Source organism: Amycolatopsis sp. N2S4-7 (assembly GCF_058119595.1).
The window spans coordinates 8350585-8408255 of record NZ_CP172299.1 but is presented as its reverse complement, the minus strand read 5'-3'; the positions used below and the strand labels follow the sequence as shown (position 1 = coordinate 8408255).

Genomic DNA, 57671 nt, shown 5'->3' with positions numbered 1-57671 from the left:
CGCGAGTTCGACGAACGCCGTGCCGGGCAGGATGACCGTGCCGTGCACGGCGTGCCCGGCCAGCCACGGCGACGTCCGCGTCGACAGCGCGCCCGTCAGCACCCAGCCGCCGGACTCGGACAGTTCCACGGCCGCGCCGAGCAGCGGGTGGCCGGTGGTGGCCTGGCCGAGCGCGTCGACGTCGCCGGCCGCGGCGGCGTCCAGCCAGAACCGCTCGTGCTGGAAGGCGTAGGTCGGCAGGTCCGCGCGGACCGGGCCGGGGCCGAACACCCGGGACCAGTCGACGGTCTCGGCAAGCTGCGCCAAGGCGGTCAGGACGCCCGCGCCTTCCGGCCGTCCGGCGACGAGCGTCGGCACGGCTTCCTCGACCATCGGGGTGAGCACGGCGTCCGGCCCGACCTCGACGAACTGCGTGACACCCTCGGCGCGTAGCCGCGTGACCGCGTCGGCGAACCGCACCGGCTCCCGCACCTGCCGCACCCAGTACGCCGCCGACAACTCAACCGAAGCATCCACAGTAGACACAAACGGCACCACAGCCGGAGCGCACACGAGCCCGTCAATGGCCGCCGCGAACTCGGCCAGCATCGGCTCCATCAACGCCGAATGGAACGCATGACTCGTGTTGAGCCGCCTGGTCTTCGCGAACTTCGCGGCAACCGCAGTCACCGCGGCCTCAGAGCCCGACAGCACCACCGAGTCCGGACCGTTCACCGCCGCCAGCGACACACCCTCCGGCAACGGCAGAACGTCCACTTCGGACGCCTGCACCGCGATCATCACACCACCCCCAGGCAGCGCACCCATCAACCGACCACGAGCCGAAACCAGCGCACAAGCATCCTCAAGGGAAAGAACCCCGGCCACATGCGCCGCCGCGACCTCCCCCACCGAGTGGCCGACCACGAAGTCCGGCCGCACACCCCACGACTCCAAAAGCCGGAACAACGCCACCTCAACAGCAAAAATCCCCTGCTGAGCGAACTCCGTCCCCGCCGAACCCCAAAACTCCGCCAACCGCGGATCCAAGTGGCCACAAACCTCATCGAACGCCGACGCATACACCGGGAACATCTCGTACAGCTCCCGACCCATGCCGGCCCGCTGCGAACCCTGCCCGGAGAACAGGAAAGCGACCTTCCCACCGGACGCGCGTCGCACCACTTCGGCGACGGACCGACCCTCGGCGAGCCCGGTCAGCCCGCGACGGAACCCATCGAGGTCGGACGCCAGCACGACAGCCCGGCACTCGAGCGACGCGCGAGCAGTCGCCAGCGTCCGCGCGGTCTCGGCGAGATCGGGTCCGGACTCGAGGAACTCCAGCAAACGCGAGGCCTGAGCCCGCAGGCCGTCTTCGCTCCGAGCCGAGACCAGCCACGGCACAACAGGACCCGAGAAGGTCTCTGCCGGAGCGACGGGCGCGGGAGGAGCCTCCTCCAGCACGATGTGCGCGTTGGTGCCGCTGATCCCGAAGGACGAGATTCCGGCACGACGCACCCGTTCCCCGGCGGGCCAGGACACGGACTCCGTCAAGAGCCGGACGTCCCCGGTCGTCCAGTCCACCTGAGAGGACGGCTCGTCCACGTGAAGGGTCTTGGGGAGCACCCCGTGCCGCAGGGCCTGGACCATCTTGATCACACCCGCGACGCCCGCGGCCGCCTGCGTGTGCCCCAGGTTCGACTTCACCGAACCGAGCCACACCGGGCCGCCCCGGTTCTGCCCGTAGGTGGCCAGCAGGGCCTGCGCCTCGATCGGGTCGCCGAGCCGGGTCCCCGTGCCGTGTGCTTCGACGGCGTCCACATCGGACGGTTCCAGGCCCGCGGCCGCCAGCGCGGCGCGGATGACGCGTTGCTGTGACGGGCCGTTCGGCGCCGTCAGGCCGTTGGACGCGCCGTCGGAGTTGACCGCCGAGCCGCGGAGGACCGCGAGCACCGGGTGGCCGAGGCGCTGCGCGTCCGAAAGCCGCTCCACCAGCAGCAGCCCGGCGCCCTCGCCCCAGGCCGTGCCGTCGGCGGCGGCCGCGAACGGCTTGCACCGGCCGTCGGCCGACAGCCCGCGCTGCCGCGAGAACTCGACGAACCCGATCGGCGTGGACATCACGGTCACCCCGCCGGCCAGCGCCACCGTGCACTCGCCGGACCGCAGCGCCTGCGCCGCCAGGTGCAGCGCCACCAGCGACGACGAACACGCCGTGTCGACCGTGACCGCCGGGCCCTCCAGCCCGAACGCGTACGCGACCCGGCCGGAGAACACGCTGGCCGAGCTGCCGGTGCCGAGGTAGCCCTCGACCTGCTCGCGGGCGTTCATCAGCAGGGTGCTGTAGTCTTGGCCGTTGGTGCCGACGAACACGCCGACCCGGCTGCCGCGCAAAGCCGCCGGGTCGAGCCCGGCGCGTTCGAACGCCTCCCACGTCGTTTCCAGCAGCAGCCGCTGCTGCGGGTCCATGGCCAGCGCCTCACGCGGGCTGATCCCGAAGAACGCCGCGTCGAAGCCGGTGACGTCGTCCACAAAGGACCCGTGCCGGACGTAGGAACGGCCCGGGGTTTCGGGATCCGGGTCGTACACGGCCTCGACGTCCCAGCCGCGGTCGGCCGGGAACGGCGTCACCGTGTCGCGGCCCGCGGCCAGCAGCTCCCACAGGTCCTCGGGCGAGCCGACGCCGCCGGGGAACCGGCAGCTCATCGCGACGATCGCGATCGGCTCGTCGGCCGCGCCGCGCTCGGCGTGGTCGGTGACGTCTTCGCGGCCGCCCAAGTGCGAGGCGAGGTGGCGGACCAGCGCGGCCGGGCTCGGGTGGTCGAAGACGAGGGTCGCGGGCAGCCGCAGGCCGACCGCCGCACCGAGCTTGTTCCGCAGCTCGACCGCGGTCAGCGAGTCGAAGCCCAGGTCACGCAGGGCGCGGCCGGCGTCGACCCGGTCGGGCTCGGCGAACCCGAGCACGGCGGCGATCTGCGTGCGGACGATCTTGAGCAGCCGCCGGTCCCGCTCGTCCGGTGCCAGGTCCGCGAGGCCGGGCTCGGCGGTGAGCTGCTCGCGGACCTCCGGGAGGTCGGCGAGCAGGGGGCCCGGGTCCTGGGCGGCCGCCCAGTCGACGTCCGCGACGACGACGGCCGTGTCGTCGAGGTCGAGCACGCGCTGCAGCCCGTCGAGCGCCACCTCCGGCGGCATCGGCGGGACACCGCGCTGCACCAGGCGGGCTTCGAGCGCGCCGTCGGCCATGCCGCCGCCCGCCCAGTGGCCCCAGCCGATCGACGTCGCCGGCAGCCCCAGGCCACGGCGGTAGCGCGCGAAGGCGTCGAGGAAGGCGTTCCCGGGCGCGTAGTTGCCCTGGCCCGCCCCGCCGTACGTCCCGGCGAGGGACGAGAACAGCACGAAGGCGTCGAGGTCGAGGTCACGGGTCAGTTCGTGGAGGGCGATCGCAGCCTCGGCCTTGACGCGCAGGACGCGGCTCGCCTGGTCGAGCGTCAGTTCGTCGAGCACGGCGTCGTCGAGGACGGCGGCGGTGTGGATCACCGCGCGCAGCGGGGCGTCGGCCGGGAGAGCGGCCAGCAGCGCGCCGAGCGCGTCGCGGTCGGCGGCGTCGCACGCGGCGATCGTGACGCGCGAACCGAGGGCGGTGAGTTCGTTCTCCAGCTCGGCCGCACCCTCGGCGTTGCCCCCGCTCCGGCTGACCAGCAGCAGGTGCGGGGCGCCCAGGGTGGCCAGCCGGCGGGCGACGTGCGCGCCGAGCGCACCCGTGCCGCCGGTGACCAGGACCGTGCCTTCGGGGCGCCACTCGCGGCGGGCCGCGGCGGTCGAGGGGCGGGTGAGGCGACGCGCGAACACGCCGTCGGGCCGGACGGCGAGTTCGTCTTCGGGACCGGTCAGGGCGCTGAGGAACAGGTCGACGACGTCGTCATCCACGTCGGCGGGCAGGTCGGCGACGCCGCCCCAGCGGCCGGGCTGCTCCTCGCGGACGACCTGGCCGAGGCCCCAGACGAGCGCCTGCTCCGGGTCGGTGACCGGGTCCGCGGCGCCGGTGGACACCGCTCCGCGCGTGACCGTCCACAGGGGAGCTTCCGCGGCGGCGAGGGCTTGGACCAGGCCGAGGGTCGCCGCGAACCCGGCCGGGACCGCGGGATGGCCCGGCACGCGCCCGGTGGGAGCGACGGCCAGGACACCGCGGACGCCGGTGAGGTCTTCCGGTTCGCCGGCCGAGCGGATCACCTCGGCGCCGTGGCGGACAAGACCGCGCTCGAGACGATCGGTGAGTTCCCCGTCCGGACCACAGAGGACCCAGGTGCCGTCCAAAGAGGATCGCTCGACCGGGACCAGGCGCCAGGTGGTTTCGTAGCGCAGGTCGTCGGCCGCCGTGCGGCGACGCGGGGCGGCGGGCCCGGACCAGTAGCGTTCGCGCTGGAAGGGGTAGGTCGGCAGGGTGATGCGGCGGGTGCCCGTGCCCGCGAAGAACCCGGCCCAGTCGACGTCCGCGCCGCGGGCGAACGCCTCGCCCAGCGACGTGCTCAGCCGGGTGAGGCCGCCGTCGTCGCGGCGGAGGGTGCCGACCGCGGCAGCCGCCGCGCCGGTCCGCTCGATCGTCTCCTCGACGCCGACGGTGAGCACGGGGTGGGCGCTGCACTCGATGAACACGGTCGCCCGGCTCGCGAGCAGCGTCGTCACGGCCCGGTCGAAGCGGACGGGTTCACGCAGGTTGCGGTACCAGTAGCTCGCGTCCAGCCCGGCGGTGTCGAGCGGCTCGCCGGTCACCGCGGAGACGAACGGGATCTTCCCCGCCCGCGGCCGGACCGGAGCCAGCGCGGAAGCCAGTTCGTCTTCCAGGAGTTCGACCTGCGCGGAGTGGGAGGCGTAGTCGACGGCGATCCGCTTGGCCCGGACGTCCACCGAGGCCAGCAGCTCGTCCAGGGCTTCGGTTTCGCCGGAAACCACGACCGACGACGGCCCGTTGACCGCCGCGAGCGAGATCCGCCCGGCCCAGGGCGCGATCAGCTCTTCCGCCCGCTCGGGGGAAACCCCCAGCGACACCATGCCGCCGAGGCCCGACAGCCGCAGGATCGCCTTGCTCCGCAGCGCGACCACCCGGGCACCGTCCTCGAGGGACAGGCCACCCGCGACGACGGCGGCGGCGATCTCACCCTGGGAGTGGCCCACGACGGCCGCCGGTTCGACACCGTGGGCGCGCCAGACCTCGGCCAGCGAAACCATTACGGCCCACAGCACCGGCTGGACCACGTCGACCCGCTGCAGATCGCCGTCGAGGACGTCCAGGAGCGACCAGTCCACAAAGGAACTGAGGGCGGCGGCGCACTCCGCCATCCGCGCCGCGAACACCGGCGACGATTCGAGCAGCGAAAGCCCCATCCCGGTCCACTGGGAACCCTGGCCGGGGAACACGAAGACGACGTCACCGGGATTGGCGGGTTCGCTCACGCCCTCGGCGACGGCGTCGAGCCCGGCCGCGTCGAGCACCACGGCCCGGTGTTCGCGCACCGACCGCGTGGTGGCCAGCGCCCGGCCGACGTCGACCGGGTCGTCGCCGAGATGGGCCCGCAGCGCCTTCGCGAGGTCGCGCAGGGCCGCGTCGGTCCGCGCCGACAGGACCCACGGCACCACCGGCAGCGCTGCGGAAGGCTCGGCCGGCGAGACGTCGGCCGCCTCGATGATCACGTGGGCGTTGGTCCCGCTGACCCCGAACGACGACACCCCGGCCCGCCGCGGTGCGCCGGTCTCGGGCCACGGCACGGGTTCGGTGAGCAGCCGGACCTGCCCGGACGTCCAGTCCACGTGGGAGGACGGCGTGTCCACGTGCAGGGTCTTCGGCAGCACGCCGTGGCGCATCGCCTCGACGACCTTGATCACGCCGCCGACCCCGGCGGCGGCCTGCGTGTGCCCGATGTTCGACTTGAGCGAGCCGAGCCACAGGGGCCGGTCGCGGTCCTGGCCGTACGTCGCGAGCAGCGCCTCCGCCTCGATCGGGTCGCCCAGAGTCGTGCCGGTGCCGTGCGCCTCGACGACGTCCACGTCGGACGGCGCGAGCCGCGCGCCGGCCAGCGCCGCGCGGATCACGCGCTGCTGGGAGGGCCCGTTGGGGGCGGTGAGGCCGTTGGACGCGCCGTCGGAGTTGACCGCCGAACCGCGCAGCACCGCCAGCACCGGGTGCCCGAGCCGGCGGGCGTCGGACAGCCGTTCCAGCAGGAGCATGCCGGCGCCTTCGCCCCAGGCGGTCCCGTCGGCGGCCTCGGCGAAGGCCTTGCAACGCGCGTCGGCGGCGAGCCCGCCCTGCTGGCTGAACTCGACGAACCCCTCCGGCGTGGTCATCACGGTGACGCCGCCGGCGAGCGCGAGCGTGCACTCGCCCGCGCGCAGGGCCTGCGCGGCGAGGTGCATCGCGACGAGCGACGACGAGCACGCCGTGTCGACGGTCAGCGCCGGGCCCTCCAGGCCGAAGGTGTAGGCGATCCGGCCGGAGAACACGCTGGCCGCACTGCCGGTCAGGAGGTAGCCCGACAGGGCTTCGATCTGCTCTTCGGAGGGTCCGGCGATCTGGGCCATGCCGCCGACGAACACGCCGGTGCGGCTGCCGCGCAGGCCGTCGACCGGCAGGCCGGCGCGTTCGAACGCCTCGTGCGCGACCTCGAGGAGCAGCCGCTGCTGCGGGTCCATGGCGACGGCTTCACGCGGCGAGATCCCGAAGAACTCCGGGTCGAAGTCCGCCGCTTCCGGCAGGAACCCGCCTTCGCGGACGTAGCTGTGGCCGGGACGCGCGTCGCCGGGCCGGTAGAGCCGGGCGGTGTCCCAGCCGCGGTCGGCCGGGAAGCCGGAGATGGCGTCGGTTTCGCCGGCCACCAGGTCCCACAGCCGTTCGGGCGTGTTCGCGCCACCGGGGTACCGGCAGGCCATGCCGACGATCGCGATCGGCTCGCCCGCCTTCTCCTCGGCGTCGCGCAGCCGCGCCCGCACGTCGTGCAGGTCGGCCGTCACGCGCTTGAGGAAGTAGCGGAGCTTGTCTTCACTCGACATGGGGGGTCCTCGGGAAACAGGGGGTCGGTGGGCGCATCAGGAGATGCCGAACTCGGTGCCGAGCAGCCGGAACATCTCGTCGTCGTCGGCGGAGTCGAGCCGCTCCGCGATCGACTCGCGGTCCTCGCGCCAGTGGGCGAGCAGGACTTCGAGCCGGGCCAGGGCACGGCCGCGGTCCTCCGCGCCGGACGCCGCCAGCCCGGCCTCCAGCCGGTCCAGCTCGTCGACGAGCCGGTCGGTCACGGGCTCGACGCGGGTGCGCAGGTGCGTGGCCAGCGCGGCGGCCGTCGGGTGGTCGAAGACCAGCGTGCTGGGCAGGCTGAGCCCGGTCGCCCGGGACAGGCCGTTGCGCAGCTCGACCGAGGCCAGCGAGTCGAGGCCGAGGTCGCGCAGCGGCTGGCGGACGTCGATCGCGCCGGGCGCGGAATGTCCCAGCACCAGGGCGATCTCGCCGCGCACGATGTCGAGCAGCAGCCGGTCGAGCTCGGCGCCCTCGGCGGTGCCGAGGATCTCGGCGACCGCGCCACCGGGTGCCACCTCGGCCGCCAGGACCTCGCGGACCTCGGGCAGTTCGCCGAGCAGCGGGCTCGGGCGCTGCGCGGTGAACGCGGGCACGAACCGCGTCCAGTCGACGTCCGCGACGACGACCGTCGGCTCGTCCCGTTCGACCGCGGCCATCAGCTCGGCGACGGCCCGCTCCGGCGGCAGCCCGGGCACCCCGCGCCGCGTCATCTGGACCCCGGCCTCGCCCTCGGCCATGCCCGGGCCGGCCCAGGGACCCCACGCGACGGACGTCGCGGTCAGGCCGCGGGCCCGGCGCGACTCGGCGAGGGCGTCGAGGGCCGCGTTCGCCGCGGAGTAGGCGCCTTGGCCGCCGCTGCCCCAGGTGGCCGCGATCGAGGAGAACAGCACGAACGCGTCGAGCGGGGTGTCACCGAGCAGGGCGTCGAGGTTGACCGCGCCCAGCACCTTCGCCGACCGGACGCGCGCGAACTCCGCGAGATCGGTGTCCACCAGGTACTCCGGGTCGCCCGCGCCGGCGGCGTGCACGACGGCGGACGGCGGGAACTCGGCCAGCAGCGCTTCCAGGGCGTCCCGGTCGGCGACGTCGCACGCGCGGACCGTGACCCGCGCGCCGAGCGCGGTGAGTTCCTCGACGAGCTCCGGTGCGGCCTGGCCACGACGGCTGGTGAGCACCAGGTGCTCGGCGCCGTCGGCGGCCAGGCGGCGGGCGACGTGCCCGCCCAGCGCGCCGGTGCCCCCGGTGATGAGCACCGTGCCGCGCGGCCGCCAGTCGCGGGCCTTCCGGCCGGTCGCCCGCACGAGCCGGCGGCCGAACACCCCGGACGGCCGCACCGCGAGCTGGTCCTCGGCACCGCCGATGACCAGGTCGGCGTCGCCGCCGAGGTCGACGCACCCGCCCCAGCGGCGCGGGTGCTCCAGGCCGGCCACTCGGCCGAGACCCCAGATCTCGGCCGCCGCGGGATCCACCGGCTCGCCCGGCTCGACCTGCACCGCATGGCGCGTGACGCACCACAGCGGGGCTTCGCGGCCCGCGTCACCGAGGGCTTGGACGAGCACGAGCACCTGCTCGACGTCGGTGAGGTAGGACAGCACGCCGTCGGTTTCCGGGAGCCGGGCGGCGAGGTCCGCGCGGCCGATCCCGGCGGGCACCTCCAGCACCGTGACGCCTTCGGGAAGGCGCACGGCACTGCCTTCGGGGACGACCGCGAGCCACCAGCCGTCCAGGGCCGGTGCGGGGGTGGCGATCGGCTGCCAGACGACGCGGTAGCGCCAGTCGGTCGTGCCGCCGTCGGCTTCGCCGCGCCAGCGGGCCAGCGCGGGCAGGACGGCGTCCACTGTGGACGTCTCGACGCCGAGGGTCTCGGCCAGGCCGGTGACGTCGCCGTCGCGGACGGCGGTCCAGAACCGCGCGCCCGCCGGGTCGGCCGCGGGCGGCGTGCCCGGGTCGAGCCAGTACCGCTCCCGCTCGAACGGGTACGTCGGCAGGTCGACCGGCGTGGTCGCCGAGCCGAAGAGACTCGTCCACTGTGGACCAGCACCGCGCACGTGCAGCCGGGCCAGTGCGGTGAGCAGCGTCTCCGGCTCGGACCGGTCCGCGCGCATCACCGGGACGGCGCCGTCGACCAGCGCGGACAGCACGGCGTCCGGGCCGATCTCGACGAACGTCGTGACGCCGTCGGCGCGCAGGGCCTCGACACCGTCGGCGAACCGGACCGGGTTGCCGACCTGCTCGACCCAGTAGTCCACGGTCGACGCGTCGGCCCCGCCGGTGGGCACGAAAGGCAGCCTGGGTTCGTGGAACGACAGCGTCTCGAGGATCACGCGGAAGTCCGGCAGCATCGGCGCCATCAGCGGCGAGTGGAAGGCGTGACTCGTGTTCAGCCGCTTGGTCTTGGCGAACTTCGCGGCCAGCTCGGTGACCGCGGCGTCCTCTCCGGACAGCACCACGGCGTCGGCGGCGTTCACCGCGGCCAGCGAGACGCCCTCCGGCAGCGGCCGAACGTCCTCTTCGGACGCCTGGACCGCGATCATCGCCCCGCCCGGCGGCAGGGCCTGCATGAGCCGTCCGCGCGCGGCCACCAGCGCGGCCGCGTCCTCGAGAGTCAGGATCCCCGCGACGTGGGCCGCGGCGATCTCGCCGACGGAGTGCCCGAGCACGGCGTCCGGCCGGACTCCCCACGTCTCGAGGAGCCGCACGAGCGCGACCTCGACCGCGAAGATGCCCTGCTGCGCAAACTCGGTCCCGTCGAGTTCCGGACGTCCTTCGAAGACGACCTCGCGCACCCGCGGGTCGGGGCAAGCGGCGTCGAACGCGGCCGCGAACGCCGGATGGGTCTCGTACAGCTCTCGGCCCATCCCGGCGCGCTGGGAACCCTGGCCGGTGAACAGGAACGCGGTCTTGCCTCGCCCGGCAACGCCGGTGATCGCGCCGCGGCCGTCGCGAATCGCGGCGAGCCCGGCGGTGCGCTCTTCGGCGGTCGTCGCGACCACGACGGCCCGGTGCTCGAAGGCGGCCCGGCCGGCGGCGAGGACCCGCGCGACTTCGCCGGGCTCGGCGTCGACGGTGAGCAGCTGCTCGGCCTGGGCTCGCAACGCCGTCTCGGTCCGCGCCGACAGCAGCCACGGAACCGGTCCGGCGAGCGCGTCCGGTGCGGGGATCTCCGCCGGCTGTTCGAGGATCACGTGGGCGTTCGTGCCGCTGACGCCGAAGGACGAGACGGCGGCCCGGCGGACGTCGGTTTCGGGCCACGGCGTGGTCTCGGTCAGCAGCTCGACCGCACCGGCCGTCCAGTCCACTTTGGAGGAGGGCTCGTCGAGGTGCAGCGTCCGGGGCAGCACGCCGTGGCGCATCGCCTCGATCACCTTGATGATCCCGCCGACCCCGGACGCGGCCTGCGCGTGCCCGATGTTCGACTTCAGCGAGCCCAGCCACAGCGGCGTCGCCCGGTCCTGGCCGTAGGTGGCGAGGACGGCCTGCGCCTCGATCGGGTCACCCAGCACGGTGCCGGTGCCGTGCGCCTCGACGACGTCGACGTCCGAAGCGGACAGTCCGGCGTTCGCCAGGGCCTGCCGGATCACGCGCTGCTGGGACGGGCCGTTCGGCGCGGTGAGGCCGTTGGACGCGCCGTCGGAGTTGACGGCCGATCCGGCCAGCACGGCCAGCACCGGGTGGCCGTGGCGGCGGGCGTCCGAAAGCCGTTCCAGCAACAGCATTCCCGCGCCTTCGGCCCACGCCGTGCCGTCCGCGGTGTCGGAGAAGGACTTGATCCGGCCGTCCGGCGCGAGGCCGCGCTGGCGGCTGAACTCGACGAACGCCCCGGGGCTCGACATCACCGTGACGCCACCGGCGAGGGCGAGGGTGCACTCACCCGCGCGCAGGGCCTGCGCGGCCAGGTGCAGCGCGACCAGCGACGACGAGCACGCGGTGTCGACCGTCAGCGTCGGCCCTTCGAAGCCGAAGGTGTAGGCGAGCCGGCCGGAGAGCACGCTGGCCGCGGTGCCGGTACCGAGGTTGCCGCCGACGTGCTCGGGGGCCTCGTGCAGCGGCGGGCCGTAGTCCTGCGACGCGGTGCCGGCGAACACGCCGACGGCGTCGCCGCGGACCGCGTGCGGATCGATGCCCGCGTGTTCGAACGTCTCCCAGGCGACTTCCAGGAGCAGCCGCTGCTGCGGATCCATCGCCAGGGCTTCGCGGGGGCTGATGCCGAAGAAGGCGGCGTCGAACCCGGCGGCGCCGGCGAGGAACCCGCCGTGCACGACGTAGGTCTTGCCGGGACGGCCGGGCTCCGGGTCGTGGATCGTGTCGACGTCCCAGCCGCGGTCGGCCGGGAACGGCGTGATCGCGTCGGTGCCCGAAAGCACCAGGTCCCAGAGCTGCGCCGGGGACGCGACGCCGCCCGGATAGCGGCAGCCCATGCCGACGACGACGATCGGGTCGGCCGAGCCCGCGTGCGCGGCGGGCGTCTCATCGACCGTTTCGTTCGCCAGCCACGCGGCGAGCGCGGCCGGGGTCGGGTGGTCGAAGACGAGGGTGGCGGGCAGGGACCGGCCGGTCGCCGTGCCCAGCCGGGTGCTCAGCTCGACCGCCGTCAGCGAGTCGAAGCCCAGGTCGGCGAACGCGCGGTCGGCGTCGAGCGCTTCGGCGTGGCCCAGCACGGCGGCGGCCTGGGCGCGGACCAGCTCGGTCAGCTCGGCCGGGCCGGTCCAATCACGGCGGCCGGGCACGGCCGGGCGGACGCGGGCCGCGGGGGTGCTGCCCGACGGGGTGAGCCAGTAGTGCTCGTGCTGGAAGGCATACGTCGGCAGGTCCGTCCGCCGTGCGCCGGTCCCGGCGAAGAACGCGGCCCAGTCGACCGGGACGCCGTGGGTGTGCAGAGTCGCGACGGCCGTGAGCAGGGTCGCCGCCTCGTCGCGGTCCGGGCGCAGCGCGACCGCGGTGACGGCGTCGGTGAGCTCGCGCGCGATCGCGGTCAGGACGCCGTCCGGCCCCAGTTCCAGGTAGGCCGTGACGTCCTGCCCGGCGAGCGTCGCGACGGCGTCGGCGAAGCGGACCGGCTCCCGGACCTGCGCCGTCCAGTGGTCCACTGTGGAGAGATCGGCGGCCTGTCCGGTGCGGGTGGACACCAGTGGCACGACCGGCGCCTGGAAGTCCAGCCCCCGCACGGTTTGCGCCAGCGGCGCGAGCACCGGGTCCATGGCGGCGGAGTGGAACGCGTGGCTCGTGGTGAGCCGCCGGGTGCGGCGGCCCTGCGCGGACCACTGCGCCACCACGGCGTCGACGGCGTCCTCCGGGCCGGACACGACCACCGCGGACGGGCCGTTGACGGCGGCGATGTCGACCCCGGGCGTTCCGGCGACCTCGGCTTCGCTCGCTTCGACGGCGGCCATGGCCCCGCCCGCGGGCACCGCGGCCATCAGCCGGCCGCGCGCCGCGACCAGCGTCGCCGCGTCGGCGAGGGTGAGCACCCCAGCGAGGTGGGCGGCGGTGATCTCACCGAGCGAGTGCCCGGCCACGACGTCCGGCCGGATGCCCCACGACTCGACGAGCCGGGCCAGCGCGACCTCGACCGCGAACAGCCCGGCCTGGGCGTAGTCGGTCCGGTCGAGCAGGGTGTCGACCTCGGCGAACACGACGTCCTTGAGCGGCGGTGCGCCGTCCCAGCGGGCGTCGATCTCCGCGCAGACGGCGTCGAACGCGGCCGCGAACACCGGGAACGCGGCGTGCAGGTCGCGGCCCATGCCCGGCCGCTGGGCGCCCTGTCCCGTGCACAGGAAGGCGAGTTTGGGCTGGGTGCGGGCCTTGCCCTGGACGACGTTCGCGGCGGGGAGGCCGTCGGCCAGCGCGGTCAGCCCGGCTTCGAGCTCACCCACGACCACGGCCCGGTGCTCCAGGTGCGCCCGGGTGGTGGCCAGCGAATACGCGACGTCCAGGCTCGGGTCGGTGCCGGCCAGCTTGGCCGCCTGTGCGCGGAGAGCTTCGGGCGACTTGGCCGACAACACCCAGGGCAGCACCGGCGGGGTCACCGGCGTCACGGCGTCGGGGACGAGCGGCGCTTCCTCGACGATCACGTGCGCGTTGGTGCCGCTGACGCCGAACGACGAGACCCCGGCCCGGCGCGGGCGGTCCCCGGCGGGCCACGGCCGCGGCTCGGTCAGGAGCGAAACCGCCCCCGCCGACCAGTCGACGTGCGGCGAGCGCTCCTCGGCGTGCAGCGTGCGCGGCAGCGTCCCGGCGCGGAGGGCGAGGACGGTCTTGATGATCCCGCCGACCCCGGCCGCGGCCTGGGCGTGCCCCAGGTTGGACTTCAGCGATCCCAGCCACAGCGGCGTTTCCCGATCCTGCCCGTAGGTCGCCAGCAGCGCCTGCGCCTCGATCGGGTCGCCCAGCACCGTGCCGGTGCCGTGCGCCTCGACGGCGTCCACATCGGACGGGACGAGCCGGGCGTCGGCCAGCGCGGCGCGGATGACCCGCTGCTGCGCGGGCCCGCTGGGCGCGGTGAGGCCGTTGGACGCGCCGTCGGAGTTGACCGCCGAGCCGGCCAGCACGGCCAGCACGGGATGCCCGGCGGTTCGGGCGTCGGCCAGCCGTTCCAGCACCAGGACGCCGGCGCCTTCGGCCCAGCCGGTGCCGTCCGCGCCGGCGCCGAAGGACTTGCAGCGGCCGTCGGGGGCGAGCCCGCGCTGACGGCTGAACTCGACGAACCCGCCGGGCGTGCTCATCACCGACACCCCGGCGGCCAGCGCGAGGGTGCTCTCCCCCGCGCGCAGCGACCGGATCGCCAGGTGCACGGCGACCAGCGACGCCGAGCACGCCGTGTCGACGGTGATCGCCGGTCCTTCCAGGCCGAAGGCGTAGGCGATCCGTCCGGAAAGGACACTCGCGGCCAGTCCGGTGAGCAGGTGGCCTTCGACGTCGGCGGGTGCCTCGTGCAGCCGCGGCCCGTAGTCCTGGCCGTTGGTGCCGGCGAAGACGCCGGTCCGGCTGCCGCGCACGGAATCCGGCGCGATGCCGGCCCGTTCGAACGCCTCCCAGGCCACCTCGAGCAGCAGGCGCTGCTGCGGGTCCATGGCCGTGGCTTCGCGCGGGCTGAGGTCGAACAGGGCGGCGTCGAACCCGGCGACGTCGTCGAGGAAACCGCCGTGCCGGACGTAGCTGGTGCCGGGCGCCGACCCGGGGTCGTAGAGCTTGTCCAGGTCCCAGCCGCGGTCGGCGGGGAACTCGCTGACGGCGTCCCGGCCCTCGTCGACCAGCTGCCACAGGTCTTCCGGGCTCCGCACGCCGCCGGGGTAGCGGCAGGCCATCCCGACCACGGCGATCGGCTCGTGCGCGCGGTCCTCCAGCTCGCGGACGCGGCCGCGGGCCTCGCGCAGGTCGCCGGTGGCGCGCTTGAGGTAGTCGAGGAGCTTCTGTTCGTTCGTCACGAGGCGGCACCCAGTTCCGTGTCGAGCAGCGCGAACATCTCGTCGGCGGTGGCGGTGTCCAGATCCCCCGTCCCGGGCCCGGCGGCGACGAGGGTCCGGAGCCGGGTCAGCACGTGGGCACGCGCGACGCCGTCGAGGTCGCGCAGGCCCGACTCGAGCGCGTCGAGGTGGCGGTCCAGCCCGGCCGCCGGGGTGCCCGACAACGACGTCAGCAGGTACCCGGCCAGCGCGGCGGCCGTCGGGTGGTCGAACACCACCGTCACCGGCAGGTCCAGTCCGGTCGCCGCGGCGAGGCGGTTGCGGAGCTGGACACCCGCCGCGGAGTCGAAGCCCAGTTCGCGGAACGACCCGGTCGGCTCGAGGTCCTCCGGGGACGCGTGCCCGAGCACGGCCGCGGCGGCGGAGCGGACCAGCTTCACCAGCGTCCGCTGCTGCTCGGCACCGGTGAGCCCGGCCAGGCGGTCGGTCCAGTCCTCGGTGGACTCCGGCTGCGCGCCCGCCGACGGTCCCGCGGCGGTGAGCCAGTAGTTCCGGTGGTCGAAGGCGTACGTGGGCAGGTCGATCCGCCGCCCGGCGGGCAGCGCCCAGTCGACGTCGACACCGCGGACGGCGAGTTCGGCCAGCGCCTGCCGGACCCGGCCGAGGCCGCCGTCGCCGCGCCGCAGGGCTCCGGCGACGACCGCGGCCGGCGCCGTCTGCTGCATGCCCAGCGTCAGCACCGGGTGCGGGCTGAGCTCGACGAACGCGGTCCGGCCCTCGGCCAGCAGCAGCCGCATCGCCGGGTCGAACAGCACCGGCTCGCGCAGGTTGGTGAACCAGTACCGGGCGTCGAGCCCGGTGGTGTCGAACGCCGAGGCGGTCACCGTGGACACGAAGGGGATCTCGGCGGGACGCGGCCGGATCGGCGCGAGGTCGGCCAGCAACCGCTCCCGCAGCGAGTCGACCTGCGCCGAGTGCGACGCGTAGTCGACCGGAATCGCCTTGGCGTGCTCGCCGCAGCGCTCGACCAGTTCGGCCAGCGCGGCGGGCTCCCCCGACACGACTACGGAGGCGGCCCCGTTGACGGCGGCGATCGAAAGACCCGGCCCCAGCAGCGTTTCGACCTCGTCCACCGGCAGCCGCAGCGACACCATGCCGCCGCGGCCGGACAGCGAAGCCAGCGCCCGGCTCCGCAGCGCCACCACGCGGGCACCGTCCGAAAGGGACAGCGCACCGGCGACGCAGGCGGCGGCGATCTCGCCCTGGCTGTGGCCGAGCACGGCCGCGGGCCGGACGCCGTGGGACTGCCACAGCGCGGCCAGGGACACCATGACGGCCCACAGCGCGGGCTGGACGACGTCGACGCGGTCGAGCTCGTCACCCCGGCGCAGGACGCGGATCAGGTCGAAGTCGGTGAACGGCACCAGCGCCGCCGCGCACTCGGCGAGCCGGGCGGCGAACACCGGAGACGTTTCCAGCAGCTCGCGGCCCATCCCGGCCCACTGCGAACCCTGGCCGGGGAAGACGAACACGGCGTCCGGGCCGGCGTCGGCGAGCCCGGTGACCACGGTGGACGCGTCCTCGCCGGCGGCCAGCGCGGCCAAGCCGCGACGCCGGGTCTCGGCGTCCGCACCCAGCACGACGGCGCGGTGCTCGAACAGGCTGCGCGAGGTCAGCAGCGAGTGCGCGATGTCGGCGGCGCTGCCATCCGCTGAGGACAGCCGCTCGGCCTGGCCCCGCAGTGCGGCGGCACTGCGCGCGGAGAGCACCCACGGCGCCGAGGGGACGTCCGGCCCAGTCGGTGCCGCAGCGGCTTCCGGCGCCTCTTCGAGGATCACGTGCGCGTTCGTCCCGCTGACGCCGAACGACGACACGCCCGCCCGGCGCGGCCGCTCCCCGGGAAGCCACGGCCGCGGCTCGGTCAGCAGCGACACCGATCCCGACGTCCAGTCCACATGGGACGACGGCTCGTCGGCGTGCAACGTCTTAGGCAGCACGCCGTGCCGCAGCGCCAGGATCATCTTCAGCACCCCGGCGACCCCGGCGGCGGCCTGGGTGTGCCCGAGGTTCGACTTGACCGAGCCGAGCCACAACGGCCGGTCCCGGTCCTGCCCGTAGGCGGCGAGGAGGGCCTGGGCTTCGATCGGGTCGCCGAGCGCGGTGCCGGTGCCGTGCGCCTCGACGACGTCCACATCGGACGCGGTCAGCCGCGCGTCGGCCAGGGCCTGCGCGATGACCCGTTGCTGCGCCGGGCCGTTCGGCGCGGTCAGGCCGTTGGACGCGCCGTCGGAGTTCACCGCCGAGCCGCGCACCACGGCCAGCACCGGGTGCCCGTTCTTGCGCGCGTCGGACAGCCGTTCCAGCAGCAGGACCCCGGCGCCCTCGGCGAAGCCGGTGCCGTCGGCTCCGGCACCGAAGGCCTTGCAGCGCCCGTCGGCGGAAAGCCCGCGCTGCCGCGAAAACTCGACGAACACCGACGGGGTGGCCAGCACGGTCGACCCGCCCGCGAGGGCGAGCGTGCACTCGCCGCGGCGCAGCGCCTGCACCGCCAGGTGCACGGCGACCAGCGACGACGAGCAAGCGGTGTCCAGCGTCAGCGCCGGGCCTTCGAAGCCGAAGGTGTAGGCGACGCGGCCCGAAGCCAGTGACCCGGACGTGCCCATCAGCACGCGGCCGGCGAGGTCGGCGTCGGCCGCGCCCGTGCCGTAGTCGGAGTACATCGTCCCGGCGAACACGCCGGTCTGGCTGCCGCGCAGCGACTGCGGGTCGATGCCGGCCCGCTCGACGGCTTCCCAGGAGACCTCCAGGAGCAGCCGGTGCTGCGGGTCGGTGACCTCGGCCGCGGCCGGGGAGATGCCGAAGAACCCCGCGTCGAACGCGCCCGGCTCGTCGAGGAACCCGCCGTGGCGGGTGCTGGAGTGCCCCGGCTCGTCGGGCCGGTGCAGGTCGTCGACGTCCCAGCCGCGGCCGGCCGGGAACTCGGTGATCGCGTCGACCCCGCCGTCGAGCAGCCGCCACAGGTCTTCGGGCGTGGTGACACCGCCGGGGAACCGGCAGCCCGTGCCGATGATCGCGATCGGCTCCTCGGCCGCGCGCAGCCGCTCGCGGGCCTGGTGCAGTTCGAGGGTGACCCAGCGCAGGTTCTCCAGCACGCGGTCGTCGTGCTCAGCCATGGTTGCCCAGCTCCTTGGAGATGAAGTCGAGTAGTTCGTCGGCCGAAGCGGTGCTCAGGCGCTGCGCCGGGTCGTCCGGCGCGGGCCCGGGCCGCCGCAGCCGCGCGCCGAGGGCGTCGAGCCGGGCGAGGACCGTGGCCCGCACGGTCTCGTCGGTTTCGGTGAGGGCGCTCTCCAGCCGGTCCACGTGGTCGAGCACCGCCGGGCGCGCCGGTTCGGTGACCAGGCCGCGTTCGAGGTGCTCGGCGACGGCCGACGGCGTCGGGTGGTCGAACACGAGCGTGGCGGGCAGCCGCACGCCGGTCGCGGCGGTGAGCCGGTTGCGCAGCTCGACCGCGGTCAGCGAGTCGAAGCCGATCTCGGCGAACGGCTGGGCCGGGTCGATCGCGGCCGTGCCCCGGTGCCCGAGCACCGCGGCGACCTCGCCCCGGACGAGGTCGAGCAGCGCCTTCGGCAGGTCGGCGGCCGGGACGTCGGCCAGCCGCCGTTCGGGTGGCTTGGCCGGGGCGCGGACGAGCCCGCGCAGCAGCGGCGGCACCTCGCCGAGCCGCGCCGCCGACGTCTCCAGCCGGACCGGGAACAGCACCGCGTCCCCGGCCGCCCAGGCCGCGTCGAACAGGTCGAGGCCCTGGCGGCTGGACAGCGGGAGCACGCCGGTGCGGCCCAGCCGGCCGAGGTCGGTGCGGTCCAGCCCGCCGGTCATCGTGCTCGCCTCGGCCCACAGGCCCCAGCCCAGCGACAGCGCGGGCAGCCCGCGGGACCGGCGGTGCCGGGCCAGCGCGTCGAGGTAGGCGTTCGCGGCGGCGTAGTTCGCCTGGCCCGCCGTGCCGAGGGTGCCCGCGACCGACGAGAACAGGACGAAACTGCGCAGCGGGACGTCCGCGGTGAGCTCGTGCAGGTGCCGCGCGGCGTCGGCCTTGGGCCGCAGGACGGTGTCGAGCTGCCCGGGGGTCAGCGCGGTGAAGGTCGCGTCGGCCAGGACCCCGGCGGCGTGCACCACTGACGTCAGCGGGTGCTCGGCCGGGATGCCGCCGAGGACCTCGGCGAGCCGGGCCCGGTCGGCGGCGTCGGCGGCGACGACCTCGGCGGCCGCGCCCAGCTCGCCGAGTTCGGCGACCAGCTCGGCCGCACCTTCGGCCGCGGATCCGCGACGGCTCAGCAGGAGCAGGTGGCGGGCGCCGTGGGCGAGCACGAGGTGCCGCGCGATGAGCCGCCCGAGGGTGCCGAGCGCGCCGGTGACGAGCACCGTGCCGTCCGGGTCGAGCAGCGGGCCGGGGTGCGCAGCCGCAACCGGACCGGCTGGGTGACCGTCTCCGGTGGCGGGGCGGACCTCGGCGCGCGCGAGCACCGGGACGTACGCGGCGCCCGCCCGTACCGCGAGCTGTCCTTCGCCGGTGCCGAGCGCGGCGGGCAGGGCGGGCAGCGAACGCGGGTCGTCGTCGACGTCGGCCAGCACGATCCGGCCCGGGTGCTCGGCCTGCGCCGACCGCAGCAGGCCCCACACCGCGGCGCCCGTGAAGTCGTCTTCGGTCGCCGATCGGGTCAGCACGACCAGGCGGTCGTCCCCGGGCCGATCCAGCCACTCGCGCACGAGACCCAGCTGCCGCGTCAGGACTTCGCGGACGTCACCGGCGCCCACGGGCACCACGACATCGCTCCCGGCGGGCGCGCGGAGCACGACCGGCACGCCGAGTTCGGCGGCCAGCACGTCGTCGCCGAGCACGACCAGGTCCGGTGCGGGCGCCGGCTCGATCGGCTGCCACGCGAGCCGGTACAGCGAGTCCGAACCGGCGGCGAGCTGCGCGGGCGAGAACGGGCGCAGGGTCAGGGCTTCCGCGGTGAGCACCGGACGGCCGTCCTCGTCGTCGACGGTCAGCGACACCGTGTCGGAGCCCGCCGGGGAGATCCGGGCGCGCAGGGCACGGGCGCCGGTCGCGTGGACGGTGACCCCGGACCACGCGAAGGGCAGCCGCGGGGCGTCGTCGGCGAAGAAGCCGCCGAGCCGGACCGCCTGGGCCGCCGCGTCGAGCAGGGCCGGGTGCACCACGAAGGTGCCCGGCTCGCCGGGGCGGACCTCGGCGTAGACGTCGTCCCCGGCTTTCCAGGCGCGAGCCAGGCCCTGGAAGGCGGGGCCGTAGTCGAAGCCGTCCTCGGCCGCGGCGACGTAGAACTTCTCGACGTCGATCTCGGTCCCCGCCGGCGGCCAGGCCAGCGCCGGACGGCTGTCGGTGACGGCCGGGGCGAGCGTGCCCGAGGCGTGCCGCGTCCACGGCCCGTCCTCGGTGCGGGCGAAGATGCGCAGGGTGCCTTCGGTGACGGTGACCTGGACGAGCACGGCACCGTGGCGCGGCAGCACGAGCGGCGCCTCGATGGTCAGGTCCGCCACGGCGGCGCCGGTTTCGCGGGCCGCGTGCAGGGCGAGGTCGAGGAAGGCCGTGCCGGGCAGCAACGGGGTGTCGAGCACGGCGTGGTCGGCGAGCCACGGCATCGTCCGCAGCGAGAGCCGGCCGGTGAACAGCCGGACGTCCGGGTCGGCGAGCCGCGTCGAGGCGGCCAGCAGCGGGTGGCCCGCCGCGTCGAGCCCGAGCCGTTCGACGCCGGGCAGTGATTCGGGGGCGTCGAGCCAGAACCGCTCGCGCTGGAACGGGTAGGTGGGCAGGGTGACGCGGGGGCCGCCTTCGGGCAGCGCCCAGTCGACCGGCACGCCGTGGACGTGCGCCTCGCCGAGCGCGGTCAGCACCCGGACCGGCCCGCCGTCGTTCCGCTTGAGCGTGCCGACGGCGGTGGTGCTCTCGGCGAGGGCGCCGACGAGGACCGGGTGCGGGCTGCACTCGACGAAGAGGTCGTGGCCCGCTTCGGCGAGGGCTTCGGTGGTCCGCGCGAACTCGACCGGTTGACGCAGGTTGCGGTACCAGTACCCGGCGTCGAGGTCTGCGGTGTCGAGCGGTTCGGCCGTCACGGTCGAGAAGAACGGGATCTCCCCGGACTTCGGGCGCACCGGGGCCAGCACCCGGGCCAGCTCGTCTTCGAGGAGCTCGACGTGGGCCGAGTGCGAGGCGTAGTCGACGGCGATCCGCTTGGCCTGGACGTCCAGGGCCAGCAGCTCGTCGAGTGCGTCGGCGTCGCCGGACACGACGGTCGAAGTCTCGCCGTTCACCACGGCGACGGCGAGGCCGTCCCAGGGCGCGATCAGCTCCCGGACCCGCTCCACCGGGGCGGCCACGGACACCATGCCCCCGCGTCCGGACAGCGCGAGCAACGCCTTGCTGCGCAACGCGACCACGCGGGCACCATCCTCGAGGGACAGTCCACCCGCGACAACCGCGGCGGCGATCTCACCCTGGGAGTGGCCGACGACGGCGGCGGGCTCGACGCCGTGCGCGCGCCAGACGGCGGCGAGCGAGACCATCATCGCCCAGAGGGCGGGCTGGACGACGTCGACGCGGGTCAGTGCCTCGGCGTCGTCGAGGACGTCCAGGAGGTTCCAGTCCACAAAGGAGCTCAGCGCGGCGGCGCATTCGGCCATCCGCTCGGCGAAGACCGGCTCAGCGAGGAGCTCACGGCCCATCCCGGCCCACTGCGAGCCCTGGCCGGGGAAGACGAACACGACCTTCCGGCCGGGTCGCGCCACCCCGGCGCCGCTGCCGTGCTCGGCCAGCGCGGTCAGCCCGGCCCGCCGGTCACCGGTGACGACGGCACGGTGGTCGAACGCCGACCGGGCGATGAGGGCCCGGGCGACACCGGTGGGGTCCTCGTCCACCAGAGACACGAGGTTCCGCGCCTGTTCGCGCAGAGCAGGCTCGCTCCGGGCGGAAAGCACCCACGGCACCGGCTCCGTCGGAGCCGGAGCGGGCGCCGGCTCCGGAACGCCTTCGAGGATCACGTGGGCGTTGGTTCCGCTGATGCCGAACGACGAGATCGCCGCGCGTCGCGGGCGGGTGACCTCGGGCCAGGCCTGGGTGTCGGTGAGCAGCGATACCGCGCCCGCCGTCCAGTCGACGTGCGGGGACGGCTCGTCGACGTGCAACGTCCTGGGCAGCACGCCGTGGCGCATGGCCTCGACCATCTTGACGACCGCGCCGACCCCGGCGGCGGCCTGGGTGTGCCCGATGTTGGACTTCAGCGAACCCAGCCACAGCGGGGTTTCCCGGTCCTGGCCGTAGGTTTCCAGCAGGGCCTGCGCCTCGATCGGGTCGCCGAGCGGGGTGCCGGTGCCGTGCGCCTCGACGACGTCGACGTCCGAAGGAGACAGGCCCGCGCTGTCGAGGGCCTGCCGGATCACGCGCTGCTGCGACGGGCCGTTGGGCGCGGTGAGGCCGTTGGACGCGCCGTCGGAGTTGACCGCCGAGCCGCGCAGCACCGCGAGCACCGGGTGGCCGTGGCGGCGGGCGCCGGACAGGCGTTCCAGCAGGAGCATGCCGGCGCCCTCGGCCCAGGCGGTGCCGTCGGCGGCGGCCGCGAACGGCTTGCACCGGCCGTCCGGGGCGAGCGCGCGCTGGCGGCTGAACTCGACGAACGAACCCGGCGTGGCCATCACCGCGACCCCGCCGGCGAGCGCGAGGCCGCATTCGCCCTGCCGCAGGGCCTGCGCGGCGAGGTGCAGCGCGACCAGCGAAGACGAGCACGCGGTGTCGACCGTGACGGCGGGCCCTTCGAAGCCGAAGGTGTAGGCCACCCGGCCGGAGACGACGCTGCCGGAGCCGCCGGTGAACGAATAGCCCTCGGCCTCCTCGGGCAGCGGGGTCAAGCGTGCGGTGTAGTCGTGGTACATCGCGCCGGCGAAGACGCCGGTGCGGCTGCCGCGCAGGCCCAGGGGATCGATGCCCGCGTTTTCGAAGGCCTCCCAGGAGGTTTCGAGCAGCAGGCGCTGCTGCGGGTCCATCGCCGTCGCCTCGCGCGGGCTGATCCCGAAGAACTCCGCGTCGAACTGGCCGGCGTCGTGGAGGAACCCGCCGCGCGTGGTGTACGTGCGGCCGGGGCGGTCGGGGTCGGCGTCGTAGAGCGCCTCGACGTCCCAGCCGCGGTCGCCGGGGAACTCGCTGATGGCGTCGCGGCCTTCGGCGACGAGGCGCCACAGCTCGGCAGGGCTCGTCACGCCGCCGGGGAAGCGGCAGGCCATGCCGACGATCACGATCGGGTCGCCCGAAACGGCGGCCCGCGTGGTCGTTTCCCGGGCCTGGGTGGTTCCGGCGAGCTCCCGGTGCAGCCGGTCGATCACCGCGGCCGGGGTCGGGTGGTCGAACAGCAGCGTGGCGGGCAGCCGCAGGCCGGTCGCGGTGGCGAGCCGGTTGCGCAGCTCGACCGAGGTGAGGGAGTCGAAGCCGATCTCCTTGAACGCCCGGCCCGGCTCCACGGCGACCGGGTTCACCAGCCCGAGCACGGCCGCGACCTCGGCCCGGACCACGTCGGCCAGCCCTTCGGGCGTCACCGCCGGGGTGGTCGGGCCCCCGCCGGCCCGCAGGCGGACGACGCCCCGCAGCAACGACGGCACGACACCGGCGGACCGGAGCCCGGCCTCGTCGAGCCGCAGGGGCACCAGCACGGCGTCGCCGGCGCCGCGGGCGGTGTCGAAGAGGTCGAGAGCGTCCGAAGTGGACAGGGTGCCGACGCCGGCGCGGGACATCCGCGTCCGGTCGGCGGCGGCGAGCCCGCCGCCCATGCCGTCCGCCGTCTCCCACAGGCCCCAGGCCAGCGCGGTGGCGGGCAGGCCGAGGGCCCGGCGGTGCGCGGCCAGCGCGTCGAGGAAGGTGTTGGCGGCCGCGTAGTTCGCCTGGCCCGCGGTGCCGAGCAGGCCGGAGACCGAGGAGAACAGCACGAACTCGGTGAGCTCACCGGTCAGCTCGTGCAGGTTCCAGGCGGCGTCGACCTTCGCTCGCAGGACGTCGTTCATCTGCTGCGCGGTGAGGGTCTCGACCGGGCCGTCCGCGAGGACACCGGCGGCGTGCACGACGGCGGTCGGCGGGTGCTCGGCCAGCAGCTCGGCCAGCGCGTCGCGGTCGGCGACGTCGCAGGCGGCGAGGGTGACCCTCGCGCCGAGGGCCTCCAGCTCGCTGACCAGGTCTTCGGCGCCCTCGGCCGCCGGGCCGCGGCGGCTGACGAGCAGCAGGTGCCGGACGCCCTGCCCGGCGAACCTTCGGGCCAGCGCGCGGCCGAGACCACCGGTCGCGCCGGTGACGAGCACCGTGCCTCCGGGGTCGACCGCCGGGGTGGTGTCGGGGACGGTGGCGCGCGCGAGCCGCGGCACGAGGACCACGCCGTCGCGGTGGGCGAGTTCCGGTTCGCCGGTGGCCGCCGCGGCAGCGATCTCCTCGGGCGTCAGGTCGGTGTCGGCGTCCAGGAGCACGAACCGGCCGGGGTGCTCGGTCTGGGCCGAGCGGACCAGGCCGCGCACGGCGGCGTGCGCCAGGTCCCGGGTCACGAAGACGAGCCGGGCGCCGTCGAACCGGCCGTCGGCGAGCCACGCCTTGACGAGGCCGAGCGCGTGGTCCGTGGCGGTGCGAACCTGCGCCGGCACCGCGCTTGTGCCGGTTTCGGGCCGCACCGCCACGAAGTCGGGGACCTCGGCGAGCGTGTCGAGGCCGGTGGTGAGCACGCAGGTGGACGTCGTTGCCGGCGCGGGCACCGGCGTCCAGGCGATCCGGTACAGGTCGTCGCGGGCGACCGTGGCGGTCAGCTGGTCCGCGGCGACCGGCCGCAGGGCCAGCGCGCCGACCGAGGCGACCGGCGCCCCCGCCGTGTCTGCTATGGACAGCTCGACGCCGTCCGCGACCGGGGTGTACCGGACGCGGATCGTGGACGCGCCGGTGGCGTGCAGGCGGACGTCGTGCCAGGAGAACGGGATCCGGCCCGCCTCGACCCCGGCCGGGTCGCCGAACGCGACGACGTGCAGGGCGCCGTCGAGCAGCGCCGGGTGCAGGCCGTAGCCCGCGGCTTCGGTGACGCGGTGCTCGGGCAGGGCGACCTCGGCGAACAGCTCGTCGCCGCGGCGCCAGACCGCGCGCAGGCACCGGAATTCGGGACCGTAGCCGAAGCCGGCGTCGGCGATCCGGGCGTACCGGCCGTCGAGGTCGACCGGCTCGGCTCCCCGCGGCGGCCACTCGGTCTCCGGAGCGGGCGCGGCGCCCCCGGCGGAGACGAACCCGGCGGCGTTGCGGGTCCAGCCCGCGGTCACCGACGGCTGGTCGGGCCGCGACGAGACGGCCACCGCGCGGCGGCCGGACTCGTCGGGCGCGCCGAGGGAGACCTGCAGCTGGACGCGGCCGTCGGCAGGCAGAACGAGCGGCGTCTCCTGGACGAGCTCGTCGAGCCGGTCGCACCCCGCCTGCCCGGCGGCGAGCAGCGCGAGTTCGACGAAGGCGCTGCCGGGGAGGAGGTTGGCGCCGAGGACGACGTGGTCGGCCAGCCACGGCTGGGTGCGCACCGACAGGACGCCGGTGAACAGGACGCCGTCGGTGCCGGCGACCTCGGCGCCGCCGCCGAGCAGCGGGTGCCCGGTCGGGGTGAGGCCCGCGGCCGCGGCGTCCGCGGGCAGCGAGCGCGGCGACAGCCAGAACCGCTGCCGCTCGAAGGGGTAGGTCGGGAGGTCCACAGTGGACGTGGCCGCCGGTGCGGCGCCGAGCGCGGCCAGTGCGGTGTACACGGCCTGGACGTCGTCGCGGTCGGACCGCAGGGTCGGGTGGAAGTCGCCGTCGGGCAGGCAGTCGCGGGCCATGGCGGTCAGGATGCCGTCGGGTCCGAGTTCGACGAAGGTCGTGACGCCGGCCGCGGCCAGCCGGGCGACGGTGCCGGCGAAGCGGACGGTGTCGCGGACGTGCCGGACCCAGAACTCCGCGGTCCCGGGATCGCCGTCGACGACCAGCGGGATGCGGGCCGGGTGGTAGGTGACCGACTCGGCGACCTCGCGGAAGGCGTCGAGCATGCCGTCCATGGCCGGGGAGTGGAACGCGTGGCTGACGGTGAGCCGCCGGGTCCGTCGTCCCAGCTCGGCGAAGTGCGCTTCGGTGGCGGCGACGGCGTCTTCGGCGCCGGCGACGACCACGGACGCGGGACCGTTGACGGCCGCGAGGGCGACGTCGAAGGACCGGATCTCGTCCTCGGTCGCCTCGATCGCGGCCATCGCGCCGCCGGCGGGCAGCGCGTCCATCAGCGCGCCGCGGGCGGCGACGAGCCGGGCCGCGTCGGCCAGGTCGAGGATGCCCGCGAGGTGCGCGGCGGCGAGTTCGCCGATCGAGTGGCCCGCGACGAACGCGGGGTGGACGCCCCAGTGCTCGAACAGCCGGAACAGCGCCACCTCGAGGGCGAAGAGCGCGGGCTGGGTGTAGGCGGTGCGGTTCAGCTCGGCCGGGTCGTCCGCGAAGACGACCGTCTTCAGTGGACGGTCCAGGTGCGCGTCGAGGGCGGCGGCGGCCTCGTCGAACGCGGCCGCGAAGACCGGGTCGGCCCGGTGGAGGGGCTCGGCCATGCGGGCGCGCTGGGAGCCCTGGCCGGTGCAGAGGAAGGCGAGCTTGCCCGGCGCGGGACGGCCGATGCCGGTCCCGTGCTCGGCGAGGGCGTCGAGAGCGGCGAGGGAGGTCTCCCGGTCGGTGGCGGCGATCCCGGCGCGGTACTCGAACCGGGTCCGCGCGGCGAGGGTGGCGGCCACGTCTTCGAGCGGGAGGTCGTGGGTGAGGAGGTGGTCCCGCAGCTGCTTCGCCTGACGGCGGAGAGCGGCAGGAGTCTTGGCGCTGAGCACCCACGGCACGGCGGGACCCGAGCGCTCTCGCGCACCGAAGCCCACCTCGGCGCGCTCGGGCGCCTCCAGGATCACGTGGGCGTTCGTTCCGCTGATCCCGAACGACGAGACCGCCGCGCGGCGGACCCGTCCCCCGGCCGGCCACGGGACCGGCTCGGTCAGCAGCCGGACCGCGCCCGCGGACCAGTCCACGTGCGGGGACGGCTCCTCGGCGTGCAACGTCTTCGGCAGCAGGCCGTGCTGCAGCGCCAGGACCAGCTTCAGCACGCCGCCGATGCCGGCGGCGGCCTGGGCGTGCCCGATGTTCGACTTCAGCGACCCCAGCCAGAGCGGGCCGGGACGGTCCTGGCCGTAGGTCTCGATGAGCGCCCGCGCCTCGATCGGGTCGCCCAGCACGGTGCCGGTCCCGTGCGCCTCGACCACATCGACGTCCGAAGGGGACAGTCCCGCGTCGGCGAGGGCGAGCCGGATCACCCGGCGCTGGGCCGGGCCGCTGGGCGCGGTCAGGCCGTTGGACGCGCCGTCGGAGTTGATCGCCGAGCCGCGGACCAGCGCCAGTACCGGGTGGCCGTGCCGACGGGCGTCGGAGAGCCGCTCCAGCAGGACGACGCCGACGCCCTCGGCCCAGCCGGTGCCCGACGCGCCGGCCGAGAACGCGCGGCAGCGGCCGTCCTCCGACAGGCCGCCCTGCTTGGCGAACTCGACGAACATCCCCGGCCCGGACATCACGGTGACCCCGCCGGCGAGCGCGAGCCCGCACTCCCCCGCGCGCAGCGCCCGCACCGCCAGGTGCAGCGCCACCAGGGACGACGAGCACGCGGTGTCGACGGTGACCGCCGGGCCTTCGAGCCCGAAGACGTGCGCGATCCGGCCCGAGATCAGGCTCGGGGAGGTGCCGGTGAGCAGGTGCCCGTCGGCGGCTTCGTGCAGCCGCGGGCCGTACTCGTGCGAGGTCGCGCCGAGGAAGACGCCGTCGCGGTGGCCGCGGACCGTCTCCGGCCGGATGCCCGCGCGCTCGTAGGCCTCCCACGCCGCCTGCAGCACGAGCCGCTGCTGCGGGTCCATGGCCAGCGCCTCGCGCGGGCTGATGCCGAAGAACGCGGGGTCGAACTCGGCCGCGCCGGTGAGGAACCCGCCTTCGCGGACGGCGTCGCTGTCCCAGCCGCGGTCCGCGGGCGGCGCCGAAACCGCGTCCCGGCCCTCGGCGACCAGCCGCCAGAGGTCCTCGGGGCCGCGGACGTCACCGGGGAACCGGCAGGCCATGGCGACGATGGCGATGGGCTCGTCCGAGGCGCCGGCCGCATCGAAGGTTCTCGTGGGCTCGGACGAACCCGCCAGGTGCGCGGCCACGGCCTCGGGGGTGGGGTGCTCGAACAGCAGCGTCGCCGGCAGGGCCTGGCCGGTGGCCTCGGCGAGCCGGTCGCGCAGTTCGAGGCCGGTCAGCGAGTCGACGCCGAGGTCGCGGAACGTCCGCGCCGGGTCGACGTCGGCGGCCGACGCGTATTCGAGGACGGCCGCGACTTCGGCCCGCACGAGGTCGAGGGGAACGAGCGGGTCCCCGGCGCCGCGTGCGGGGACCCGCTCGACAGCCGGAACGGCGGTCAGGACGTCCCGCCGCTCCGGCAGCTGGCTCGACAGCCAGTAGCTGTCGCGCTGGAAGGGATACGTGGGGAGCTCGACGCGGTTACCGCGCCAAGGAGCGAAGATCGCCGCCCAATCGACGTCCCGGCCGGTGACGTGCAAGGTGGCCAAGGCCCGGAGCAGCGCGGCCGTCTCCGACCGGGCGCCGCGCTGGGCCGGGACGACGTCGGCGCCGGTGACGATCGCGCGGACCTGCTCGGTGAGCACCCCGGCGGGGCCGATCTCGACGAAGTCCGTCACACCGGCGGCTTCCAGCGTCCGGACGCCGTCGGCGAAGCGGACGGCTTCGCGGGCGTGCCGGACCCAGTAGCCGGGGGTGCCCAGCTCGGCCGTCGCGATCCGTCCGGTCACATTGGACACGACCGGGATCGTCGGGTCCGCAAAGGACAGTTCCGCCGCGACGCGGCCGAACTCCGCCAGCATCGGCTCGATCCGGGCGGAGTGGAAGGCGTGGCTGACGGTGAGCCGCTTGGTCCGGTGCCCGCGCCCGGCCAGCTCCGCGGCCGCGGCGAGGACGGCGTCCTCGTCGCCGGACAACACGACCGCCGCCGGCCCGTTCACCGCGGCGAGCGAGACGTGCTCGTCCAGCAGCGGGCGGACGTCGGCTTCCGTGGCCTCCACCGCGACCATCGCGCCCCCGGCGGGCAGGGCCTGCATGAGCGCACCGCGGGCGGCGACCAGCTTCGCGGCGTCGGCGAGCGTGAACACCCCGGCGACGTGCGCGGCGGCCAGCTCGCCGACCGAGTGCCCGGCGACGAAGCCCGGGCGCACGCCGGCGGCCTCGAACAGCCGGAAGAGGGCGACCTCGAAGGCGAACAACGCGGCCTGGGTGTAGACCGTCCGGTCGACGGCGTCGTCGAGGACGACTTCGGTCAGGGGCCGGTCGAGGAGGCCGTCGAAGGCCGCACAGGTGGTGGCGAAGGCTTGCGCGAACGCCGGAAAGGCCTCGGCCAGTTCGCGGCCCATCCCGGCGCGCTGGCTCCCCTGGCCGCTGAACAGGAACGCGAGCGCGCCCCGCGTCGCGGCCCGGCCACGGACGATCTCGTGGGCACCGCGCCCGTCGGCCAGCGTGCTCAGCCCACTCAGGAGCGACGCGCGATCGCGGCCGACGACGACGGCGCGGTGCTCGTGGTGCTTGCGCGTGGTGGCCAGCGACAGCCCGGCGTCCACGACGTCCGCTTCGGACAATGCCGTGTGGATCCGGGCTGCCTGCTCCCGCAGGGCACCCGGGGTGCGGGCGGAGAGGAGCAGCGGCAGGGCGTGCGGCACGTCCGGGGCCGTCCGGTCCGGCGTGGGCGGCTCGTGGAGGACGATGTGGCAGTTCGTGCCCCCCATGCCGAACGACGACACCCCGGCCACCAGCGGCTCACCCGGCCGGGGCCAGCCCGAAAGGTCCGCCTGCACCCGCAGGCCCAGTTCCGGCAGGGGGATCGCCGGGTGGAGCGTCTCGAACCCGAGGCTGGGCGGGAGTTCCCGGTGCCGCAGCGCCAGGACCACCTTGACCAGGCCGGTGATCCCCGCCGCCGCCTCCGGGTGGCCGACGTTCGCCTTGGCGGACCCGACGGCGAGGGGTGCGTCGGGTCGGCCGAGCACCCGGCCCAGGGCGGTGGCTTCGACGGGGTCACCGGCCTGGGTCCCGGTGCCGTGCAGTTCGACGTACTGGACGGCCCGCGGGTCGACCCCGGCGCGCTCGTACGCCAGCCGGAGGACCTCGGCCTGGGCGTCGGCGTCCGGCGCGGTGAGGCCGGTGCCGCCGCCGTCGTTGCCGACCGCGCCGCCGAGGATCACCGCGTGCACCAGGTCGCCGTCGGCGAGGGCCCGGTCGAGGGGCTTGAGGACGACGGCCGCGCCGCCCTCCCCGCGGACGAACCCGTTGGCGCGGGCGTCGAAGACGTGTGCGGTGCCGTCCGGGGACAGCCCGCCGAAGCGCTCGGCGAGGACCACGCCCTCCGGCACGAGGTTGAGGTGCACGCCGCCGGCGACGGCGACCGCGCATTCCCCGCGGCGCAGGCTTTCCACGGCCTGGTGCACGGCGACGAGCGACGACGACTGTCCTGAGTCGACGGTGAAGCTGGGGCCGCGCAGGCCGAGCGCGTAGGAGACGCGGTTGGCGATCAGGCCGCGGCGGACACCGGCCATCGAGTGCCGGGTGACGGCGTCCGCACCGGCGCGGTCGAGCAGGGTGGCGTAGTCGTCGGACGCGGCCCCGACGAAGACGCCGGTCCGCGGGCCGGGCACGATCCCGGCGTTTTCCACGGCCTCCCAGGCGAGTTCGAGCATCAGCCGCTGCTGCGGATCGATCGCGGCGGCCTCCCGCGGCGAGATCCCGAAGAACGCGGGGTCGAAGTCCGCGACCCGGTCGAGGTAGGCGGCGGGCGGCGCGCCGGGGGCCGTGGCGCGGCCCTCGGGCGGCTGCCCGATCGCACTGCGGCCGTCCCGCAGCAGGGCCCAGAACCCGGCGGGGCTGTCGGCCGAGGGCAGCCGGCAGGACAGGCCGACGATCGCGATCCCGTCCGGCATGAGCCCTCCTCACGATTTTCGTTGCGGTACGGGGAAAAACTAGAACGGGCGGCTTCTGCTTCGCTTCCACCGGCTTCCCCGGCGCTGAAAGTCACCGGCCGCGATGGAAGCGACGCGATCCGTGGCGCGGGCCGGCCACGAAGAAGGGGACCACCCTCGCGGGCGGTCCCCTTCGGCACCAACGGGTTTCAGGCGCCCGGAGGCGGCGGCACGGTCGCCCAGAAGTCGCACTGGCTGCGGGTCGCCAGGTCGATCTTCTGGTTGCCGCCGGCCGCCGCGAGGTCCAGCGACAGCGCGTCGCGGTCCGTTCCCGTCGTGAATCGCGGCCACGCCGGCAGGCCGGAGGCGTTCGGGTCACCGGTGCGGGCGAACGTCGACCAGTACCGGACCATCTGGTCGGCCAGCGCCTGCTGCTGCGCATCGAGCGTCGCGCCGGTGAACTTCGGGAAGAGGTAGTTCAGCTCCGCGCCGTGCTCGGCGCCCTCGTCGAACCCGGGGACGTCCACCACCGGCGGCGCCGTGCGGTCGGAGAACTGGTAGACGAACAGCTTGGCCTGCCCGGCGATCGCGGCCCGGTAGGCCGTCACGTGCTGGCAGGTGGCGAGCTGGTCGTCCCCGGCGTCGCTGAGCACCTGCGACAACGCGAGGCCCGGCGTCGGGTAGGCGGACGCGGGGTAGCGCGCCAGGACGCGGTCGGCGTCCACGCCGAAGGTGGTGCGGATGATCTGCGGGTACGACTCGGCGGTGACCGGGTTGCCCGAGGCGTCGTACTGGATGCTGACGATCATCCGCATCTCGTCGCGGTTGTTGCCCCACAACAGGGGCACACGGTTGAACCTGCCCTGGCGGAAGGCGTCGACCGGCTGCAACGGCTGTTCGCCGCCGCCGAGGACCGGGCCCTGCGGCAGCGGCGGCCAGGCCTGCATCAGTGCCTTGACGTCGGTCTGGCCGCGCAGGCAGGTCGCCGCGGTGGCGGCGTCGGCGCAGCCGAACCGCGTGGCCACGTCCGTGCCCATGGTCTCGGCGGCGTCCTTGGTGAGCAGCGGGGAACCACAGCTGTACGTCTCGCCGATGGCGCGCTGGAACAACCCGGCCGAGGCGGGCGAAGCGAGGTGGATGCACGCGGCACCGGCCCCGGCGGACTGGCCGCCGATGGTGATGTTGCCCGGGTTGCCGCCGAACCCGGCGATGTTGCGCTGCACCCACTTCAGCGAGGCGCGCTGGTCCTGGATGCCGAAGTTGCCGGACTGCACGCCGGGCGTCTCGCCGTCGAGGGACGGCAGGGCGAGGAAGCCGAGCACGCCGACGCGGTAGTTGACCGTGACGACCACGACGTCGCCCTGGGTGGCCAGGCGCGCGGCGTCGTAGGTCGAGCTGGTGCCGTTCTGGAAGCCGCCGCCGTAGAACCACACGACGACCGGCTTGACGCCGGACGTCTTCGGCGCGAAGACGTTCAGGTAGAGGCAGTCCTCCTGGTAGGACTCGACGATCCCGCCGAGGCCGCCCAGCTGCGCGCACTGGCTGCGGAACTGCGTGGCGTCGAGGACGCCGTCCCACGCTTTCGCGGCCTGGGGCGCCTTCCAGCGCAGCGACCCGACCGGCGGCGCGGCGTACGGCACGCCCTTGAACGTCACCAGATCGGTGGCCGCGGTCCCGCGGACCACGCCGGTCTCGGTGAGCGCCAGGTCGCCGACGTACTTCTCCTCGCCGGCGGCCGCCGGACCGGCGATCCCCGTCACCGCCAGCGCCACCACGGCGCCGACCGCGGCGATGGCTCTACCCCATCTCATCAAAGCTCCGAAGTTTCTCTCGCCGGAAGGGACGAGCGAAAGGTAGGGGCGGGCACTTCCAAACCGCTTCCCCGCGGCTGGGAGCGCCGTCCCGAGGCGGCCTGCGGAAGGCCGCCTCGGGGCGCCCGGTCAGAGGCGGGACAGGACCTGCCGGGCCCGGTCTTCGAGCGCCGGGAGTCCGGTGGAGAGCTTCAGGCCCTCTTCGCACAGGCGACGCGCTTCGTCCCGGTGTCCCAGCCCGGCCTGGGCCCGGGCCAGCGCCAGCAGGCAGCGCACCTCGATCAGCCGCAGGCCGCCGGTGCGCGCCAGGTCGAGGGCTTCCGCCCCCACGAGCAGGACCTCCGCGTGGTCGCCGCGGGCCCCGTGCACCGCCGCCATCCCGGACAGCGCTTCGGCCACGTGCCACGGCGAACCCCAGTGGCGGGCCACCGCGACCGCCTCGCGCTGGTGGTGCACCGCCGAGTCCGTCTCGCCCAGCGCGGCTTCGGCGCGGGCCAGCGCGTTGAGCGCGCCGACCTCCGTCTCGCGGTTCTGCTCCTGCCGGGCGATCTCCAGCCCCTGGGCCGCCTGCGCGCGGCCCTGCTCGAACTCGCCGAGGTCGGTCGAGACCAGGCTCAGCCCGCACAGCGCCGATCCCTGGCCGTACGGGTGGGAGTGCGCCTTGTGCAGGTCGAACGCCCGGGTCAGCGAGTACCGCGCGCCGGCGAGGTCGCCCTGCAGCCGCTGGACGACGCCGATCCCGACCAGCACCACCGCTTCGCCGAGCTGGTAGCCCTCGGCGACGGCGAGCTCCAGTGCCTCGTCGAGGCACGCCCGGGCCGCGTCGAGCAGGCAGCGCTGCCGGTGGACCGACGCGAGGTTGTTGAGCACGCTCACCTGGCCGAGCCGGTAGCCGCACCGGCGCTGCAGTTCGAGCGCGCGCTCGAACTGCGACGCCGCCTCGCCGAACCGGCCGGCCACGCGCAGCGCGATGGCGGACGCGTTGAGCGCGGCGGCCTGGCCCTCCGGCCAGTCCACCCGCTCGAACACGCGCAGCGCTTCGGTCATCCACTCGATGGCCTGCTCGTGCCGTTCCCGGTGGACGAACGCCAGCCCGATGCTCTGCGCGGTGACGGCTTCCACGGCCGGCACGTCGAACCGGCGCGCCGCGGCCAGGACCTTCGTCGCGAGCTCGACCCACTCCACCCGCCGTCCCCGGTGGTAGAAGGACGCGCGCACGGCGTCGGCGAGGTACCAGGCGACCGGGTACGGCCCCTCGGTCACGGCCTGGGTGACGACGGCCGAGAGGTTCTCGTGCTCCGCGTCGAGCCAGGCCGCGGCCTCGGCCGCGTCGGCGAAGGAGATCGGGTTCTCCGGCACGACGGCGGGTTCGCGCGGCAGCCGCGGGTCGTGCCGGCGGCCGAAGATCCGCTCCGCCGCGTCGGCGCCCGAGAGGTACAGCTCGACGAACCGCCGCCAGGCCCTGGCCCGCGCCGGCGCGGGCTCGTTCGCGCCGGCCTGCCGCAGCGCGTACGCCCGCAGCAGGTCGTGCAGCCGGTACCGGCCGGCCACGTGCTGTTCGACCAGGTGCGCCGCGGCCAGCAGCCGCAGCTGCCGCGCCACCGTCTCGACCGGGTCGCCGGTGAGCGCCGCGGCCCCGCGGGCGGTGAAGTCGGGGCAGGACGCCAGGCCGAGCAGCCGGAACAGCCGCCGCAGCTCCGGCGCGAGGGCCTCGTAGGAGACGGCGAACGCCCGCGTGACGGCGCTTTCGTCGGCCCCGTCGAGGACGAGCTGCTTGAGCCGGTCGCCCTTGGCGAGGTCGGCGGCCATCGCGGCGACCGTGGTGTCCGGGCCGGTCGCGATGTTCGCGGCGGCGATCCGCAGCGCCAGCGGGAGGTGCCCGCACAGCCGCGCGAGCTCCCCGGCCGCGGCCGGTTCGGCGGCCACCCGGCACTCCCCGAGCACCCCGCCGAGCAGCGCCCGCGAGTCCGCCTCGGTGAGCGCGCCGAGGCCGAGCGAGAACGCGCCGAACTCGGCGATCAGCCTGCCGAGCCGGTGCCGGCTGGTGACCAGCACGGTCCCGGTCGGCGGCAGCAGCGGCAGGACCTGCTCGGCGTCCCGCGCGTTGTCGAGCACCAGCAGCACCTGGCGGTCGGCCAGCAACGACCGGTAGAGCCCGGCCTGCGCGTCGACCTCCTCGGGGATCCGCCGCGGATCGGCGCCGAGGGCCCGCAGCAGCTGGGCCAGCGCCACCGCCGGCTCCATCGGCTCGCGGTCGGCGTCGAACCCGCGCAGGTTCACGTACAGCTGGCCGTCCGGGAACCGGTCGCGGACGCGGTGGGCCCAGTGCAGCGCGAGCGCGGTCTTCCCGACGCCGGGGATGCCGTGCACGATCCAGACGTCCGAGGAGTACGCCCCGGCCCGCGCGGTCAGCTGGTGGTCCAGCTGCGCCAGCTGCTCGGTGCGCCCGGCGAAGCCGCGGACGTCCCGGGGCAGCTCGGCGGGCCGCGACGGCGCGACGATCTCATCGGCCGGCGCGGCGGGCGGTGGTGCGGGCGGCTCGTCCCCGGCGCCCGTGAGCACCTGCAGGTGCATGGCCCGCAGCCGCTCCCCGGGTTCGACGCCCAGCTCGGCGTCGAGCCGTTCGCGGGTCGCCGTGTAGACCTCGAGCGCCTCGGGGGTGCGCCCGGAGCGCTGCAGCGCGAGCATCAGCTGCTCCTGCAGCCGTTCCCCGAAGGGGTACTCGTCGACGAAGTGGCGCAGCTCCCGCACCACGTGCGTGTGCCGGCCGGTGGCGAGTTCGGCGTCGAAGAGCGTCTCGAGCACGGTCATCCGCTGCTCGGCCAGGAGCTGGCCGCTGCGCCGCACGAGCGCGTCGGTGACGCCGCCCAGCGGCGGGCCCTGCCACAGCTCGAGGACCGCGCGCAGGCGCTCGACACCGCGGCGCAGCTCCCCGCCGTCGATCAGCCGGCGGGCGTCCTTGGTGACGTCGTCGAAGAGCTCGGTGTCCAGCTCGCCGGGCCGGACCTCGATGAGGTACCCGGGTTCGCGGCGCACGATCACCTCGCGGCCGAGCAGCTTCCGCAGCTCCCAGACGCGGACCTGCAGCTGGCCGCGCGCGCTCGCCGGCGGCCGGTCCTCCCACAGCAGGTCGATCAGCTGGTCCTCGGACACGACCTGGTTGGCGTTGAGCAGCAACGCGGCCAGCACGGTCCGCTGCTTCGGGCCGCCCAGCCGGACCGGGCCGTCGACGCCGACGGCCGCGACCGGGCCGAGCAACCGGTACTTGAGCTCGGTGAACGCCGGCAGGGTCAGCACGGGGGCCCGGCCGGCGGGCCGGGCCCGTGCCGGGGTGGACCGGTACGAGACTTCGTCGACGGTCACCGGCGACCCCCGGCGCGCGGGAGGAACCGGTGTCTCCGACCATCGTGGTTCGTCATGCGGGCGTCCGCCTTCCCCAGTAAAGTTCAGCCCCAGTGACGGAAAGTGCTCGATTGGTCACCGTCGCCATCCCCCAGCCGGGTGAAGACACTCTCGTCGACGCGAACGTGCCAGCGGCGCGCGAGCACCGTCAACCGACCCGAAAACGTTTCGCGCCCACCCGAAACGTGCCGTCGGCGCCCCGGCCCGGGGAACCTCTGTGATGTCGGGCCGAGGCCTGCGAAAACCCACGCGACCAGGGCTACCCTCAGCCGGGAAAGGGGTGCCGCCGTCGATGTTGAAAGTTCACTTCACGGAAGCGGACCTGGCGAAGCTGACCATCGCCGAGGACGCCGACCCGATGTGGGAACTGCTCATGAGCAGCTACCGCATCCGGCGGCCGGAGGGCGAGCCGTTCTTCGGCCGGTGGCGCCGGGGGTCACGCTCCGCAGTCCCCCAATCCGGCCGGCTGCTGATGTCCGTCGTCCCGCCGTACGGCTACTGCCCGGACTTCCTCACCCCGGCCGGCACCCGCTCCATCGACGACGGCGTCTCGGCGGTCCTCGACACCCCGGACCGGACGCTGGCCGCCGACATCGCCGAGCTCGCGGCGCAGGGCACCCGCGTTCCGCCGTGGCTGCGCCGCCTCGCCGACGGTGAGCCGCGGGAACTGCGGCGGCTCGGCACGGCCTTGCACGACTACTACCGCCAGTGCGTCGCCCCGGACTGGGCGACGGTGCGCCGCGCGGTCGCCCGCGACCGCCGCCGGCTGCAGTCGAGCCTCGAACGCGGCGGGCCGCAGCTGCTGCTCTCGACGTTGCACCCCGACATCACGTGGTCGCCGCCGGTGCTGCGGGTGCGTTTCCCGATCGAGCAGGAGCTGCACCTGGACGGGCGCGGGCTCCGGCTGATCCCGACGTTCTTCGCGCACGGCATGCCGACCACGTACAAGAACCCGGGCCTGCCGCCCGTGCTGGTCTATTCGATCAGCCACACGCACTTCGACAGCGACGCCGAGCCCGGCCCGTCGCTGGCCGCGCTGCTCGGCCACACGCGGGCCCGGGTGCTCATGACCGTGGCGATCACCCGGTGCAACACGAGCGAGCTGGCCGAGCTGACCGGGATTTCGCTCGCGACGGCCAGCCAGCACGCGTCGGTCCTGCGGGCCAGCGGGCTGATCACGAGTGCGCGGTCCGGGAAGTCGCAGATCCACGAGATCACCCCGCTGGGACTCGGGGTCATCCGGGCGAGCTGACCGCGACGAACCGGCGTGTTAGCCTGTCGCCGTGCAGCGCCTGATGACGTCCCCGCGACTCGTAACCCGGCGCGCCGGCTGAACCAGGTCGCCGGCGCGCGGCGTCGACGACCGCGGATTCGCGGCACCTTCTCGGGACCTGGCCCCGATCCCATCCGCACTTCCTCCGGGAGAAGAGCCATGTCCACGTCCTTCGCCGTCCCGTCCTCCCGTTCGGCGCTGCTGCTGCGGCGCCGGATCGCCACCTACTTCGTCGGCGGCGTCGAGGAGGTCCCCGGCCTCATCGGCGCGCTGGCCCGCGACGGGCGCCTCGTGCACGAGCTGTCCGTCGACATCCGGGACGGCGTCCGGGAAAGCAGCATGGTCTGCGCCGTCCTGCTGGCCGGCGACGAGATCGAGCCGCTGCTCGAACGGCTCCGGGAGCTGCCCGCGGTCGTTTCGTCCGAGCTCGCCTGACTGCGACGCCGGGTTTGTCGGAAACCCGGCCGGGTAGCCAGGCGCCATGACGGAAGTCCGATCTCGGCGGAGTGCGGCGCGGGCCGCCGCCATGGTGTTCGGTGTGGCGTTCCTGCTCGTGGGCGTGCTGGGGTTCGTCCCCGGCATCACCACCGACTACGGGAACCTGCGCTTCGCCGGCCACGAGTCGGGGGCGCAGCTGTTCGGCGTCTTCACCGTGTCGGTGCTGCACAACCTGGTGCACCTGCTGTTCGGCGTGCTCGGCGTCCTGGCCGCCCGCGCCAACGGCGGTTCCCGGGCGTTCCTGATGCTCGGCGGCGGGGTCTACGTGCTGCTGTGGGTGTTCGGGCTCGCGCTGTCCCCGGAGAGCCCGGCCAACTTCGTCCCGCTGGACAACGCGGACGACTGGCTGCACCTGGCCCTCGGCGTGGCGATGATCGCGGCGGCCATCACGACGACGGCGGTAGACCGCTCGCGGGGCCAGTACCCCGAGCCGGAGATCCAGGGGCACTGAACCGTGCTCAGGCTCGGTTTCCCGGTGATCGGCGTCGCCGACGTCCCCCGCGCGGCCGCCTTCTGGTCGGCGGCGCTGGGCCTCGTCGTCACCCACGAATGGGCGAGCGCGCGCTGGCGCACGCTGGACCACCCCGACGGGTCCGGGCACGCCCTCGGGCTGATGTTCAGCGAATCGCCGGTCGAGCCGTACCCGCGGCTGCACCTCGACCTGCTCGTCGACACGACCACCGAGCAGGAGGCCGAGGTCGCGCGCCTCATCGGCCTGGGCGCGACCGAGGTGGCGTGGGACCGCTACCCGGCCGACCCGGACTTCGTCGTGCTCGCCGATCCGGACGGCAACCGGTTCTGCGTCGTGGACCTCAGCAAGGCCCCGTCCACCGGGTAATCCTCACGGGCGGCGGCCGATGCCGGTGGCGATCTCGTGCAGCCGGTGGTGGTCCGGGGCCAGCGGGGCCGTGTCCGCTCCCGCGCCGGAACGCAGGCCCGCCAGGAACTCCTGCATCGTCGACGCCGCGTCGCGCTGGGGGCTCCAGTCCAGTTCGGACTCCGCGCGGGTGGTGTCCAGCAGCGGGAGGCGCATGACCGCGTCGAAGAGCCCTGGTGACGCGGGCACCGCGTGCAGGCGCCAGGCCGCGCTCACCGCGGCGCGGACCGCCGCGACCGGGACCGGGATCGTCCGCGCGCCCAGCAGCTTCGCGAGGAGCTTCGGGTCGACGACCGGGGCGGTCGCGATGTTGAACGCCCCGCGAACCGGGCGCGTCACCGCGCGGTCGACGGCGTCGGCGAGGTTGTCGGTGTGCACCACCTGGAACCGCAGGCCGGGGATGTCCGGCACGACCGGGACCAGCCCCGGCCGCACCAGCGAGCCCGGGACGAACGGCCCGGCGAACAGGCGCCGCTGCTCCGTGGCGGCGCTGCGCTGGAACACGAACCCGGGCCGCATGCGGACGACGTCGAGCCTCGGGTGACGGTGCTCGAACGCGTCCAGGTACCGCTCCAGGTAGGACTTCTCGCGCGTGTACGCCGCGCCGGGCCAGCCGTGCGTCGGCCAGTCCTCGGTGACGGGCTCGTCGTCCTCCCGCGGCGAGTACGCCCCGACGGACGACGAGTAGACGAGTTTGGGCACGCCGGCCGCGGCCACCGCGTCGAACACCCGCAGCGAGCCGAGGACGTTCGCGCGCCACGTGCGTTCCGGGCGCCGCGTCGGCTGGAACAGCCAGGCTAGGTGCACGACCGCGTCGGCGCCGCGGAAGTGCGCCACGAGGTCGTCCCGCTCGACGTCGGCCCGCACGTACGCGGCCTTCTCCGGCGGCTGCCCCGCCGTCCGCCGGGCGAGCCCGACGATCGCGTCGACCTGCGGGTCGGCGCTCAACGCGCGGACGACGCCGCTCCCGATGTTGCCCGTCGCTCCGGTCACCACGATGCGCATCCGGCCCGGTTACCCCCGGCCCGGCCGGCGAACCCTGCTATCTTCGGGGTGAAGATCGTTGGAGGAGACCAGTCGTGGCAGGTGACGTCGACATCTCCGGGTAGCTCCGGAGTGCGCAGGCCCCCGGCAGCGCCGGTGCGGGCCGCCGTCGACGTCCCCTTTTCCGTTTCACACCCCATCGAGGTCTTCCGTCGTGTCCGAAATCGTCCTGTCCGGCCTGTCCTTCTCCTGGCCCGACGACACCCCCGTCTTCGACCACCTCTCCGCCACCTTCCCCGCCGGCCGCACCGGTCTCGTCGCCCCGAACGGGGCCGGCAAGACGACCCTGCTGAAGCTCGTCGCCGGGGTGCTGACGCCGTCGGCGGGCAGCGTCACCGCCGACGGCGTGCTCGGCTACCTCCCGCAGGACCTGCCGCTGAGCGGGGAGCCGTCCGTCGCCGAAGTCCTCGGCGTGGCCCCGATCCTGCACGCCATCACCGCCGTCGAGTCCGGTGACGCCGCCGAGGAGCACTTCACCACCATCGGCACCGACTGGGACATCGAGGAACGCACCCGCGCCCAGCTCGACCGCCTCGGCCTCGCCGACGTCGCGCTCGACCGCTCGCTGAGCACCTTGAGCGGCGGTCAGATCGTGTCGCTCGGCCTCGCCGCCCAGCTGCTCAAGCGACCGGACGTGCTGCTGCTCGACGAACCCACCAACAACCTGGACCTCGAAGCCCGCCACCAGCTCCACGCCGTGCTCGACGACTGGTCCGGCTGTCTCGTCGTGGTCAGCCACGACCGCGCGCTGCTCGACCGGATGGACCGGATCGCCGAGCTCGACCGCGGGGAAATCCGGTTCCACGGCGGGAACTTCACCGCCTACGAGCAAGCCGTCCAGGCCGCGCGCGAAACGGCCGAGAAGAACATCCGCAACGCCGAGCAGGAGGTCAAGCGCGAGAAGCGGGAAATGCAGCAGGCCCGGGAGCGCGCCGCCCGCCGCGCGAGCACCGCGTCGCGCAACCTCGGCAACGCCGGGCTGCCCAAGATCTTCGCCGGCACCATGAAGCGCGCCGCCCAGGAGTCGGCAGGCAAGGCGGACGGCACGCACGCGGCGCGCGTCGGTGCGGCCAAGGCCAAGCTCGACCAGGCCGAGCGTTCCCTGCGCACCGAGCAGAAGATCAGCCTGGAGCTGCCGCAGACGGAGGTCCCGGCGGGCCGGACGCTCTTCGCCGGCGAGAACCTGCGGGTGCGGAACCTCTTCCCGGACGGCGTCGACCTGGCGATCCGCGGCCCCGAACGGATCGCGCTCACCGGCCCCAACGGCGCCGGGAAGTCCACGCTGCTGCGGATCCTGCAGGGCGACCTCGAGCCCGAAAGCGGGGACGTCACGCGCTCCGACGGCCGGATCGCCTTCCTGTCCCAGCGGCTCGACCTGCTGGACGACGACCGGTCCGTGGCCGAGAACCTGGCGGCGGCCGCCCCGGCGCTGCCCCCGGCCCAGCGGATGAACCTGCTGGCGCGCTTCCTCTTCCGCGGCTCCCGGGTGCACCTGCCGGTCGGCGTCCTCTCCGGCGGGGAACGGCTGCGCGCCACGCTGGCCTGCGTCCTGTTCGCCGAACCGGCGCCGCAACTGCTGCTGCTCGACGAACCCACGAACAACCTCGACCTCGTCAGCACCGGGCAGCTGGAGAGCGCGCTGACGGCGTTCCGCGGCGCGTTCGTCGTCGTCAGCCACGACGAACGCTTCCTCGCCGAGATCGGGATCGACCGGTGGCTGCGGCTGGCGGAGGGCAGGCTGCGGTGACGTACACGGGTGACGTCGTGCGACGGTCGCCGCGGGGGCCCGCGGATTCCTAGCGTGGTGGTGTTCATCCCGACACGCAAAGGAAAACCATGTCCGAAGTGACCTACACCGCCGTCGCCACCTCCACCGCGGAGGGCCGCAACGGCGGCCGCGCGACCTCCGACGACGGCGCGCTCGACGTCACCCTCGCCGTGCCCAAGGCCTTCGGCGGCGCGGGCGACGGCACGAACCCCGAGCAGCTGTTCGCGGCGGGCTGGGCGTCCTGCTTCGTCGGCGCGGTCCGCCGGGTCGCGGGCGCGAAGAAGGTGCCGCTGAACGACCTCGCCGTCGTCGCGGAGGTCACCCTGCACCACGACACCGAGGCGGGCGAGTTCAAGCTGAGCGCGGTGCTGCACCTGGAGGCGTCGGGCATCGACCAGGCCACGGCCGACGAGCTCGTCAACGGCGCGCACCAGGTCTGCCCGTACTCGAAGGCGACGCGCGGCAACATCGAGGTCACCCTCGACGCCACGGTCGCCTGATGAAGCGCACCATCGGCGCGCTCGGCGTCGCGGCGGTCGTCGGGGCGGGCGTGCTCACCGCCGCCGGCCCCGGCGCCGCCGGCGTGCCCGCGCACCCGAAGCCGACCATCGTGCTCGTGCACGGCGCGTTCGAAGACGCGTCCGCCTGGGCGCCGGTCACGCGGAAGCTGCTGGCGGAGCACTACCCGGTGGTCGCGCCGGCGGTCCCGCTGCGCGGCATCGCGGCGGACGTCGCTTCGCTGCAAGGGGTGCTCGACTCGGTCAAGGGACCGAAGATCCTCGTCGGGCACTCGTACGGCGGCTTGCTGATCAGCGAGCTGGCGGGCCGGACGGCCGAGGTGAAGGCGCTCGTCTACGCGGCGGCGTTCATCCCGGAGGCGGGTGAGACGGCCGGGCAGCTGAACTCGCAGTTCCCCGGCTCGCTCCTCGGCCCGTCGACGACCTACCCGATCGGCCCGGAGCTGTTCGTGAAGCAGGCGAGCTTCCCGGCGCTGTTCGCCGAGGGTCTGCCTGCCCTCGATTCCGCCGTCGCGGCGGCGGGCCAGCGGCCGATCCTGGCGGCGGCCTTCGACGAGAAGATCGCCGCGACCGCGCCGGCGGGCATCCGGAAGTACGCGCTCGTCGCCGTCCGCGACCAGGCGATTCCCGCGGCGGCGGAGCGCTTCGAGGCCCGGCGCGCGCACGCCGTGATCACCGAGGTGGATTCCCCGCACGCGATCGCGTCGGCGGCGCCTGACGCCGTCGTCGACGTGATCCACCGCGCCACCCGCTGAAAGGGGCCCGGATTCCTCCGGGCCCCTTCTTCACATCCGGTCGGCGTCGATGATCGCCTGGGCGAACGGACGCGGCGCCTCCTGCGGGACGTTGTGGCCGATCCCGTCGAGGACCCGGTGTTCGTACCTGCCGGTGAACTTGGCTCGGTAGGCCTTGCCGTCCTTGGCCGCGCCGTCGAAGTCGCTGCCGATCGTGATCGCCGGGACCGTGATGGCCGGGCCGGTGGCCAGTTTCCGTTCGTACGCGTCGTACTGCGGCTCGCCCGGGGCGAGGCTCAGCCGCCAGCGGTAGTTGTGGACGACGATGTCGACGTGGTCCGGGTTGTCGAACGCCGCCGCGCTGCGGTCGTAGGTGGCGTCGTCGAAGTGCCAGGCCGGGGACGCGTTCTTCCAGATCAGCTTGTTGAAGTCGTGGCGGTTGGCCGCGTAGCCGGCGCGCCCGCGCTCGGTCGCGAAGTAGTACTGGTACCACCAGCCGAGCTCGGCCGCCGGGGCCAGCGGCTGCTGGTTGGCCTTGAGGTTCGTGACGATGTACCCGCTCACCGCGACGACCGCCTTGCAGCGTTCGGGGAAGAGCGCGGCGATGATGTCGACGGTCCGGGCGCCCCAGTCGTACCCGCCGAGGACGGCCTTGCCGATCTTGAGCGCGTCCATCAGGGCGACGACGTCGAGCGCGACCGCGGCCTGCTGGCCGTTGCGGACCGTCTGGGCGGACTTGAACGTCGTCGGGCCGTAGCCGCGCAGGAACGGGATGATCACCCGGTAGCCGGCGGCGGCCAGGATCGGCGCGACGTCGACGTAGCTGTACGGGTCGTACGGCCAGCCGTGCAGCAGCACCACGGCCTGCCCGCCGGCCGGGCCGAACTCGGCGTAGGCCACGTTCAGCACCCCGGCGTCGACGTGCTTGAGCTCGCCGAGCGAGGTGTGCTCACCGGAGCCGGCCCGCAGGTCGGGGGCCGGGGACGCGGCGGGGGCGGCGGGCGCGGCGGCGTTCGACGAGCAGGCCGCCAAGGAGGTCGCCGCCAGTCCCGCCGCGAACGCCTGCCCGAACCTTCTCCTGCTGATCATCTTGACTCCTGTGCGAAAGACCGTGGGACCTTCACGACGTTAGGAGCCTGGACGTGAACTTCGCGCCCGTCAGGTGACGCAGCCGGTGTAAGTCACCCTTCGAGGGTCTTCAGCATCCCGGCGAGGTCGGCGCGGGAGCTCACGCCCAGCTTGGGGAAGATCCGGTGCAGGTGGGTGCCGACGGTCCGGTGCGAAAGGTACAGCCGCTGCCCGATCTCCCGGTTCGTCAGCCCCTCGGCGGCCAGCTGCGCGATGCTCAGCTCGTGCGGGGTCAGCTTCTCGCGCGCGTTCGGGCCGCGGTTCGGGCTCGACTCGCCCGCGCTGCGCAGCTCCCGCCGTGCCCGCTCGGCCCACGCCGTCATGCCCAGCGCGTCGAAGGTCTCGCGGGCCGTGCGCAGGTGGGTCCGGGATTCGACGACCCGCCGCTGCCGCCGCAGCCACTCGCCGAACGCCAGGTGCACGCGGCCGCGTTCGGCGGGCCAGCCGGTGAGGTCGGCCCCCAGCGCCGCGGCGAACAGCTCGTCGTCCGGGTCGAGCACGGCTCGCGCGTACCGCAGGCCGATGTGCAGGGCGGGCGACGGCGAGCTCGCCGCGCACGGCTCCAGCTCGGCGAGGACGTCCCGCATCGCGTCGGCCTGCCCGGCCCGCACCGCGGATTCGGTGAGTTCGGCGACGCAGTACGCGCGCAGGGCCAGCTGGTACGCGGGGTCGGCGGGGTCGAGCAGCCGGCGAAGGTCGGCGAAGGCGTCCTCGAAGCGGCCCTCGCTCAGGTTTGTCAGTCCGCGCGTGAGCTGCACGGTGGCGAGCACCGGCCGGGCGCCGGCCGCGAGCCCGGCGCGCTCGGCCTCGTCGGCCAGCGTCTTCGCCTGCTTGTGCTCGCCGCGCAGGGCGGCGATCTCGGCCTGGACCGCCGTGGCCAGGCCGTACATGAACGGCTGGCCGGTTTCCCTGGCGAACTTGGCCGCCTCCGCGGCGGCCGGCACCGCGCCGGCGAGGTCGCCGAGGCGGACCCGGCTCCACGCCTGGACGGCCAGCGCGCGGGGCAGCAGCCCGAGCCGGCCCTGGGCGCGCAGGCCCGGCGCCGCGGCCGCGGAGAACCGGGCGGCCAGGTCGAACGCCCCGACCTGCAGCGCCGCGCTGCCGAGGTACCGGTCGACCTCCGGGTCGGCGCCGGTCGCGCCGGCCAGCTTCCGCAGGTTTTCCAGGACGGGTTCGCCGCGTTCGAAGGGCGCGACGTACGCGGTGACGGCCACGATCCGCGGGTTGTCGGCCGGGACGGGCAGCCCGTCGGCGACGGCCAGCAGAGCCGCGCGCGCCGCGGTTCCCGGCTCGGTCCAGAAGCAGCGCATGGCGGCGCTCCACAGGATCCGCATCGCGGCGTCGTGCTGCCCGTCGGCGGCGACGGACGCGGCGGTCCGGGCCAGGTCCGCGACGCGGGCGGGGTCTTCGCGGACGCCGTCCTCGAACTCGCTGAGCAGCCGGCTCGCGGTGGCCCGCCGGCGCGGATCGGCGGGGTTCGCGGCGTGCACGAGCCGTTCGGCGGTCTCCCGGCGGCCCGAGTCGACGGCGAGTTCGGCGGCCCGCAGCAGCCGGTCCGCCCGCCGGCCGGCGTCACCACTCAGCCGGGCGGCCTGTTCCAGCGCGGCGATGGCGGCGGCCGCCCCACCCCGGTAACGAGCCCGGTCGGCGGTCCGCTCGAGTTCGGCGGCCACGTGTTCATCGGGCCCGGCGGTCGCGGCGGCCTGGTGCCAGGCCCGCCGGTCGGGCTGGTCCCGCAGGGCCTCGACCAGGGCGAGGTGCGCCCGCCGCCGGTCGAGCGGAGTGGCCGCGGCCTGGATGGCGGACCGCATGAGCGGGTGCCGGAAGGTGACGGTCCCGGCGGAGAGCTCGACCAGCCGCGCCTCGACGGCGGCGGCGAGGATCTCGGGGTCGATGGCTGGACGGGGGCCGGAGATTGGCGCGACGGCGGGTTCGGCCGGTGGCTCGGTCAGCTCCGCGCCGGACGGCGGACCCGGCTGACCTGCGCTCGCCGCGGCCTGGCCGACCGGCAACTCGCCTCCGCCGGAAGCCGACCCCGGCGCGGCAGCCGCCCCCGCACCCTGGCCCGCCGCCACCTCGCCAGCCGCCCCCGCGCTCGAACCGGCCCCACCAGCCGACCCCGGCCCGGCCTGGCCGACCGGCAACTCACCTCCGCCGGAAGCCGACCCCGCCTCGCCAGCCGCCCCCGCACCCGGGCCCGCCGCAAGCAGCGCACCCGTGGCCTCCAGGGTCTCCGCCAGCGATGTCGTCTCGTTGAGCGCCGCCACCAGCAACGCCGTGCGGGTCTCCGCCGGGAGCGTGGCCACCCGCGTGGTGAACGTGCGCTCCAGGCGTTCGGTCAGCGGGAGGACCGGGTCGAGCCCGTCGAGGTCGGCCAGGGCCGAGGGCAGCTCCGTCAGTGCCAGCGGGTGCCCGGCGGCCTCCGCGAGCAGGCGGGTCCGGACCGCCGGTGCCAGGCGCGGGGCCACCGAATCCAGCAGGTCCGCGGCCGCGTCGGCGGGCAGGCGGTCGAGCACCATCGGGGCCAGGCCCGCGTCCAGCAACGGCGACGTCGCGCCCTCCCGCAGGGTCGCCACCAGGACGATCGGCTCGTTCTCGATCCGCCGCGCGACGAAGGCGAGCACGTCCGCGCTCGCGCGGTCCAGCCAGTGCACGTCCTCGGCGACCAGTAGCAGCGGCTTGGCGGCGGCCGCCTCGGCCAGGAGCGTCAGCGCCGCGAGCCCGACCAGGTAGGCACTGGGTGCGGTGCCCTCGGCCAGCCCCAGCGCGGTCCGCAGGGCGTCCCGCTGCGGCGCGGGCAGCTCCGCCACCCCCGCCCGGACGGGGTACAGCAGCTGGTGCAGCCCCGCGTAGGCGAGGTTCTGCTCGGCCTCGGCCCCGGTCGTCCGCAGCACCCGCAGCCCGGCGACCGACGCCGCGGCCGCCGTCTCGGTCACGAGGGCCGACTTGCCGATGCCGGCTTCGCCGCGGATGAGGACGCCGCCGCGGTCCTCGGGGCCGTCGACGAGCTCGCCCAGCTCCTTCAGCTCGGTGTCCCGTCCGTGCAGCGCCATGGAATCGACCTTACCCAAAGCACGTTTCCGCAGCTCACCGCCGGTGACGTACACGGACAGCGTCACCCGACGGGCGCGACGGCTCCGGCCCGGCCCTTAGGTTCGAACGACCTGTCCACATCGGACGAAAGCGACCAGAGAGACCCGATGAGACGCATACTCTTCGCGGCCGCCGTGCCGTTCCTGCTGACCACCGTCACGCAGTCGGCACCGGCCGCCTCGGCAGCGACCCCGACCCCCTGCACCGCCGTTTCGGTACCCGCCCCGCCCGGCGCGAAGATCGAGTCGGTGCAGGCGGAGCCCAAGGCGGACACGCCGTCGTACTGCCAGTTCACCGTCACGCTGACCCACACCGGCACGGACCACGTCAAGGTCGCCGTGGCCCTGCCGGAAACCGGGTGGAACGGCAGGCTCCAGGCCCTCGGCGGCAGCGCCTACGCCGCCGGCGAGTTCGGCGCGCCCTTCGTCCAGGCGGTCAAGAACGGCTACAGCGCCGTGACGACCGACGCGGGCGTGTCCCTGAACGGCCTCGACACGTCGTGGGCGCTGACCGCCCCCGGCCGGGTCGACCAGACGCTGCTGACCAACTTCGCCACCCGTTCGGTGCACGAAGAAGCCCTGATCGGCAAGGCCGTCACGCAGGCGTACTACCAGCGGCCGGTCTCGTACTCGTACTGGACCGGCTGCTCGACCGGCGGCCGCCAGGGCTACTCCGAAGCCCAGAACCACCCCGGCGACTTCGACGGCATCCTGGCGAACGCCCCGGCCGTCGAGTGGACGCAGTTCGCCGTCGCCACGCTGTGGCCGCAGATCGTGATGAACCAGGAGCACGACTTCCTCAGCACGTGCGTGCTCACCGCGTTCCGGACGGCCGCGGTCCAGGCGTGTGACGCGCGCGACGGCGTCACCAACGGCATCGTCGACCGGCCGGACGAGTGCAGCTGGGACCCCCGCCGGCTCGTCGGCACGAAGGTGCTCTGCGACGGCCGGGAAGTCACCGTCACGGCCGCCGACGCCGACGTCATGCGCAAGATCTGGGCCGGCCCGACCGACCAGCACGGGCGCAAGCTCTGGGACGGGCTCCCGAAGGGCGCCGACTTCACCTGGCTGGCGGGCACCCAGCCGGGCCCCGACGGCACGTTGACCGCGCCGGGCTTCCCGGTCGCCGTCAAGTGGGTGCAGTCGTTCCTGGAGAAGCAGGCGGACTTCGACACGTCGAAGCTGACGTACGCCCAGTTCACCGACCTGTTCCGCCAGTCGGTGCGCGAGTACGACGACGTGATCGGGACGTCCGACCCCGACCTGTCGGCGTTCCGCCGCTCCGGCGGCAAGCTGATCACGTTCGTGGGCGCGAACGACCAGCTCATCCCGCCGGGCGGCACGCTGTCCTACCGCAAGCAGGTCGAGCGGACGATGGGCGGTGCGCAGCGGGTGAACGACTTCTACCGGCTGTTCCCCGCCCCGGGCGTCGAGCACTGCTTCGGCGGTGGCGGCCCGGAGCCGACGAACGCGCTCGGGCAGCTGGTCGACTGGGTGGAGCACGGCAAGGCCCCGGCCACGCTCACGGCGGCGTCCGCGGACGGCAAGACCCGGAACCTGTGCCCGCTCCCGTCGGTCTCGCGCTACGACGGGCACGGTGACCCGGCCGTCGCGTCCAGCTACCGCTGCCGCTGACGACCCGCCGGATGGGCCGGGCCTCCCTCCCGGCCCACCCGGCTTCCCCATTTTCTGGACTTGCAGGTCCAAAAATGGGTGGGCACGCTGATGGGGACCACAGATTTATTTTCCTTCCCCAGGAGCACTTCCATGCCTCTCGACCAGTACTACCTCCTCGGCCGCTCCGGGCTGCGCGTCAGCCGGCTCGCCCTCGGCACGATGAACTTCGGCACCGGCGGCTTCCACGCCGCCTACGGGAAGACCGAAGACGAGGTCCGCCCGATCTTCCGCAAGTACCTCGACGAAGGCGGCAACTTCGTCGACACCGCGGACTTCTACACCGCGGGCGAGAGCGAGACCATCCTCGGCAGGCTCATCGCCGAGGCGAACGCGCGCGACCGGGTGGTGCTCACGACCAAGTTCACCAACAGCGTCGACCCCGCCGACCCCAACGCCGGCGGCAACGGGCGCAAGCACATGATCCGCGCCCTCGAGGCCTCACTGCGGCGGCTCGGCACCGACTACGTCGACCTCTTCCTGCTGCACACGTGGGACCGGCTCACCCCGGTCGAGGAGGTCGTGCGGACGATGGACGACCTCGTTCGCGCGGGCAAGATCCGCTACCCCGGCCTGTCCGACGTGCCGAGCTGGTACGCGGCGCGGGCGCAGACCCTCGCCGAGGCGCACTCGCTCGCGCCGATGGTCAACCTGCAGCTGCCGTATTCGCTGGTGGAGCGGGAGATCGAGACCGAGCACGTCCCGATGGGCCAGACCCTCGGCCTCGGCGTCACGGCGTGGAGCCCCCTGGCCGGCGGCGTCCTCACGGGCAAGTACCGCAACGGCGGTTCCGGCCGGCTCAGCGACGCGCCGACCTGGACCGAGCGCACGCCCCAGCTGCTCAAGCCCCTCGAAGAGGTCGCGGGCAAGCTGGGCGTCACGATGGCCCAGGTCGCGATCAACTGGGTCGCCACGCAGCCCGGCATCGCGGCCGCGATCGTCGGGGCGAGCACCGCCGACCAGCTCGGCTCGAGCATGGCCGCCCTCGACTTCGAAATCCCGGCCGAGCTGCGCGCACAGCTCGACGAGGCGAGCGCGGTCCCGCCGGCGTCGGTGTACCGCATGTTCACACCGGGGTACCAGAACTGGATCGTCAGCCCGAACCTGAAGGTCGGCGACAAGCCGGCGGGGTACGCGCCCGCGGTGCGCAACTGGTAGTCACGATCGGCACCACCCGAAAGGCCCGAGTTTCCCTATCGGGTGAAAAGTATTCGCATTCTTGCTCGCGGCCGGGCCCGCCGGGGAATTGACGTCACTCCGACGGGTGGCCGCGTCGCTCTTTCCGGATCACGGCGACCGATCACCGAAGCTCCACAGTGGATCGACGAAGACCGCGGAATCAGTTGACTCCGAAGCGAAGTTGACTGGTCAGACCTCCGGGTGGACCTTCCCCGAACGTGTCTCCCGGACGAGTGACACCCGAAAAGATGGCCCGCTATCCGGCCTGTTATCGTTCCCGCCACCTCAGCAAAGAGTGATCGGCCGCCAGGCTCCCCCGTGGAGCCGCCGGCATTGTGCGGATGAAAAGATTCGACCTCGTCCGCCGCGGGATGGCCGGTCCCCGGACACACGAAAGAGAGGGAACACCGTGCACATCTTCATGCCCTTGTGGTGGGTCATCATGTCCCGCTGAACCGCCGCGCACGCGGCCGCGCCGGCTCCCGGCACACGCTGTGGAGCCCGGCGCGGGCCGGGGTCAGGGCTTGCCGCGACGGCGGAGTTCGACACCTTCGGCGAGCAGGATGTTGCGGGTCTGGTTGTAGGACATGTCGTAGGTGACCGCGAGCTGCCGGATCGACCGCCCGTCACGGTAGGCGTTGACCAGACCGGGCGGGGTGGGCGGCAGGGGAATCCGTGGCGGCCGCAACGTGACGCCGGCGTCGAGCAGCGTCGTGCGGATCCTGCGGTAGCTGTACGGGTGGCGCTCGACGAGGCTTTCGATGGTCTCCCCGCCGACGTAGTCGGCCACGAGCTGCCGCACGACGTCAGCCGGAATGGGATCGGACGGCCGCGCGTCCCGGTGGTCGTCGCTCACCAGATCATCGCCGCCCCGAACAGCTGATCCGTGCACGTGGTGACGCGGTCCGAGCAGCCCGCTCGACGGTCACGCGGTCCGTTTCCAGCCAACGACATCGATGTCGGCGGAGGAACCGCCAACCGGGTGGTCGCGTCGAGTTCATGGCGTGCTCCGCTCCCTGGCGTGGTGCGTGGCGTGCCTTCCTTACCTCTGTGCGAGGGGGTTGCCCGGAGACCATGACGCGGGTGCGGGTGATTGTGTCCGCGATTACAACCGCTTCGACCGGAGTCGAGCGGCCCGGCGGGGCGGTGGGGACGCACGCCGCGAGGGTCGACGTCCGGGCCGGCTGACATCAACGCCCCGAACAGGTGGCGACGCCGAAGCAATACCATTGTGGACAGTCGTGGGCCGGATGACCGCTCTGCACAACGGAAATCCGGATTTCCGTGTCGCTCCTGGTTGACGCCGTCCACCGAATGCGACCGGGACGGGTGACCCCCTAACGGTTCCGCCGCAGCCGCGGCGACACCATCGCCACCGTGTCCCGCTCCCCGTCCCGCGCCGCCGGGATCACCGCGTCCGACGCGTCCAGCTCCGCGATCACCCGGTCGATCTCCTCCGCCCGCCGCGCGCGGGCCCGGCCGCGGTAGAGCTCCGCCGCCTGGACCCACAACGCCCGCGCGTCCGCCCGGTTCCCGTGATCACGCAGGATCGCGGCCAAGGTCGACAACGCCCTGGCCTGCCCCGTCGCGTGCCCGGTCCGGTCCGCCAGCTCGACGGCCCGGTGGGCGTACCACAGCGCGGCTCGCGCATTGCCCTGCTCGTGCCTCAGCCGGGCCAGCACCGTGTTCAGCTTCATCACGGCCGGCAAGTTCAGGCTCCCCGCCGTCAGCTCCGACGCGCGCCGGCAGTGTTCGTCGGCCTCCGCCAGGCGGCCCAGGTCCGTCAGCAGCGCCCCCTGCGCCGTGTGGATCTGCAGGCGCGCGGTCACGTCGTCCGAATCCTGCAGGTGGACCAGTGCTTCGGCGTACAGCTGCAGCGCCTCCTGCTCGAACCCGCCCGCCGTGACCAGCGCGTTGGCCAGCCGGTGGGCCGCGGCGGCGCACAACGACGGCTCACCCAGTTCGTAGGCCAGCTCCAGCGCCAGGCGGCACAGCACCGCGGCTTCGGACGCCCGACCGGCCCGCAGGTGCCACCGCGCCAGGTTCAACGTCGACACGATCTGCCCCAGCGGGAACCTGTCCCCTTCGGCCAGCGCCAAGGCGCGCTGGAGATGGCTTCGCGCCTGGCGTTCCTCGCCCATGTGCATCAGGACGACCCCGAGGTCGTTCAGGTGCGACCCCAGCACCTGGCGCAGCTGCGGCGCCGCGTCCCCGGCTTCGGGCAGCACTTCTTCGACACTGCCGATCGCGGTGGTGAGGCAACTGATCGCGTCGGCGAAATAGCCCTTCTCGATGAACAGTTCGGTGAACATCGCCGTGAGGTAGGTGAAGTCGTGGAGTCCGGCGGCGGCCGCCCGGCCGACGATCGCCACCAGCAGGTTCTTCTCGCGGACCACCCACTGCCGCGCGGGGGCCGCGCCGGTGAAACCGGCCCCCGGCCACTCCAGGGTCGTCGCCGGGAGCTGGGGTGGCGGTTTGTGCGGGAACACCACGCGGTGCGCGTCGCAGGCCGTCAGGAGGTAGAACTCGAACGTGCGGCGCCGCACCGCCGCGGCGTCTTCCAGTTGTGCCGCAAGCGAAGCCGCGTACGCGTGCAGGAGGTCGTGGACGCGGTAGCGGTCCAGGTCACTCGGGTGCTCCAGCAGGTGCGCCGCCACCAGGACGTCCAGAGAACGCCGCATCGCCGGCACCGGGCGGCCGTCCGCCGCCGCGATGGCCTCCGCCGTCACCTCCGCGCCCGGGTGGGCGCCGATCACGGCCAGCGCACGGCGTTCGGCCGGGCCCAATGCCTGGTAGGACACGGTGAACGCGGCGCGCAGGCTTCGCTGCGTCCATTCCCCCTCGTGTCCCAGGTCCAGCAGCATGTCCGCGTCGCGCAGCTGACCGGCCAGCGTGGGCAGCAGCGTGCCCGTGCGCGCCAAGGCGCGGTCGGCGACCAGCGTGAGCGCCAGCGGGTTGCCCTGGCACAGCCGGACCAGCTCGGCCACGCCGACGCGGTCTTCCCGGGCGCGGCGGCCGATCCTGCGGTCCAGCAACGCCGTCGCGGCCGGCGGGACCAGTGGCGCCACCGTCACCACCGGAGGTGACACCGTCGCGGCGAGGGACGGCAACCGCCACCGCGACACCACCAGCACCGTGCAGGCGGCCAGCACACCCAGCAGCGGCGCGACCTGTTCCCGGCCACCGACGTTGTCGAGCACCACCAGCAGCGGCCGACGCTGCAGCAGCGCCGACAGCTTCGCGGCCCGCGCCACCGGGCTCACCACCTGATCGACCGGGAAGTCCAGCAACGACAGCAAGGTGTCGACGACTTCGGCGCTGTCCGCGGACGTCGCCTGGCTGTCGCCGCGCAGGTCCAGCAACACCACGCCGTGCCGGAACCGACGCCGCACGCGGTGCGCCCACCGCACCACCGCCGTCGACTTGCCCACGCCCGGCCCGCCGGTCACCACGACCACGCCCGGGCGCGCCGACCCGCTCGAGTCGGACGTGAACGCGTCCAGCTCCGCGAGCAGTTCCGCACGGCCCTCGAGCTCGTCGCAGTCCGGCGGGACGTGCCACACCGCCGGCCGTTCCGGCTCCTCCTCCGCCCGCACGCGCACCACCTGGCGCGGGAAGGCGCCGTCGCCGGCGAGCACCTCTTCGTGCACCGTCCGCAGCTCGTCGGCGGCCCGCAGCTCCCCCGCGTCCAGGTACCGCCGGCGCAGCGCGAGGTAGAACTCGGTCACCTCACCGGGACGATCCGACGCGGCCAGGGCCCGGAGCCGCAGCTTCGCGAGGCTCAGCTCCAGCGGATGGGCGTGTTCGAGCTCCATCAGCCTGCCCAGCGCGACGTCGGCCTGACCGGCCTCCAGCAGCTCGGCGATCAGGAAGGCGTTCGCGGGCAGCCACCGGGTGCTCAGCCACTGCGCGCGCCAGTCGTCGGCCCGCCGGGTCCGCAGGTCGAACAGCGGCTCGTCCCGCCACAGCCGCATCGCCGCCTGCGCCTCGACCTGGGCGCGGTGGTGGTCACCGCGATCGCGCAGCTCCCGCGCGCGAGCCAGCAGGCGGCCGAACACGACGTGGTCGACCAGCTCCGGGTCGATCTCCACCACGCAGCCGTTCTTTCCGACGCCGACGTGCGCGGGGATCCGGTGCGCCTGCAGCGCCTGCCGCAGGTGCGCGGCGTTCTGGTGCAGGGTCGCCAGCGCGCCGCGCGGCGCGTTTTCGTGGTCAGCCCACACCCATTCCACGACCGCGTCGACCGGAAAGCGGTGGTTCGGGCGGGTCAGCAACGCGGCGAGAACCTGTCGTGACCGCGGTTGGGCCCACTTCACATCCACTTTCCCGTGCAACAGCACGGCAGTTTGCCCGAGAATTCCGAACGCGATTTCCACGCGATCCCCCTCCGCCGTGGTGAAGATCGTCCACCACCCCACTCCTCCGCGATTATTTTCCCATTGTTTCGGCGGAACCACCACGTCAGAAGGCTTGACCAACGATCACCGTTGATCAATTGTCAACCGTCGTAATCACAGGCCGAAAGCCATTTCTCAACGGCGGCACCCACCCTCGTGACAACAACTGGACAACCTGCGAGGAGTACCGCGATGGCCGAAACCACCTGGGTGCGCAGCCCGATCGGGCCCACCGACGCGCACGTCGCGACGCGGCGGGACACCAAATCCGTCCTCGTGCTCGTGCCGCACATCGTCGCCGGAACCCGCCTGCTCGACCTGCTGCCGCTGCTCGAAGCCGACCACCGGGTCCAGGTCGTGTTCACCAACCCCGATCCCGGGGACAACTGGCAGGCCACCGACGACTTCCTCCGCGGGCAGGGCGGCGCCGTGCTCCCCTGGGCCCAGGCCCGCCGCAGCGACGCCGACCTCGTGCTCGCCGGCAGCACCCGCGGCCTGGACGAGCTCGCCGCCCCGGTCCTGCTGGTCCCGCACGGCGGCGGCTTCGGGCAGTACCAGCCCTGGCGGCCGCGCGCCGGCGGCCCCCACCGGCCCCAGGTGGGGCTCGGGCCGGACCAGCTGCTGCGCGCGGGCCGGGTCCGCGCCGACGCGATCGTCCTGGTCCACGACCGCGAACGCGAGCTGCTGACCGAGGTCTGCCCGCCGGCGGTGCCCGCCGCGGTCGTCGCCGGGGACGTCGCCCTCGACCGCCTCACCGCGAGCCTGCCGTACCGCGACCGGTACCGGCAGGCCCTCGGCGCCACCGGCGAGCAGGAGGTCGTCGTGGTCACCTCCACCTGGTCGCCGCGGTCGGCGTTCGGCAGGCACCCCGACCTGTTCGACCGCGTCGTCGCCGAGCTGCCGGCGGACCGCTACCGCGTCGTCGGCGCGCTGCACCCGGCGATCTGGTCGCACCACAGCCCGTGGCAGGTGCGGTCCTGGCTCGCCGGCGCGGTGCGCGCGGGGCTCGTCCTGGTGCCGCCCGAGGAAGGGTGGCGCGCCGCGCTGGTCGCGGCCGACCACGTGCTGGGCGACTACGGATCCGTCACCGGCTACGCGGCCACCACCGGCGCGTCGATCCTGCTCGACGCCAACCCCGGCCAGCCGCTCCTGCCCGGCAGCGCGACCGAGGTCCTGGCCCGGCACGCGCCGCGCTGGGAGCCCGGTCGTCCGCTGCTGCCGCAGCTTTCCGCCGCCGCCGAGGCTCGTGACGCCGCCGGGTTGCCCGCTCTCGTCGGCGGGCTGCTCAGCTCGCGGCCCGGCCGGGCCGGGCACATCCTGCGCCGCACGATGTACCGGCTGCTCGGCCTCCCGGAGCCCGCCCGCGCCGTGCCCGTGTCGCCCGTTCCGCTGCCGAAGCCGGTGCGGCCATGACCGTCACCAGCTGGCGCTACTCCTGCGGCGCCCACCGCGGCACGCTCGTCACCGCCGTCCCGGGCGACCGCGTCTCGCTCGCCGACGCCGTGATCACCCCACCCGAGCCCACTTACGCCGGTGGACGGGCCACGCTGGCCGCGCTCTTCGACCGGCTGCCCGGGCTCACGCTGGCCGCCGTCCCGGTCGGGGCAGTCGGGCTGCTGCTCGGTGACCGCTTCGGCGACACCGCACTCGTGGCCCACAGGCACGCCGAGCCGGCCGCGGTCGCGGTCTGCCTGTGGCTGTTCACCGGACGACGGCTAAGCGCGCTCGCCTCGATCCACGGTGTCGAGCGCGGCCCGGACACGCTCGAGCGCTTCTCCGCCGACGTCGGCCAGCAGCTCGACCGCTTCGACGAGGTACCCCCGGGCCCGTTCGACGTCGTCGTGGGTCACCTCGGCCAGCGCCAGCAGCACGTTCGCCTCGTGCACCGCTGAGCCCAGCCTCGCCAGCACACCGCGGGCTTCCCCGAGCCGTCGGACCGCCACGTCGGGGTGCCCGGATCGCGCGTCGATCCGGGCCAGCCCGAGCGCCACCCAGGCCGCACCCTTCTCGTCGCCGATCTCGGTGAACAGCTGCGCGGCCGCCTCCAGGTGCCGCGCGGCCCCCACTTCCCGGCCGGCCCGCAGCAACGCCTCGCCGATCCGCCAGTGCCGCGCCGCCACCCCGCGGTCGATGCCCAGCTCCTCCTCGATGTGCAGGCTGTCGGTGAACAGCACCACCGCCGCTTCGAAGTCGCCGCGCCCCTGCGCCACCAGCCCCAGCTGCTCCAGCGCCGCGGACTCGTTGTGCCGGTCGCCGGCCTCCCGCGCCAGCTCCGCGGCCCAGCGGGTCTCGCGCTCCGCCGGATCGAGGTGGCCGAGATCCAGGTGCGCCCGGCCGAGCTGGTAGCGCAGCCGCGCCTGGGCCACCCGGTTGCCGCAGCGCTGCGCCGCGGTGATCCCCAGTTCGTGCGAACGCAGCCACTCCGGGTAGTACTTGCGGTGGAGGAGCAGCTCCCACAACGCTTCGCAGAGCTGCCACGCGACCTCGTCGTGGCGCTCGGCCACAGCCTCCTCCAGGACGGACAGGACGCCCGGCAGCTCCTCGGTCAACCAGTCCAGGGCAGCGGCGCCGGAGGCGAACGGGGCCGGCTCGTCCCGCAGCTGCTCCGCGACCGGGCTGACGCGCCAGCGCAGCGGGATCACCACCAGGTTCGCCCGCGTCAGCTCCCGCAGGTACCACGCGGCCGCGCGCGGGACGACCTCGAACCGGCCCTCGTCCCGCTGGGCCCGCGCGTGCAGCCGCACCAGGTCGTGGAACCGGTAGCGGTCGAGCTCGGCCTCCTCGAGCAGGCTCGCGTCGACCAGTGCCTCCAGCGCCTCGGTCACCTCGCCCGCCGGCATCCCGGTGACCGCGGCCGCGAGCCGCGCGCCGAACTCGGGGACCGGGAGCTCGGCCATCAGCCGGTACAGGACCGCACCGTGCTCCGGCAGCTGGCGGCAGGACCAGTCGAACGCCGCCGTCACCGACTCCTCGGCGCCCGACAACCGCGACAACGTCACCAACCGCGACCGCTCGTCCCGCAGCTGCTCCACCACCCGTGAGACCGGCCAGCGCGGCCGGGCGGCCAGCCGTGCCGCGGCCACCCGCACGGTGATCGGGAACCGGCCGCACAGCTCCGCCAGCTCCCCCACGGCGGCCGGCTCCGCGGCGGTCCGGCCTTCACCCACGGTCCGGCGGAGCAGCGCGACGGCGTCTTCGCGCGAGAGCGGCGCGACGTCCACGAACTGCGCGCCGTCCGAGAACAAACCGTCGAGCCGCAGCCGGCTCGTCACCACCACCGCGCACCCCGCCGACGCCGGGATGAGCGGACGCACCTGCGCCGTCGACACGGCGTTGTCCAGCACCACCAGCAGCCGGCGCCCCGCGGTCACCGTCCGGTACAAGCCCACCTGCTCGGCCAAGCCGACCGGCACCCGCTCCGGCGCGACCCCCAGCGCCCGCAGGAAGACGCCCAGGACCTCGTCCGGCGTCACCGCCGTCTCCGCGGAGAACCCCCGGAGGTCGGTGTAGAGCTGCCCGTCGGGGTAGCGGTGCGCCTGCCCGGCCGCCCACGTCACCGCCAGCGCCGTCTTCCCCACCCCGCCGGGACCGACGACGACCACGACCCGCGCGCGGGTCTCGGCGCCGCCGCCGGTCAGCTCGTCGAGGTCCGAGAGCTCCTCCACGCGGCTGACGAAGTGCGCCGGCGGGGGCGGCAGCTGACGCGGGCTGCCCGGCAGCGGCACCGGTGTCCCGCCGGGGTGTGGTGCGGCGGGGTTCCGGTCAGCGGCCACCTGCTGGGCCGGCACCC

The 57671-nt window shown here is 74.4% G+C and carries 22 protein-coding genes (2 of these 22 only partly in view); 10 read left to right on the top strand and 12 right to left on the bottom strand.

Annotated elements, in window-relative coordinates:
• The 6 genes from ACH54P_RS39885 to ACH54P_RS39860 form a co-directional block, all read right to left on the bottom strand.
• Positions 1–7017 carry the 5' portion of an SDR family NAD(P)-dependent oxidoreductase gene (locus ACH54P_RS39885; RefSeq protein ID WP_489908457.1) on the bottom strand. Its footprint begins 3324 nt before the window's first position, so 7017 of the gene's 10341 nt are visible here — the first part of the coding sequence; its start codon is at positions 7015–7017; the stop codon falls past the left edge of the window.
• Positions 7018–7053: 36 nt separating this feature from the next.
• Positions 7054–14463 (bottom strand): type I polyketide synthase, encoded by a 7410-nt coding sequence (locus tag ACH54P_RS39880; protein WP_489908456.1) that lies wholly within the window; start codon positions 14461–14463, stop codon positions 7054–7056.
• Positions 14460–17615: a type I polyketide synthase gene (locus ACH54P_RS39875; protein WP_489908455.1), complete on the bottom strand. Its 3156-nt coding sequence runs from the start codon at positions 17613–17615 to the stop codon at positions 14460–14462. Before ACH54P_RS39875 ends, ACH54P_RS39880 begins: the two co-directional genes overlap by 4 nt.
• A complete protein-coding gene (locus ACH54P_RS39870; protein ID WP_489908454.1) occupies positions 17608–30507 on the bottom strand; it encodes an SDR family NAD(P)-dependent oxidoreductase in 12900 nt (4299 codons plus the stop codon). The genes ACH54P_RS39875 and ACH54P_RS39870 overlap by 8 nt, the downstream gene beginning before the upstream one ends.
• Positions 30508–30695: 188 nt before the next feature.
• Positions 30696–32297 carry a carboxylesterase/lipase family protein gene (locus ACH54P_RS39865; protein ID WP_489908453.1) on the bottom strand — a complete coding sequence of 534 codons (1602 nt, stop codon included), beginning with the start codon at positions 32295–32297 and terminating at the stop codon, positions 30696–30698.
• A 129-nt stretch (positions 32298–32426) separates the two neighbouring features.
• A complete protein-coding gene (locus ACH54P_RS39860) occupies positions 32427–35660 on the bottom strand; it encodes an AfsR/SARP family transcriptional regulator (protein ID WP_489908452.1) in 3234 nt (1077 codons plus the stop codon).
• A gap of 331 nt (positions 35661–35991) precedes the next feature.
• On the opposite strand from ACH54P_RS39860, the gene ACH54P_RS39855 reads away from it, so the two are divergent.
• The 4 genes from ACH54P_RS39855 to ACH54P_RS39840 all read left to right on the top strand — a co-directional run bounded on the left by ACH54P_RS39855 (position 35992) and on the right by ACH54P_RS39840 (position 38308).
• The gene (locus tag ACH54P_RS39855) at positions 35992–36951 is read left to right on the top strand and encodes an ArsR/SmtB family transcription factor (protein WP_489908451.1); all 960 of its coding nucleotides are present in this window, start codon (positions 35992–35994) and stop codon (positions 36949–36951) included.
• Between the two features lie 180 nt (positions 36952–37131).
• On the top strand, positions 37132–37407 hold the full coding sequence (locus tag ACH54P_RS39850; protein WP_489908450.1) for a hypothetical protein: 276 nt from the start codon (positions 37132–37134) through the stop codon (positions 37405–37407).
• A gap of 46 nt (positions 37408–37453) precedes the next feature.
• Positions 37454–37921: a DUF4383 domain-containing protein gene (locus ACH54P_RS39845; protein ID WP_489908449.1), complete on the top strand. Its 468-nt coding sequence runs from the start codon at positions 37454–37456 to the stop codon at positions 37919–37921.
• Positions 37922–37924: 3 nt separating this feature from the next.
• Entirely contained in the window at positions 37925–38308 is a 384-nt protein-coding gene (locus ACH54P_RS39840) for a VOC family protein (RefSeq protein ID WP_489908448.1), read from the top strand.
• Positions 38309–38311: 3 nt separating this feature from the next.
• On the opposite strand, the gene ACH54P_RS39835 is transcribed toward ACH54P_RS39840, so the two are convergent.
• Entirely contained in the window at positions 38312–39352 is a 1041-nt protein-coding gene (locus ACH54P_RS39835) for an NAD-dependent epimerase/dehydratase family protein (RefSeq protein ID WP_489908447.1), read from the bottom strand.
• Between the two features lie 193 nt (positions 39353–39545).
• On the opposite strand from ACH54P_RS39835, the gene ACH54P_RS39830 reads away from it, so the two are divergent.
• The 3 genes from ACH54P_RS39830 (at position 39546) to ACH54P_RS39820 (ending at position 42432) form a co-directional block, all read left to right on the top strand.
• Positions 39546–41138, top strand: coding sequence for an ABC-F family ATP-binding cassette domain-containing protein (locus tag ACH54P_RS39830; RefSeq protein WP_489908446.1), 1593 nt, complete (start codon positions 39546–39548; stop codon positions 41136–41138).
• 89 nt (positions 41139–41227) lie between these two features.
• Positions 41228–41659, top strand: coding sequence for an organic hydroperoxide resistance protein (locus ACH54P_RS39825; protein ID WP_489908445.1), 432 nt, complete (start codon positions 41228–41230; stop codon positions 41657–41659).
• Positions 41659–42432: an alpha/beta fold hydrolase gene (locus ACH54P_RS39820; RefSeq protein ID WP_489908444.1), complete on the top strand. Its 774-nt coding sequence runs from the start codon at positions 41659–41661 to the stop codon at positions 42430–42432. Before ACH54P_RS39825 ends, ACH54P_RS39820 begins: the two co-directional genes overlap by 1 nt.
• 30 nt (positions 42433–42462) lie before the next feature.
• On the opposite strand, the gene ACH54P_RS39815 is transcribed toward ACH54P_RS39820, so the two are convergent.
• Both ACH54P_RS39815 and ACH54P_RS39810 read right to left on the bottom strand, forming a co-directional pair.
• Complete coding sequence (locus ACH54P_RS39815; protein WP_489908443.1) at positions 42463–43500, bottom strand: alpha/beta fold hydrolase; 1038 nt, start codon at positions 43498–43500, stop codon at positions 42463–42465.
• Positions 43501–43592: 92 nt separating this feature from the next.
• Positions 43593–46592 carry a helix-turn-helix transcriptional regulator gene (locus tag ACH54P_RS39810; protein WP_489908442.1) on the bottom strand — a complete coding sequence of 1000 codons (3000 nt, stop codon included), beginning with the start codon at positions 46590–46592 and terminating at the stop codon, positions 43593–43595.
• Between the two features lie 147 nt (positions 46593–46739).
• Between ACH54P_RS39810 and ACH54P_RS39805 the strand changes: the two genes are divergently transcribed.
• On the top strand, positions 46740–48266 hold the full coding sequence (locus ACH54P_RS39805; RefSeq protein ID WP_489908441.1) for a tannase/feruloyl esterase family alpha/beta hydrolase: 1527 nt from the start codon (positions 46740–46742) through the stop codon (positions 48264–48266).
• 132 nt (positions 48267–48398) lie between these two features.
• Positions 48399–49463: an aldo/keto reductase gene (locus ACH54P_RS39800; protein WP_489908440.1), complete on the top strand. Its 1065-nt coding sequence runs from the start codon at positions 48399–48401 to the stop codon at positions 49461–49463.
• A gap of 538 nt (positions 49464–50001) precedes the next feature.
• Here ACH54P_RS39800 and ACH54P_RS39795 read toward each other — a convergent pair.
• Both ACH54P_RS39795 and ACH54P_RS39790 read right to left on the bottom strand, forming a co-directional pair.
• Complete coding sequence (locus ACH54P_RS39795; RefSeq protein ID WP_489908439.1) at positions 50002–50340, bottom strand: helix-turn-helix domain-containing protein; 339 nt, start codon at positions 50338–50340, stop codon at positions 50002–50004.
• A gap of 481 nt (positions 50341–50821) precedes the next feature.
• Positions 50822–53800: an ATP-binding protein gene (locus tag ACH54P_RS39790; protein ID WP_489908438.1), complete on the bottom strand. Its 2979-nt coding sequence runs from the start codon at positions 53798–53800 to the stop codon at positions 50822–50824.
• 273 nt (positions 53801–54073) lie between these two features.
• On the opposite strand from ACH54P_RS39790, the gene ACH54P_RS39785 reads away from it, so the two are divergent.
• The gene (locus ACH54P_RS39785; protein ID WP_489908437.1) at positions 54074–55294 is read left to right on the top strand and encodes a hypothetical protein; all 1221 of its coding nucleotides are present in this window, start codon (positions 54074–54076) and stop codon (positions 55292–55294) included.
• A gap of 302 nt (positions 55295–55596) precedes the next feature.
• Here the strand turns inward: ACH54P_RS39785 and ACH54P_RS39780 are convergent, their stop codons facing one another.
• A protein-coding gene (locus ACH54P_RS39780; RefSeq protein ID WP_489908436.1) for an ATP-binding protein crosses the window boundary here: on the bottom strand, positions 55597–57671 show its 3' portion. 82 nt of this gene lie beyond the right edge of the window; only the last 2075 of its 2157 coding nucleotides appear in the window; its start codon lies beyond the right edge, outside the window; it ends in the stop codon at positions 55597–55599.

What these genes read in the sequence shown, in the direction of transcription:
- ACH54P_RS39875 (WP_489908455.1), bottom strand. Translation starts at nt 17,615, where the DNA reads ATGGCTGAGCACGACGACCGCGTGCTGGAGAACCTGCGCTGGGTCACC.
- ACH54P_RS39870 (WP_489908454.1), bottom strand. Translation starts at nt 30,507, where the DNA reads ATGCCGGACGGGATCGCGATCGTCGGCCTGTCCTGCCGGCTGCCCTCG.
- ACH54P_RS39865 (WP_489908453.1), bottom strand. Translation starts at nt 32,297, where the DNA reads ATGAGATGGGGTAGAGCCATCGCCGCGGTCGGCGCCGTGGTGGCGCTG.
- ACH54P_RS39855 (WP_489908451.1), top strand. Translation starts at nt 35,992, where the DNA reads ATGTTGAAAGTTCACTTCACGGAAGCGGACCTGGCGAAGCTGACCATC.
- ACH54P_RS39850 (WP_489908450.1), top strand. Translation starts at nt 37,132, where the DNA reads ATGTCCACGTCCTTCGCCGTCCCGTCCTCCCGTTCGGCGCTGCTGCTG.
- ACH54P_RS39845 (WP_489908449.1), top strand. Translation starts at nt 37,454, where the DNA reads ATGACGGAAGTCCGATCTCGGCGGAGTGCGGCGCGGGCCGCCGCCATG.
- ACH54P_RS39835 (WP_489908447.1), bottom strand. Translation starts at nt 39,352, where the DNA reads ATGCGCATCGTGGTGACCGGAGCGACGGGCAACATCGGGAGCGGCGTC.
- ACH54P_RS39825 (WP_489908445.1), top strand. Translation starts at nt 41,228, where the DNA reads ATGTCCGAAGTGACCTACACCGCCGTCGCCACCTCCACCGCGGAGGGC.
- ACH54P_RS39820 (WP_489908444.1), top strand. Translation starts at nt 41,659, where the DNA reads ATGAAGCGCACCATCGGCGCGCTCGGCGTCGCGGCGGTCGTCGGGGCG.
- ACH54P_RS39815 (WP_489908443.1), bottom strand. Translation starts at nt 43,500, where the DNA reads ATGATCAGCAGGAGAAGGTTCGGGCAGGCGTTCGCGGCGGGACTGGCG.
- ACH54P_RS39810 (WP_489908442.1), bottom strand. Translation starts at nt 46,592, where the DNA reads ATGGCGCTGCACGGACGGGACACCGAGCTGAAGGAGCTGGGCGAGCTC.
- ACH54P_RS39805 (WP_489908441.1), top strand. Translation starts at nt 46,740, where the DNA reads ATGAGACGCATACTCTTCGCGGCCGCCGTGCCGTTCCTGCTGACCACC.
- ACH54P_RS39800 (WP_489908440.1), top strand. Translation starts at nt 48,399, where the DNA reads ATGCCTCTCGACCAGTACTACCTCCTCGGCCGCTCCGGGCTGCGCGTC.
- ACH54P_RS39785 (WP_489908437.1), top strand. Translation starts at nt 54,074, where the DNA reads ATGGCCGAAACCACCTGGGTGCGCAGCCCGATCGGGCCCACCGACGCG.